Annotated in this window: 40 protein-coding genes and 2 pseudogenes; 25 read left to right on the top strand and 17 right to left on the bottom strand. The window is 70.2% G+C overall.

Translation table 11 applies throughout. From position 1 onward, the window contains the following. Together DMB66_RS09975 and rhaI are read left to right on the top strand one after the other, a co-directional pair. On the top strand, positions 1-232 hold a 232-nt coding region (locus tag DMB66_RS09975), incomplete at its 5' end, for an L-rhamnose mutarotase (protein WP_148112727.1). Continuing rightward, positions 229-1,395, top strand: a complete 1,167-nt coding sequence (gene rhaI / locus DMB66_RS09970) for an L-rhamnose isomerase (protein ID WP_125803735.1) — start codon at positions 229-231, stop codon at positions 1,393-1,395. The genes DMB66_RS09975 and rhaI, both read left to right, overlap by 4 nt. A gap of 119 nt (positions 1,396-1,514) precedes the next feature. Here rhaI and DMB66_RS09965 read toward each other — a convergent pair whose 3' ends face one another. The 4 genes from DMB66_RS09965 to DMB66_RS09950 all read right to left on the bottom strand — a co-directional run bounded on the left by DMB66_RS09965 (position 1,515) and on the right by DMB66_RS09950 (position 5,509). Continuing rightward, on the bottom strand, positions 1,515-2,060 hold the full coding sequence (locus tag DMB66_RS09965; RefSeq protein ID WP_125803734.1) for a DM13 domain-containing protein: 546 nt from the start codon (positions 2,058-2,060) through the stop codon (positions 1,515-1,517). Between the two features lie 212 nt (positions 2,061-2,272). Beyond that, positions 2,273-3,055, bottom strand: coding sequence for an ATP-binding cassette domain-containing protein (locus DMB66_RS09960; protein ID WP_125803733.1), 783 nt, complete (start codon positions 3,053-3,055; stop codon positions 2,273-2,275). 364 nt (positions 3,056-3,419) lie between these two features. Then, positions 3,420-4,454 (bottom strand): ABC transporter permease, encoded by a 1,035-nt coding sequence (locus DMB66_RS09955; RefSeq protein ID WP_125803732.1) that lies wholly within the window; start codon positions 4,452-4,454, stop codon positions 3,420-3,422. Between the two features lie 2 nt (positions 4,455-4,456). Next, the gene (locus tag DMB66_RS09950; RefSeq protein WP_125803731.1) at positions 4,457-5,509 is read right to left on the bottom strand and encodes a sugar ABC transporter substrate-binding protein; all 1,053 of its coding nucleotides are present in this window, start codon (positions 5,507-5,509) and stop codon (positions 4,457-4,459) included. Positions 5,510-5,722: 213 nt separating this feature from the next. Between DMB66_RS09950 and DMB66_RS09945 the strand changes: the two genes are divergently transcribed. After that, the gene (locus DMB66_RS09945) at positions 5,723-6,808 is read left to right on the top strand and encodes a LacI family DNA-binding transcriptional regulator (RefSeq protein WP_233624441.1); all 1,086 of its coding nucleotides are present in this window, start codon (positions 5,723-5,725) and stop codon (positions 6,806-6,808) included. Between the two features lie 46 nt (positions 6,809-6,854). After that, positions 6,855-9,518 (top strand): response regulator, encoded by a 2,664-nt coding sequence (locus tag DMB66_RS09940; protein WP_125803730.1) that lies wholly within the window; start codon positions 6,855-6,857, stop codon positions 9,516-9,518. 196 nt (positions 9,519-9,714) lie between these two features. Here DMB66_RS09940 and DMB66_RS09935 read toward each other — a convergent pair whose 3' ends face one another. Then, positions 9,715-11,331 (bottom strand): methyl-accepting chemotaxis protein, encoded by a 1,617-nt coding sequence (locus DMB66_RS09935; protein ID WP_125803729.1) that lies wholly within the window; start codon positions 11,329-11,331, stop codon positions 9,715-9,717. A 237-nt stretch (positions 11,332-11,568) separates the two neighbouring features. Between DMB66_RS09935 and DMB66_RS09930 the strand changes: the two genes are divergently transcribed. After that, positions 11,569-12,903 carry a GH1 family beta-glucosidase gene (locus DMB66_RS09930; RefSeq protein ID WP_199752186.1) on the top strand — a complete coding sequence of 445 codons (1,335 nt, stop codon included), beginning with the start codon at positions 11,569-11,571 and terminating at the stop codon, positions 12,901-12,903. Further along, entirely contained in the window at positions 12,900-14,135 is a 1,236-nt protein-coding gene (locus DMB66_RS09925) for an MFS transporter (protein ID WP_233624440.1), read from the top strand. Before DMB66_RS09930 ends, DMB66_RS09925 begins: the two co-directional genes overlap by 4 nt. A 28-nt stretch (positions 14,136-14,163) precedes the next feature. On the opposite strand, the gene DMB66_RS63585 is transcribed toward DMB66_RS09925, so the two are convergent. The 3 genes and pseudogenes from DMB66_RS63585 to DMB66_RS09915 all read right to left on the bottom strand — a co-directional run bounded on the left by DMB66_RS63585 (position 14,164) and on the right by DMB66_RS09915 (position 17,767). After that, complete coding sequence (locus DMB66_RS63585) at positions 14,164-14,643, bottom strand: SGNH/GDSL hydrolase family protein (protein WP_233624439.1); 480 nt, start codon at positions 14,641-14,643, stop codon at positions 14,164-14,166. A gap of 247 nt (positions 14,644-14,890) precedes the next feature. After that, positions 14,891-15,610: pseudogene (locus tag DMB66_RS63580) on the bottom strand (cellulose binding domain-containing protein); the annotation flags it as partial. Positions 15,611-15,751: 141 nt separating this feature from the next. After that, the gene (locus tag DMB66_RS09915) at positions 15,752-17,767 is read right to left on the bottom strand and encodes a hypothetical protein (RefSeq protein WP_233624438.1); all 2,016 of its coding nucleotides are present in this window, start codon (positions 17,765-17,767) and stop codon (positions 15,752-15,754) included. Positions 17,768-18,285: 518 nt separating this feature from the next. Here DMB66_RS09915 and DMB66_RS09910 point away from each other — a divergent pair. From DMB66_RS09910 to DMB66_RS09870, 10 genes are all read left to right on the top strand, one after another. Continuing rightward, positions 18,286-19,317: a LacI family DNA-binding transcriptional regulator gene (locus DMB66_RS09910; protein ID WP_125803726.1), complete on the top strand. Its 1,032-nt coding sequence runs from the start codon at positions 18,286-18,288 to the stop codon at positions 19,315-19,317. A 356-nt stretch (positions 19,318-19,673) separates the two neighbouring features. Further along, positions 19,674-20,915, top strand: coding sequence for an ABC transporter substrate-binding protein (locus tag DMB66_RS09905; protein WP_233624437.1), 1,242 nt, complete (start codon positions 19,674-19,676; stop codon positions 20,913-20,915). Between the two features lie 61 nt (positions 20,916-20,976). Further along, complete coding sequence (locus DMB66_RS09900) at positions 20,977-21,870, top strand: carbohydrate ABC transporter permease (RefSeq protein ID WP_125803724.1); 894 nt, start codon at positions 20,977-20,979, stop codon at positions 21,868-21,870. Positions 21,871-21,874: 4 nt separating this feature from the next. Continuing rightward, positions 21,875-22,789: a carbohydrate ABC transporter permease gene (locus tag DMB66_RS09895; RefSeq protein ID WP_233624436.1), complete on the top strand. Its 915-nt coding sequence runs from the start codon at positions 21,875-21,877 to the stop codon at positions 22,787-22,789. Positions 22,790-22,791: 2 nt separating this feature from the next. Next, positions 22,792-23,643 carry a beta-L-arabinofuranosidase domain-containing protein gene (locus tag DMB66_RS63575; protein ID WP_233624435.1) on the top strand — a complete coding sequence of 284 codons (852 nt, stop codon included), beginning with the start codon at positions 22,792-22,794 and terminating at the stop codon, positions 23,641-23,643. Continuing rightward, positions 23,549-24,736, top strand: a complete 1,188-nt coding sequence (locus tag DMB66_RS63570; RefSeq protein WP_233624434.1) for a glycoside hydrolase family 127 protein — start codon at positions 23,549-23,551, stop codon at positions 24,734-24,736. The genes DMB66_RS63575 and DMB66_RS63570 overlap by 95 nt, the downstream gene beginning before the upstream one ends. Continuing rightward, the gene (locus tag DMB66_RS09885; protein ID WP_233624433.1) at positions 24,733-29,466 is read left to right on the top strand and encodes an Ig-like domain-containing protein; all 4,734 of its coding nucleotides are present in this window, start codon (positions 24,733-24,735) and stop codon (positions 29,464-29,466) included. Before DMB66_RS63570 ends, DMB66_RS09885 begins: the two co-directional genes overlap by 4 nt. Positions 29,467-29,537: 71 nt before the next feature. Continuing rightward, complete coding sequence (locus DMB66_RS09880) at positions 29,538-32,642, top strand: family 43 glycosylhydrolase (protein ID WP_233624432.1); 3,105 nt, start codon at positions 29,538-29,540, stop codon at positions 32,640-32,642. Between the two features lie 42 nt (positions 32,643-32,684). Beyond that, positions 32,685-33,317, top strand: coding sequence for a hypothetical protein (locus DMB66_RS09875; protein ID WP_125803723.1), 633 nt, complete (start codon positions 32,685-32,687; stop codon positions 33,315-33,317). 62 nt (positions 33,318-33,379) lie between these two features. Further along, positions 33,380-34,414, top strand: coding sequence for a WxL protein peptidoglycan domain-containing protein (locus tag DMB66_RS09870; RefSeq protein ID WP_125803722.1), 1,035 nt, complete (start codon positions 33,380-33,382; stop codon positions 34,412-34,414). Here DMB66_RS09870 and DMB66_RS09865 read toward each other — a convergent pair. Next, positions 34,349-35,854 carry a DedA family protein gene (locus tag DMB66_RS09865; protein ID WP_233624431.1) on the bottom strand — a complete coding sequence of 502 codons (1,506 nt, stop codon included), beginning with the start codon at positions 35,852-35,854 and terminating at the stop codon, positions 34,349-34,351. The two genes, DMB66_RS09870 and DMB66_RS09865, sit on opposite strands and share 66 nt — an antisense overlap. Before the next feature lie 148 nt (positions 35,855-36,002). Between DMB66_RS09865 and DMB66_RS09860 the strand changes: the two genes are divergently transcribed. The 5 genes from DMB66_RS09860 (at position 36,003) to DMB66_RS09840 (ending at position 40,969) form a co-directional block, all read left to right on the top strand. After that, positions 36,003-36,548, top strand: a complete 546-nt coding sequence (locus tag DMB66_RS09860; protein ID WP_125803721.1) for an RNA polymerase sigma factor — start codon at positions 36,003-36,005, stop codon at positions 36,546-36,548. Beyond that, positions 36,545-37,303, top strand: a complete 759-nt coding sequence (locus DMB66_RS09855) for a hypothetical protein (protein ID WP_125803720.1) — start codon at positions 36,545-36,547, stop codon at positions 37,301-37,303. Before DMB66_RS09860 ends, DMB66_RS09855 begins: the two co-directional genes overlap by 4 nt. Positions 37,304-37,442: 139 nt before the next feature. Next, positions 37,443-37,646 (top strand): hypothetical protein, encoded by a 204-nt coding sequence (locus DMB66_RS09850; protein WP_125803719.1) that lies wholly within the window; start codon positions 37,443-37,445, stop codon positions 37,644-37,646. Beyond that, on the top strand, positions 37,613-40,351 hold the full coding sequence (locus DMB66_RS09845; protein WP_233624430.1) for a LuxR family transcriptional regulator: 2,739 nt from the start codon (positions 37,613-37,615) through the stop codon (positions 40,349-40,351). The genes DMB66_RS09850 and DMB66_RS09845 overlap by 34 nt, the downstream gene beginning before the upstream one ends. A 66-nt stretch (positions 40,352-40,417) precedes the next feature. Continuing rightward, positions 40,418-40,969 (top strand): GNAT family N-acetyltransferase, encoded by a 552-nt coding sequence (locus tag DMB66_RS09840; RefSeq protein WP_125803718.1) that lies wholly within the window; start codon positions 40,418-40,420, stop codon positions 40,967-40,969. Here DMB66_RS09840 and DMB66_RS09835 read toward each other — a convergent pair. From DMB66_RS09835 to DMB66_RS09825, 3 genes are read right to left on the bottom strand one after another with little or no spacing between them, the layout of a single operon-like run. Then, the gene (locus tag DMB66_RS09835) at positions 40,940-41,419 is read right to left on the bottom strand and encodes a hypothetical protein (RefSeq protein ID WP_125803717.1); all 480 of its coding nucleotides are present in this window, start codon (positions 41,417-41,419) and stop codon (positions 40,940-40,942) included. The two genes, DMB66_RS09840 and DMB66_RS09835, sit on opposite strands and share 30 nt — an antisense overlap. Positions 41,420-41,461: 42 nt before the next feature. Further along, a complete protein-coding gene (locus tag DMB66_RS09830) occupies positions 41,462-41,779 on the bottom strand; it encodes a hypothetical protein (RefSeq protein WP_125803716.1) in 318 nt (105 codons plus the stop codon). Between the two features lie 5 nt (positions 41,780-41,784). Further along, positions 41,785-43,143: a hypothetical protein gene (locus DMB66_RS09825; RefSeq protein ID WP_125803715.1), complete on the bottom strand. Its 1,359-nt coding sequence runs from the start codon at positions 43,141-43,143 to the stop codon at positions 41,785-41,787. 381 nt (positions 43,144-43,524) lie between these two features. Here DMB66_RS09825 and DMB66_RS09820 point away from each other — a divergent pair, with 381 nt between their 5' ends. Genes DMB66_RS09820 through DMB66_RS09810 form a run of 3 tightly spaced genes read left to right on the top strand, consistent with a single transcriptional unit; the run spans position 43,525 to position 46,701 of the window. Further along, on the top strand, positions 43,525-45,114 hold the full coding sequence (locus tag DMB66_RS09820) for a P-loop ATPase, Sll1717 family (protein ID WP_125803714.1): 1,590 nt from the start codon (positions 43,525-43,527) through the stop codon (positions 45,112-45,114). A 7-nt stretch (positions 45,115-45,121) separates the two neighbouring features. Continuing rightward, positions 45,122-45,859, top strand: a complete 738-nt coding sequence (locus DMB66_RS09815; protein WP_125803713.1) for an FRG domain-containing protein — start codon at positions 45,122-45,124, stop codon at positions 45,857-45,859. 2 nt (positions 45,860-45,861) lie between these two features. Beyond that, the gene (locus DMB66_RS09810; protein WP_125803712.1) at positions 45,862-46,701 is read left to right on the top strand and encodes a macro domain-containing protein; all 840 of its coding nucleotides are present in this window, start codon (positions 45,862-45,864) and stop codon (positions 46,699-46,701) included. Positions 46,702-46,809: 108 nt separating this feature from the next. Here DMB66_RS09810 and DMB66_RS61080 read toward each other — a convergent pair whose 3' ends face one another. From DMB66_RS61080 to DMB66_RS65800, 4 genes and pseudogenes are all read right to left on the bottom strand, one after another. Beyond that, positions 46,810-46,947 carry a hypothetical protein gene (locus tag DMB66_RS61080; protein ID WP_158647189.1) on the bottom strand — a complete coding sequence of 46 codons (138 nt, stop codon included), beginning with the start codon at positions 46,945-46,947 and terminating at the stop codon, positions 46,810-46,812. Between the two features lie 257 nt (positions 46,948-47,204). Next, entirely contained in the window at positions 47,205-47,768 is a 564-nt protein-coding gene (locus DMB66_RS09805; RefSeq protein ID WP_233624429.1) for a hypothetical protein, read from the bottom strand. Between the two features lie 1,132 nt (positions 47,769-48,900). Next, positions 48,901-49,289 (bottom strand): annotated as a pseudogene (locus DMB66_RS09800) (PH domain-containing protein); the annotation flags it as partial. A gap of 659 nt (positions 49,290-49,948) precedes the next feature. Continuing rightward, entirely contained in the window at positions 49,949-50,122 is a 174-nt protein-coding gene (locus DMB66_RS65800) for a DUF6758 family protein (protein ID WP_370318353.1), read from the bottom strand. A gap of 1,042 nt (positions 50,123-51,164) precedes the next feature. On the opposite strand from DMB66_RS65800, the gene DMB66_RS62490 reads away from it, so the two are divergent. Then, positions 51,165-51,584: a tyrosine-type recombinase/integrase gene (locus DMB66_RS62490; RefSeq protein WP_199752184.1), complete on the top strand. Its 420-nt coding sequence runs from the start codon at positions 51,165-51,167 to the stop codon at positions 51,582-51,584. A gap of 46 nt (positions 51,585-51,630) precedes the next feature. Here DMB66_RS62490 and DMB66_RS09790 read toward each other — a convergent pair whose 3' ends face one another. Beyond that, positions 51,631-52,014, bottom strand: a complete 384-nt coding sequence (locus DMB66_RS09790) for a hypothetical protein (protein ID WP_233624428.1) — start codon at positions 52,012-52,014, stop codon at positions 51,631-51,633. Between the last annotated feature and the right edge of the window lie 278 nt (positions 52,015-52,292).

Below are 52,292 nucleotides of genomic sequence, written 5' to 3'. Positions count from 1 at the left end.
ACGGGCCACCGGCTGGCGCAACTACTCCCTCTTCCTGCGCTCCGACGGCCTGCTGGTCGGCTACGTCGAGGCTGACGACCTCGCGGCGTCCCAGGCGGCCATGGAGGCGCTGGACGTCAACACCCGATGGCAGTCGGAAATGGCGGAATTCTTCGTCGGTACCTCGCCCGACGAGGGATTCCCGCTGCTGACCGAGGTGTTCCACCTCTCGGATCCTTTGGAGAACCCATGATCGACCTCGCCGCCGTCAAGCGCGCCCTCGCCGCGCAGCGCATCGAGACCCCCTCGTGGGCTTTCGGCAACTCCGGCACCCGATTCAAGGTCTTCGCCCAGGCGGGCGTCCCCCGCAACCCGCGGGAGAAGATCGCCGACGCGGCCATCGTGCACAAGTTCACCGGCGTGGCGCCGACGGTCGCGCTGCACATCCCGTGGGACAAGGTGGACGACTACGCTTCACTCGGCGATTTCGCCCGGGAGCAAGGCGTCGGGATCGGCGCCATCAACACCAACGTCTTCCAGGACGACGACTACAAGCTGGGCTCGGTCACCAACCCCGACCCGGGCGTGCGCCGCAAGGCCACCGATCACCTGCTCGAGGCGATCGACATCATGGACGCGACCGGCTCGCGTGACCTGAAGCTGTGGTTCGCCGACGGCCTCAACTACCCCGGCCAGGACGACCTGCGCAACCGCCAGGACCGGCTGGCCGCGGCGCTGCGCGAGACGTACGCCCGGCTCGGCGACGACCAGCGCATCCTGCTGGAGTACAAGCTCTTCGAGCCGGCCTTCTACGCCACCGACGTCCCGGACTGGGGCACGTCGTACGCGCACTGCCTCGAACTGGGCGAAAAGGCGACGGTCTGCATCGACACCGGCCACCACGCCCCCGGCACCAACATCGAGTTCATCGTGGCGTTCCTGCTGCGGCAGCAGAAGCTGGGTGCCTTCGACTTCAACAGCCGCTTCTACGCCGACGACGACCTGATGGCCGGGGCGGCGGACCCGTTCCAGCTCTTCCGCATCATGTACGAGATCGTCCGCGGCGGCGCGCTGGACCCGGCCTACGGCATCAACTTCATGCTGGACCAGTGCCACAACATCGAGGCGAAGATCCCGGCGATCATCCGCTCGGTGCAGAACATCCAGGAAGCGACGGCGAAGGCCCTGCTGGTCGACCGGGACGCGCTGAGCAAGGCGCAGAACGACGGCGACGTGCTGGAAGCCAACGCGGCGCTGATGGACGCGTACAACACGGACGTGCGACCGCTGCTCGGCGAGGTCCGGGCGGACGCGGGCCTGGACCCCGACCCGGTGAAGGCCTACCGGCGCAGCGGCTACCAGGAGAAGATCGTCGAGGACCGGGTCGGCGGCGAGCAGGCCGGCTGGGGCGCCTGAGCGACAAAGTCACCAGGCGAGGGTCCACTTGACGGTGGCCCTCGCCTCGCTGTCAACCCGCCCTCATCACGCCGCCCTCATCACGCCGCCTTCATCACGCCGCCCTCATCGCGCCGCCCTCATCGCAGGCTCGCCGCTCCAAACGACACGGCGAAGCGCTTGCACCAGATGCTGATGCTTCGGTAGTCGCCGGGATCGACGGTCCCCGGGACCGGGTAGACCTGGTCGCCGCGGTTGCCCTTGAGGCGGCCGAGCTCGGTCCACTCGCCGTCGTCGAAGACGCGCCAGCCCGCGGGGCCCTTCTTGACCTCCTGGTCGGTGAGCCAGACCCGCAGGTCCGGGCCGTCGGAGGTGTCCAGGCCGATCAGCTCCACCTGGTGACTGCCGTCCGGGTTGCGGACGAGCCGGGCGGTGCCCGCAGTCGCATGCTCATGGGTGATGAACGAACCCGTACGCACGACGATCGGCCCGGCCGCAGCGCTGGTCGGCGCAGACCCGTCGGCCGCGGCGTTGCTCGGCACGGTCGCTGCGGACAGGGTCTCGTTGACGGTGGTGTCGGTGAACAGCCGCCAGGGCTCGAACCAATAGAGACCGGCCCCGCCGCCGACACCCAGCAGGACGGCGACGACCCAGGTCACGGGTCTGGTAAGCAGGCGTTTCAGCACAACCTTGAGTCAACACCTCCGACCGAGCCGCCGGAAGTGTCGCGGTGCTTACCGCTTCCTTACCGCTGCGAACCCGGAATCATGGAGCCATGACGAGGCAACGCGTGACCGGCATCGGCGGTTTCTTCTTCAAGGCCCGTTCGCCACCCCTGCGGGATTCGGAGGGAAACGTCCTCCAGCTCTGACAGCCCGACGACGCCGGCGACGCCGGGTCAGGCGGTGTGTGGTGGTGGTTCGGCGGCGCCGGTCATGATGGCGACGGCTTCGCTCATGGTGTGGCTTTTCGGGGTGATGACGGTGGCGCGTCGGCCGAGGCGTTGGATGTGGATGCGGTCGGCGACTTCGAAGACGTGGGGCATGTTGTGGCTGATCAGGATGACGGGTAGGCCGCGGTCGCGGACGTCGCGGATCAGTTGTAGGACCCGGTTGCCTTCCTTGACGCCGAGCGCGGCGGTGGGTTCGTCGAGGATGACGACTTTGCTGCCGAAGGCGGCGGAGCGGGCGACGGCGACGGCTTGGCGTTGCCCGCCGGATAGTGATTCGACGGTTTGGCCGATGTCTTGCAGGGTGGCGACGCCGAGTTCGTTCATGTGGCGGCGGGCTTCGGTGCGCATGTGGTTTTTGTCGAGCATCCGGAACACTGTGCCGAGGATGCCGGGTTTGCGTTCCTCACGGCCGAGGAACAGGTTGTCGGCGATGTCGAGCCCGGGGGAGATCGCCAGGGTTTGGTAGACGGTTTCGATGCCGGCGGCTCGGGCGTCCATCGGGGTGCGGAAGTGGGCGGGTTGACCGTCGAGGTAGATCTCGCCGCTGTCGGGGATGACGGCGCCGGAGAGGGCTTTGATGAGGCTGGATTTGCCGGCGCCGTTGTCGCCGATGACGGCGAGGATCTCACCGGGGTAGAGCTCCAGGTCGCCGCTTTCGATGGCGGTGACGCGTCCGTAGCGTTTGGTCAGGCCCTTCGCCTGTAGGACCGGGGTGAGGGTGGTGCTCATTCCGGTGCCTCCCTGAGTGTGCTCTGCCGGGATCCTTTGCTCTGCTTCCCTCCCGGAAACGGTGTCTTGCTCTGCTTCCCTCCCGGAAACGGGCTGCCGCTCTGCTGCCCTCCCGGAAGCGGGCTGCCGCTCTGCTGCCCTCCCGGAAGCAGGCTGCCGCTCTGCTTCCCCATGGGAAGCGGGCTGCCGCTCTGCTTCCCCATGGGAAGCGGGCTGCCGCTCTGCTTCCCGATAGGAAGCGGGCTGCCGCTCTGCTTCCCGATAGGAAGCGGGCTCCCGCTCTGCTTCCCTGCCGGAAACGGGCTGCCGCTGTGCTTCCCCGGGGGAAGCGGGGTGTTGTTGGGGTTTCCTCGTGGAGGCGGGGTCATGTTTTGACCTTTCGGATCCACTGGTCGAGGGAGACCGCGATCAGGACGAGTAGGCCGATGGCGAAGCCTTGCCAGACGACTTCGACGCCGGCTAGTTGCAGGCCGTTGCGGAAGACACCGACGATGAGGGCGCCGATGAGGGTGCCCAGGACACCGCCGCGGCCGCCGAACAGGCTGGTGCCGCCGAGCACGACCGCGGTGATGGAGTCGAGGTTGTAGTCGACGCCGACGTTCGGGCTGGCCGAGGCGAGCCGGCCGATGAGGATCCAGGCGCCGAGGGCGTAGAGCAGACCGGCGACGGTGTAGACGGAGAACAGCACACGGTTGGTGCGGATACCGGCCAGGCGGGCGGATTCGATGTCGTCGCCGGTGGCGTAGACGTGTTTACCCCAGGCGGTGGAGCTCAGGGCGTAGAAGAAAGCGGCGAACAGCCCGAGCATGATGATGGAGCCGTAGGTCAGCCGGAAACCACCGATCGGGATGGTGGTGCCGGTCCAGGTCATCAGGTCGGGCATGTCGGAGCCGCGGATGGTTTCGCTTTTGGAGACCACGGAGTTGAGGGAGAAGAAGATACTCAGGGTGCCGAGGGTGACGATGAACGGTGGCAGTTTGATCCGGGTGACCAGGAAACCGTTGAGGGCGCCCATGGCGGTGCCGGCGATCAGGCCGAGGAGCAGCGCCAGGATGCCGGGCATACCCATCTTGGTGGCGAAGCTGGCCATCAGGATCGAGGAGAACACCGCGACGGCGCCGACGGACAGGTCGATACCAGCGGTCAGGATGATCAGGGTCTGACCCAGTGCCAGCACGGCGATGACGGTGACCTGGGCCAGCACCAGAGACAGGTTCGGTGCGGAGAAGAACCGCTGATTGGCCAGCGAGAAAGCCAGGATCGCGACGATCAGGACAGCCAACGGGCCCAGCGTCGGATTACCGTGCAGCAGATGCTGCACCCGCAACCCGAACGACTCGGGTCCCGAGGTGTCGAAGTCCGGAGACGGTGGTGGTTCCTTGGTGTCAGTTGTCGACATCGTCAGCCCCAGCAATTCTGTTTGCCCCAGGCGGAGTCTTTGGCCTCGACACCGCTCTGCGGCTGGTCGGTGATCAGCTGGACACCGGTGTCCACGAAGTCCTTACCGGCGGTGGCCTGCGGCTTGGTGCCGTCCTTGGCGAACTTGGAGATCGCTTCGATGCCCAGCGAGGCCATCTTCAGCGGGAACTGCATCGAGGTCGCACCGATGACACCGGCCTTGACGTTATCGACACCCGGGCAGCCACCATCGACCGACACGATCGTGACAGCCTTCTCCTTACCAGCCGCCTTCAAAGCCTGATACGCCCCGGCCGCCGCCGGCTCGTTGATCGTGTAGACCAGATTGATCGACGGGTCCTTCTGCAGCAGATTCTCCATCGCCGTGCGCCCACCGTCCTCGGCACCGTCGGTCACGTCATGCCCGGCGATCCGCGGGTCGGCCTCATCACCGATCTTCGCCTTGTCCTTCACATCGACGCCGAAACCCTCCAGGAAGCCCTGGTCACGCTGCACATCCACGGAGACCTGGTTGGCGTTCAGATCCAACATGGCGATCTTGGCCTGCTTACCGTCCTTGTCGAACTTCGCCTTGGCCCACTGCCCGATCAACCTGCCCGCCTGATAATTATCGGTGGCGAAGGTCGCATCAACAGCGTTGGCCGGATCCGTCGGGGTGTCCAGCGCGATGACCAACAAACCCTGCTGCCGCGCCTTGTCAATCGACGGCACGATCGCCTTGGAATCACTCGGCGTGATCAGGAAACCCTTGGCACCAGCCGAGATCAAACTCTCGATCGCCTGCACCTGCGCCTCATTGTCACCATCCTGCTTCCCCGCGAAACTCTGCAACTCCACACCCTGCGTCCCCGCCGCCTGCTGCGCACCCTCCTTCATCTTCACGAAGAAGGGGTTGGTGTCCGTCTTGGTGATCAGACCGACCAGCGGCTTGCCGTCGCCGCCGCTGTCGGTGCCGCTGTCGCCGCCGCACGCGCTGCTGAACAGAGCCAGGCCGAGGACGGTGCCGAGGGCGATCACTCGCTTCGGGTGCTGCATATCGGTCTCCCTTGAAAGGTCGAGTCGCTGAGACAACGTTGTCTGAACCATCCGCGAGGAGGAGCCTGTTGTCAACAACACATTTCAACTACGCTCACTTTGTTACCTGACGGAGCTCTAGACATCGTTGTCTCCGAGCGGGATGCTCTGAGCGGCGAGGAGGCGGTGGCGGGTAGTCTGCCCGCTTCGCATCAACCGCGGGAAGAGGGACCAGTGCCTGCCAGCAACGCCGATCCGGCGTCGGACGAGGACATCGTCAGAGCGACGATGAAGGACGTGGCGCGGGCCGCAGGCGTGAGCATCAAGACCGTCTCCCGGGTCGTGAACGGCGAGGCCAGCGTAGCGCCGGACCTGGCCGCGAGGGTGCGAACGGCGGTAGCGGCGCTCAACTACCAGCCGCACCTGGGCGCCAGCGCGCTGCGGCGCGGCGACGGCCGCAGCGGGACGATTGGACTGCTCCTCGAGGACGTCAGCAACCCGTTCTCCGCCTCGCTGCACCGCGCGGTCGAGGACGAGGCCCGGGCCCGCGGCGTGCAGGTGCTGACCGGGAGCCTGGACGAGGACCCGGTCCGGGAGCGGGAACTGACCCGAGTCTTCACCGCCCGCCGCGCGGACGGCCTGATCATCGCGCCGGTGAGCGCCGATCTGGGCCACCTGGCCGGCGAGGTCCGCAACGACACCCCGGTGGTCTTCGTCGACCGTCCGGCGTCCGGCATTCCCGGCGACACCGTCCTGTCCACCAACACGGTCGGCGCCACCGAGGCGGTCCGGCATCTGCTGTCGTACGGGCACCGCAGGATCGCGTACTTCGGCGACTACACGAAGATCTCGACGGCCCGGCATCGGTGTGAGGGCTACCTGGCGGCGCTGGCGGGGGCCGGTGTCCAGCCCGACCCGGCGCTCATGATCCACGACCTGCACACGGAGGCGGCCGCGGAGGCTGCCGTCATGAGCGTGCTCGCCCAGCCGCTGCCGCCGACGGCCCTGTTCACCAGCCAGAACCTGATCACCATCGGGGCCGTGCGGGCGCTGCGCCGGCTGCTGCTGCACGAAGACGTCGCGCTCGTCGGCTTCGACGACTTCCCGCTCGCCGACCTGCTGCAGCCGGCCGTGACGGTGGTGGCCCAGGACCCCGCCGCGATGGGGCAGATGGCGGCGCGGGCGCTGTTCGCCCGCATCGACGGACAGGCCGGGGCGCCGCGGGCGCACTGGATCCGGACCACGCTGATCCGCCGGGGATCCGGCGAGCGGGCGCCCGACGAGACCCTGCTGCACCGCAAGCTCTCCACGCCGCTCTGACGCCGTTTCCTGTATGGGCGGCGGGTCCGGGTTATACGTTCTGCCTATGCGGGATGACGGCGTGGAGGCGCTGTGGTCGGCCCTGATCATGGAGGCCCTCTTCACGGCGGTGTTCGTGCGCGTGCTGGTCGGCTACCTGCGCCGGCGTGACGGGCTGCAGCGCGACGTCGTCGTCATGTTCTCGGCGCTGGCGGTGCTGTTCGTCGTCACGCTGCTGAGCATGGTGACGGGAGAACCGGCCCGGTTCGTGACCGTGGCCTCCTCGGTGCTGCTGCTCGGCCAGCCGTTCCTGATCCTGCGGGTCGTGCGGCAGGTCGGCCCGGTGCCGGGCGCGGTGTACTGGACGGCGCTGACCGGGTGGCTGGTCAGCGGGGTGCTGTTGGCGGCCGGCGGCGAGGTCCTCGGCCCGTGGGCGCGGTATCCGATCGTGATCGTCTTCGTGATCACCGAGGTCGTCGCGGCCTGGTTCCTGGGCCGGCTGGCGCTGTCGCGCGCCGGGGCGGCGCGGACCCGGCTGTGGCTGGCCGCGGCGGCGACCGCGCTGTTCGCGGCCGCGATCATGTGCGCGGGTGCGGGCGTCGGCGACCCGGAGCGGGTGCAGCAGGTGGCGCGGGTGCTCGCGCTGGCGTCGGCCGTCGGCTATCTGATGGCGTTCGCGCCCCCGGCGTGGGCCCGGCGGGCCTGGTCCAACCGGGCGGCGTACGACGTGGTCCGGAAGCTGGTGCAGGCCCCACCGGACTCCTCGGCCGCCGCGCTCTGGCATACCTACGCCGGCGCGGTGTGCCGGGCCAGTTCCTCCGGCGGCGCGGTGATCCTGATCCGCACCGGCGACGGCGCCTGCCACGAGGCGGCCCGGGTCGGTGTGCCGGCGCTGCGACCGGACGGGCCCGACCCGGAGTGTGCCGAACTGTTCGCGTTCAGTGGCAGCGGCAGCGTCGATGACCGCCGGCCGACGGTTCCGCCCGCCGCGCTCGCCTACGCCCGCGCCGGCGGCTTCCGCTTCGTCACGGCCTCGCCGTTGCCCCTGCCGGCCGGCGCGGCGGTCCTGCTGCTGCTCGGCTCCTACCGCAGCCTGTTCACCGACGACGACCTGCAACTGCTCGGCGAACTCGCCGCGCAGACCGCGGCGCTCGGGCAACGCGCGGACCTGCTCACCGACCGCGACCGGCTCACCGGCGAGCTGTCCGCCTCGGTCGCCGCGCTGACGGTGGCGAGCAAGGCCAAGAGCGACTTCATGGCGAACATGAGCCACGAACTGCGCACTCCGCTGAACGCGATCATCGGATTCAGCGATCTGATGCGCACCGAGCCCGCCGCCGACGGGCAGACGGCCGTGCCGACCGAGTGGATCGGGCACATCCACTCCAGCGGTCAGCACCTGCTCAACCTGATCAACGAGGTGCTCGACCTCGCCAAGATCGAGTCCGGGAACGTCGACCTGCGGCGCGAGCCGGTGGACCTGCGGGAGGCGATCGACGAGGTCGTCACCACCCTGGCCGCGCTCACCCAGCGCAAGGAACTGGACGTCACCGTGGCGGTCGCGCCGCTGCGTGCCTACGCCGACCGGACGCGGCTGCGGCAGATCGTCACGAACCTGCTGTCCAACGCGATCAAGTTCACCCCCGAGCGCGGCCGGATCTTTCTCACCGCCCGCCGAATCGGCCACGACGTCGCGATCAGCGTCGCCGACACCGGCCCGGGCATCTCGGCCGCCGACCAGCAGCGCGTCTTCGAGGAGTTCCAGCAGGTCGGCGCCGTACACAACCGCGCCGGCGGCACCGGCCTCGGCCTCGCGCTGACCCGCCGGCTGGTGCACGCCCACGGCGGGCACATCGAGCTGCACTCCGAACCGGGGCACGGCACGAAGTTCACCGTCTACCTGCCCGCCGCCGACATCGGTGTGGCGGGCGCGGAGGGCGGTCCCGCCGACTTCCCCGGCGGGGGAATCCTGATCGTCGAGGACGACGAGGCCGCGGCCCGGCTGCTGTCGGCCCAGCTGGAGCGCGCCGGCTACCAGGTCACCGTGGCCGCCACCGGCGAGCAGGGGCTGGCGACCGCACGCGCCTGCGACCCGGAGGCCATCCTGCTCGACATCGGGCTGCCCGGCATCGACGGCTGGCAGGTGCTGGCCGAGCTCAAACAGGACGAACGACTGCGGCACGTCCCGGTGTTCATCGTCAGCGTCCACGACGACGCGGAGATCGGGCTGGCCCTCGGCGCGGTCGACTACTTCGTCAAACCCGTCGACCGCGGCACGCTGCTCAGCTGGATGGCCCGGCACGAACTCATCCCGTCCGCCACGAGCCGGCCGATGAGCGTCCTCGCGATCGACGACGATCCGCACAGCCGCCGGCTCATCGATGCCACCCTGAGCGCCGAGGGCATCCAGGTCACCGCCGCCGCCGGCGGTGTCGACGGCCTCCGGGTCGCCCGGTCCCGGCGCTTCGACCTGATCATCTGCGATCTGCTCATGCCGGACCTGGACGGCTTCGACGTCATCGCCGCCCTGCACAACGACCCCACCACCCGCGGCGTGCCCGTGGTGGTCCTCAGCGCGCACACCCTCACCGACGCCGACAAGACCCGCCTCAGCGGCAAGGTCATCGCCGTGGCCGGCAAGACCGACGCGGCCGACGGGCTGGCGGAGCTCGCCCACACGATCGGCGAGCTGACCGGGATGACGCTCGCCCCGGACCTGGCCTCGGTGTGAGCGGCACCTCGGACGTGTGAGCGGCACCTCGGACGTGTGAGCGGCGCCCCGGACGTGTGAGCGGCACCCTGGACGAGGGCCCGATCCTGAATCGACGCGGTCACGTGCCGGTGCGGAGCGGGCCGTGCCGCTGCAAGATCTTTGCCGGGTCGTCGGCCCGGGATCGACATTGTCGGGGGATGGCCGGCGCGCGTGATCAGTATTTGAACGAACCCACCAGCCGGTCGAGGTCGGCGGCGAGCTCGCCCAGTCCGCGTGCCGACTGCAGCGTCGTGGCGGCGTCCCGGGTCGCCGCGCCGGCGATGTCGGCGACCCCGGCGACGTTCGCGGCGATGTGCTGCGAGCCGGCCGCCACCTCGGAGACGTTGCGGTTGATCTCGCCGGTCGTCGCCGACTGCTCCTCGACCGCGGCGGCGATCGTATCCTGCAGCTCCGCGATCTGATGGACGACCTCGGTGATCCGGGCGATCGCCGAGGTGGCCTGCCCGGTGGTCTGCTGAATGGCGTCGATCTTGGCGATGATGTCCTCCGACGCGCGGGAGGTCTCCTGCGCGAGATCCTTGACCTCGCTCGCCACGACCGCGAAGCCCTTGCCCGCGTCGCCCGCACGGGCGGCCTCGATGGTCGCGTTGAGCGCCAGCAGGTTCGTCTGCTCGGCGATCGAGGTGATCGCTTTGACGATCTGGCCGATCTCGGCGCTGGCACTGGTCAACGCGCCCACCGCGCGGGAGGTCTGCTCGGCGGTGCTCACCGCCTCCGCCGCGACGGAGGCGGCCGACGTGGTGCTGCGGGCGATCTCGCTGATCGAGGCGGTCATCTCCTCGGCCGCGGCGGCCATGGTGGCGACATTCCCGGAGACCTCGCCGGCCGCGTCGGCCACCAGGCCGGCCTGGGCGCTCGTGCCGCCCGCCTGCTGGTCCATCCGGCCGGACACCTCGGCCAGCTCGCGTGCCGACGTGGTGAGGCGGGCGGTGCGCTCGCCGACCCCGGCGACCATCTGCCGTACGGCCTCGGTCGCCTCGTTGAACGCGCGCGACATGGCCGTGAGCTCGTCCCGCCCGTCGGTGACCAGGCGCGGGGTCAGGTCGCGGCCGGCCAGCACCCGCAGCGCGTCCGCGACCCGCTCGACCGGGCCCACGACGCTGGCGGTGATCCCCAGGCCGAGCAGCACGGTCAGCAGCAGGGCGAGGCCGCAGCCGAGCAGCAGGGCCTGGCGGACGTTGCCGGCGGCCTCGCGGGCGCGGTGCCGGGCGTCGTCGCTGCGGGTCTGCACCGAGGCGATCAGGGCGTCGGTGCTGGTCATGATCGCGTAGTAGGCCTCGTACCCCTTGCCGATGATCAGGCTGTTGGCCTCCTTGATCGAGGCCGCGGTGTTCTGCTTGAACAGGGCGACGACCTGGTCGTCGTACTGCAGGAAGCTGGTGAAGTTGTCCTGGATCGCGGTGAAGGCGTCCCGCTCGGCCGCCGACAGCTCATCGACGGGCACGGCGGCGATCTCCTGCTTGAGCGCGGCGGCCGAGTCGACGAAGCCCTTGCGGTTCGCGGAGTCCGCCGCGGTGGCGGCGACACCCCCGAGGTACGGCACGTCCCAGGCGTAGGCGACCTGCCAGCCGCTGACGTCGGCGTCGCGGAACTTGAGCTGCATGACGTCGCGGGTCAGTACCTGCAGCCGGCCCACCTCGTCGGCGATGTCGGCCTGCCGGTTCGACTGGGTGATGCCCACCCACGTCATGACCGACATGAGCAGGCAGAAGGTGCCGAAGGCGAGCAGCAGTCGCGAACGCAGGCGCATCCGGCGCAACAGGCGGGTCATGCGGTCCCACTTCCGGGTCGAGGGAGAGGCCAAACCTCCCATCGACCGAACACCGCGGAAGCTGAGCGGCCGCGATGATCCATGGTTGGATGCGCCGATGGCGCGGTCCGGGCCGTGATCGCTCCTTTCCGCCGCCGATGACCCCGCGCCGCCTGCGGATTCCCTCTCGCGGCGGCTTACCAAAGGGGCCGCCCCTCACTAATATGAGCTGGATTCACTTCTGAGGAGTTCATGGCTATGGATTCATTGCCCAGCTTTCCGTCGACGTTCCTGTGGGGCGTCTCCACCGCGTCCTATCAGATCGAAGGCGCCGCGAACGAAGACGGACGAGGCCGGTCGATTTGGGACACCTTCTCCCATGCTCCCGGCCGCACCCGGGACGGTGACACCGGCGACGTCGCCTGCGACCACTACCACCGGTGGCCCGAGGACGTGGCGCTGCTCGGTGACCTGGGCGTCGGGGCGTACCGTTTCTCGATCGCCTGGCCCCGCATCCAGCCGGACGGCGCCGGACCGGCCAACCCCAAGGGCCTGGATTTCTACGACCGCCTGGTCGATGAGCTGGTGGCCCGCGGCATCACCCCGGTGCCCACGCTGTTCCACTGGGATCTGCCCCAGACGCTGGAGGACGCCGGCGGCTGGCTGAACCGCGACACCAGCTACCGGTTCGCCGAGTACGCCGCCGTGGTCGCGGACCGGCTCGGTGACCGGGTCGGCCGTTGGATCACGCTCAACGAGCCGATCGTGCACATGGCACAGGGCTACGCCTTCGGCACGCACGCACCGGGGCGGGAGCTGATGTTCGACGCCCTGCCGGTGGCGCATCACCAGTTGCTCGGCCACGGCCTGGCGGTGCGGGCGCTGCGGGCCGGCGGGGCGTCCGAGGTGATGATCACCAACAACTGCACGCCGGTGTTGCCGGCGAGCGACTCGGAGGCGGACCAGACCGCCGCGGCGATCTACGACGGGTTCCACAACCGGCTGTTCCTGGACCCGGTGCTGATCGGCGAGTATCCGCCGCTGGTCGGGCCGCCGGACGACGCGCCGTACGTCCACGACGGCGACCGGGAGATCATCGCGACCCCGCTCGACGCGCTGGGCATCAACTACTACAACCCGACCCGGGTCGCCGCGGCGCCGGACGGGTCGCCGCTGCCGTTCGAGATGCTCCCGATCGAGGGCGTGCCCACCACCGCCTTCGGCTGGCCCGTCGTCCCCGGCGGCCTGCGCGATCTGCTGGTCGGCCTGCGCGACCGGTACGCCACCGCGCTCCCGCCGATCTACATCACCGAGAGCGGCTGCTCCACCGCCGATGAGGTCACCCCGGAGGGCCGGATCCACGACACCGCCCGCATCGACTACCTGGACGGGCACCTGCGCGCCCTGCACGAGGCGATCGGCGCGGGCGTCGACGTCCGCGGCTACTTCGTCTGGTCGCTGCTGGACAACTTCGAGTGGGCGGAGGGCTATCACCAGCGCTTCGGGCTGGTCCGCGTCGACTACGACACCCAGCTGCGCACCCCGAAGGACTCCTTCTCCTGGCTGCGTGCCGCGTTGCGGGCTCAGTCGTGACCACGCCGGCCGTGGCGGTCGAGCCCGCCCGGGTGGGCGCCCGCTGGATCGGGCTGCTGTCGCTGGCCAACCTCGGCCTGTGGATGGGGTATTTCGGGCCGTTGCAGGTGCTGCTGCCCAACCAGGCCGAGGCGCTGGCCGGCGCCGACAAGGAGACCGCGCTCGGCATCATCACCGGCGTCGGCGCGCTGGTGGCGGTGCTGGTCGGCCCGATCGCCGGCGCGCTGTCGGACGCCACCACGGCCCGCACCGGGCGGCGGCACACCTGGACCGCGGCCGGTGCCCTGCTCGGCTGCGCCGGCCTGGCCCTGCTCTCCGGGCAGGACACCCTGATCGGGCTCACCCTGGGCTGGTGCGTCGCGCAGGCCGGCCTGAACGCGCTGCAGGCCGGCCTCACCGCGATCGTCCCGGACCGGACCCCGGTGCGGCAGCGCGGCCTGGTCTCCGGCTGGGTGGGCCTGACCCAGTCGATCGGCGTGGTCCTCGGCGTCCTGCTGGTCACGGCCGTGGTCACCGGCACGACCTCCGGATACCTGCTGATCGGCGTGCTGGTGGTGCTGACCGTGGTGCCGTTCGTGCTGACCACGCCCGACCCGCCGGTGCCGGCCGGCGCGGTCACCCGGGTCACCGTGCGCGGCCTGCTGTCCGCCTTCCGCTTCAACCCGCGGGAGAACCCGGACTTCGCCTGGGCCTGGATCACCCGCTTCCTGGTCCAGCTGGGCAACGCCATGGCCACGCTGTACCTGCTCTACTTCCTGCGCGACCGGGTGCACTACGAGAACCCGGACGACGGGTTGCTGATGCTGATCCTGCTCTACACCGCCACCACCGTGCTGACCGTCGTGGTGGGCGGCGTCATCTCCGACCGCAGCGGCCGCCGCAAACCCTCGGTGATCCTGTCCGGCTACGTCATGGCCGCCTCGGCGGTGCTGCTCGCCGTCTGGCCGACCTGGACCGGCTCGCTGATCGCGGCCGGCGTGCTGGGCCTCGGCTTCGGCGTGTACCTGTCGGTCGACCAGGCGCTGATCACCCAGGTCCTGCCCACGGCGGAGGACCGGGCGAAGGACCTCGGCATCATCAACATCGCCAACTCGGCGCCGCAGGTGCTCGGCCCGGCGCTGGCCTTCCCGATCGTCTCCTACCTCGGCGGCTACCCGGTGCTCTACCTCGTGGTCGCCGCGGTGACCGTGCTGGGCTCGGTGCTGGTCACCCGCATCCGGTCGGTGGCCTAGCCCCGCGTCCCCACCTCCGGCCGGCCCGTCACCAGCTCAGCGACAGGGTGCTCAGGTACGTGCCGAGCCGGTCGGCGATGAGCTGGTGGTCGCGGGTGGAGTAGTGCCAGTGGCAGCCGAGCAGGTCCAGGCCGGTGCCGTCGAGCGTCCAGTAGCGCACCCGGCTGTCGCCCGCGGCGGTGCGCTCCTGGACGACCTGCTGGACGTGGTCGGCGAAGGGGCTGGCGCCGACGGCCACGATGGTTGTGGTGGCGCCGTACCGGGTGCGCAGCTTCTGCAGGAAGCCGTTGTAGGCGCTGCGGTAGGCGGCGGCCAGGCTGTCCGCCGTCGGCCACGGCTCGCCCGGGTTGAGCGCGGTCGAGAAGTCGTTCGTGCCGAGGTAGACCACGACGAGCTGGGGCTGCCAGGTGCCGGGGCTCCACACGTCGCCGGCCACGTTCAGCAGCGCCCGGTCGTAGTAGGTCCGGTAGTCGGTGCCCGGCTCGCCGCCGTTGTAGTTGCGCACCATCCCCCGGCCGGAGATCGCGTTGACCTGGTAGTCGGCGGAGAGCCGGCGCGGTCAGCGGGCCGTACCCGATGTCGGTGTTGGTCGTGCGGTTCACCTGGTTGCCGTCGCAGTCCCGGCTGGTGGACGTGTTGCCGTAGCCGGCGGTCAGCGAGTCGCCGATGAACTCGATCTGCCGGGCCCGCGCGGCCGGCTTGGCGAGGATCGCGCCGCCGGGGGCGGCGACGAAGCCGCCGAACTCGCTGCCGCTCCACGGGCTCTCGTTGCGCTTGACGAGGCGTACGGCGTGCTCGGCGTCGCTCAGGCCGTTGACCCACCGGGTGGTCTGGCCGGGCGTCACGAGCGTGGCGACGGTCGCGCCGTCGACCTGCACCTCGTAGTCGGCGGCGGAGTCGTTCAGCACGACACCCACCCCGGTGCCCCGGATCCGGCCCTCGAAGTAGACGCCGGGCCAGCTGTACCGCACCGCGTCGCCGTCGGCCTTGACCCGGCCGGCGGTGTGGACCCGGGTGAGCACGGGGCCGGGCGGCGGGGCGCTGGCCGACGGTGTGGCGCTGGCCGACGGCGGGGTCACGCCGCCGGTGCAGGTCGTGCCGTTGAGCGCGAAGCTCGCCGGTGCCGGGTTGGCGCCGCTCCACGAACCGTTGAAGCCGATGCTGGCACTGCCGTTGGTCGGCACGGCGCCGTTCCAGGCCGCGTTGCGTGCCGTCACCGCTGATCCGCTCTGGGTGACGGTGGTGTTCCACGCCTGGGTCACCTGCTGGCCGGCGCCGAACGACCAGGTCAGGGTCCAGCCGGTGAGCGGATCCCCGAGGTTCTTGAGCTCGACGCTCGCGCCGAACCCGCCCGTCCACTGGGAGGTGACCGTGTACGTGACGGCGCAGCCGGCCGCCGCGGCGTGCGCGGCGACGGCGACGGCGGAGCCGGCCAGCACGGCCGACGCGGTCGCCGCGGTCGCCGCGACGAGCATCCTGGTCCGGGACGGCGACATGGGCATGGGCATCTCCGGGTTCGCAGTTCATCGAAGTATGCCTATGTGTGCCGGGACTGACAACACGAAGCGGCGGCGCCCCGCGAAATCGCGGAGCGCCGCCGCCCGTCGCCGGCCGTGTCAGGCGGCGTCGATCGCCTTCTCCCACATCCGGGTGTAGGCCTCGGCGCCGTTCATCAGCTGCGCCTTCAGCGCCGGGCCGTCGCTGCCCGCCTGCCGGATCAGGTCGGTGGTCCAGTCGGCGTAGAGGCCGTACTGGGCGACGCCGTCGGTGTTGAGATCGAAGGTCCGCGAACCGTAGGACTGCTTGTTCACCGTGGTGCCGTTCGGCGCGGTGAACGGGTAGGTCAGCGGGCTGGCCGCGGCGTTGAGGCGCGGCGGGGCCTGCATGGCCAGGCCGTTGACGTCGCTGCCGAACCCGTACCCGGTGATCGAGCCGCCGTTGGACAGGGCCCGGTTGTCGCGCCACTCGGTGACGAAGTCCTTCTCGCCGTCACCGGCGTCGTGCGCCGCGTGGGCGTAGGTGGCGACGAATCCGCCCCGGGCCAGGATCCGGTTGATGATTCCCAGGTCCGACCACGAGTGCACCGAGGTCACGCCGGGGTAGTTGGCCGCGTCGGCCAGGTCGAGCACGGCCTGCGCGGTCTTCACCCCCATGTGGTCGATGTGAATGATCATGCCGCGGGTGATCATCTGCTTGATCAGGTACGTGCCCAGCGAGGTGAGGCCCCGGGTGTTACAGATCTTGCCGCTCGGGTAGACCGGCAGAATCGCGCCCGCGGGCAGGTTGAGGGGGCCGAGCTTGAGGAGCTCGGCGAAGTCGTCGCTGACGAGCGGCTGCTCGTTGTCGGAGGGTCCGGTGCAGCTGGTCGCGGTCCACCAGTGGCCGGTGGAGATCAGGTTGCCCAGGTTGAGCGCCGCGCCGGTGACACCGGCGTCGAAGCGGGTGCCACCGAACGCGTTGTCGAACTTGTGCACCGGGTACAGGCCGGAGACCCCGAGGGCCTGCAGCTCGTTGAGGCCCGCGTCGATGTTCGCGGTGGTGCACTGCGCGACGTCCTTGATCTCGCGGCAGCCGAAGATCTCGGAATTCTCCACGCCGACGAGCACGGCCAGCTTGCCCTGCGCGGCGATGCTGCGCACCTGGGCGGGCGTCTTGGCGATGCGGAACCAGCCCTTGCCCGCGCCACCCGACTGGGCGTCGATGTAGTCCTGCATCGAGTACAGGTAGGTGGACTGGACCCGGAGTTGCGCCATCTCGTCACACGACGTGTCGCGATACGGGAAGAGGTCGCAGAGCACCCGGTTGGCGACGAGCAGGGCATTCATCACCCGCTGGCCGGACCGCCAGGACCGCTCGATGCTCCGGTAGTACGACTGCTCGTGCAGCAGCGAGTTGTGCTGGGGCCAGTCGCCGAAGGTCGGCCAGCCGTCCTCGGCGGAGTTCAGGATGTCGGTGCCGCCGATGACGCCCTCGAGAATCGCGCCCAGGTTGAGGCTCGCGTGCGTGCCACAACCGGCCAGGGCCGACCGTACGCCGCCGGGTGCCCACGCCTCGCCGCAGTGCAACTGTCCGCCGAACGCGGCGCCGGCGGTGATGTGGGCGTGCGCGTCGATCGTGCCGACGAGCTTTCCGCTGCTGTCCACCCCGGGCGCGGCGGTGCCGGAGACGCCCGTGGCGATGTCGGGCGGGGTGAAGCAGCCGGTGGCCGTGGCCAGCGCCATCGTGTGCGAGGTGCCGCCCGCGCCGAGGTTCCACAGGAAGGAGCCCATGATCTGGCCGGTCGCGGTGGAGGTGAAGCGGTACCGGTCGCCGCTCGCGCTCACCGTCCAGTCGGCCCGGTCGCCGTACGCGTCGCCGGCCAGGATGGCGCCGACGACGCTCTGGTAGGCCGGGGCGCCGGAACTGTCGAACAGCTCGTACCGGGAGAGCTGGGTGGCCTCCAGCCGGAACGGCGTGGCGGCCGTGGCGGAGCTGGTGAAGGCGTAACCGGCCCCGTTGCGCACCACGTAGCCGATCGAGCTGGAGCCGTCGTACGCCTGCAGCGTGGTGCACGTGCCGTCGAGGGCGTCGGTGGCTGCGGTGATCTTGGTAGCGGCGGCGGCCGGGCCGGACGGGACCGAGACGGCGGCCACGGGGAGCAGGACGGCGAGGGCCAGCGCGACCGAGCGACGCGTGCGATCGGACCGGCGGCGAAGTGCGGGGGAGAGGATGGCGGCACCTACTTCACTGTCGCCGGATCGGTGGAGCCGGCAGCGGGAAATGTGACCAAAGACTCTGCTCAGCTTCGATTCCTGTCAAGACGTCCGCGAGAATGATTCACTTTTAGTCCGAAAGCCCGGCGGCGACCCTCGGCGCGGCCCGCATGCCGATGGGGACGCAGGGTGTGCCGTCCGCGAGGGTCACGAAGACGACCGGCGTCCGCCTCGGCTGACCGCCGTGCCGCGCTGCCCGCGCCGGAGTTTCGACGGGGTTTTCGGGGATACCGCCCGCTCAGATGGCACGAATCGGTTGGTTATCGTCAACCGGTGCAAACACGGGCTTTGCACGGCTTCGTGAGGCCCGGTACGGTAGCGAAACTCGCCGAAAAGGGTTTCGGCAGCGGCCCTGTCGTGGCGCACCGCGCGGGCCGGTCGCTGAGAGGGAAAGTCACATGAGCACTGAGGCGGGGAGCCCTGCCGGCCGGGTGCCCACGCTGACCGATGTCGCGAGGCTCGCCGGGGTGTCCGTGGCGACCGCGTCCAAGGCCATCAACGGACGCGACGAGGTCAAGGCGGCCACCCGGGAGCGGGTGCTGGAGGCCGCGGCGCTGCTCTCCTTCGCGCCGAACGCCCTCGCCCGCGGGCTGCTCGGCGGCCGGACCGGCACCGTCGGCCTGCTGACCAGCGACCTGGAGGGGCGCTTCTCCATTCCCATCCTGATGGGTGCGGAGGACGCCTTCGGGGCCGGGCCGGTCTCGGTCTTCCTGTGTGACGCGCGCGGCGACGCGATCCGGGAGGCGCACCACGTCCGCGCGCTGCTGTCCCGGCGGGTCGACGGCCTGATCGTGGTGGGCTCCCGCACCGACCCCCGGCCCCCGCTGGTCGGCACCATCCCCGTGCCGGTCGTGTACGTCTACGCCTCATCCGCGAACTCGGACGATATCTCGATCACGGTCGACAACGTGGCCGGCGGGCGGCTCGCCATCGAGCACCTGCTGGCGTGCGGCCGGCGCAACGTCGCCCACATCACCGGTGACGCCGGGTTCCAGGCGGCCAGGGACCGTGCCGAGGGCGCGGTGGCCGCGCTCGCCGACGCGGGCCTGACCATGCTCGGCGGCCGGCCTTACTACGGGTCGTGGGACGAGACCTGGGGGCGGGCCGCGGCGCACATCGTCGCCGAGCGGCATCCCGAGGTCGACGCCGTGTTCTGCGGCAGTGATCAGATCGCGCGCGGCGTCCTGGAGGCGCTGCGCGACCTCGGGCGGGACGTGCCGGGCTCGATCTCGGTGCTCGGCTTCGACAACTGGGAAGCCGTCGCTGCGCACTCCCGGCCCCGCCTGACCAGCATCGACATGAACCTCGAACGCCTCGGAGCGGCCGCCGGCCGGAGCCTCTTCGCGGCCATCGACGGCGGCGCCGCGCCCACCTCGGAGCAGTTTCCGGGTCGCGTCGTGATGCGCGATTCGACCGCACGCACCAGCTGACCCGCCTGCCGAAATCCCGGACGATGTTTCGGCGTGCCCGCGTCGGCCCGTCGGGTGCACCGTGGACGCCTGCGGGGGATGGGCCCTGCGGGGGCGCCGAAATCAAGCTGTTGACACGACCGTAACAGGCAGCCAGAATTCCCGAAAAGGTTTTCGGCGCGGGCGGACTGCGACGGCGATCCGGCGACCCGGCGTGCCCTCACGCGGCGCGACACGCCGTTCGGCCCGTAGTCGTCCCTCGATGTCAGCTATGTGGACAGGCGTTTCGCCAGACCCGATAGATCCGAGGAGGACCATCAATGATAGGAATCCTGAGCAGACGAACCGCCGTGCGTTCCCTGGCCGGCGTCCTTGCGATGACACTGACCTTCGGCATGGCCGCCTGTGGCGGCGACGACAAGGAAGGCAAGGGCGCGGCCGAGGCCGGACCCAACGGCGTCGACGACGGCAGCGAGCTCACCCTCTGGACCCGGGCGCCGCTGGAGAAGCAGGCGAAGCTCCTGGTCGACGCCTACAACACCAGCCACCAGAACAAGGTCAAGCTGACCGTGGTGCCGAACGACGACTACGTCGCGAAGGTCGGTGCCGCGGCCGGCGCGGGCGGCCTTCCGGACCTCTTCGCCGCGGACATCGTCTACGTGCCGAACTGGGTGAACCAGGGACTGTTCCAGGACATCAGCGCGAACATCGACGGCCTCGGCTTCAAGGACTCCATCAACAAGGGGCACCTGTCGGCCGGCACGGTCGACGGCAAGGCGCACGTGCTGCCGTTCGTCCTGGACCTGTCGATGCTGTTCTGGAACAAGAAGCTGTTCAAGGACGCCGGACTGGACCCGGAGAAGGCCCCGGCCACGCTCGAGGAGTACGCCACCGCGGCCAAGGCGGTCCAGGCGCTGAAGAAGGACGGGGTCTACGGCACCGCGGCCGGCCTGAACTGCGGCGGATGCCTGGTCTTCACCTGGTTCCCGTCCATCTGGGCCGGCGGAGGCGAGGTGCTCAGCGAGGACGGCAAGGAGTCCAAGCTCGGCGACCCGACCGCCCAGAAGGTCTACAGCACCTGGCGGGACCTGTGGAAGTCCGGCGCGGTGCTGCCGTCCTCGGCCGGCGAGACCGGCCCGACGTGGACCGCCGCGTTCACCGAGGGCAAGGTCGGCCTGATGCTGTACCCGGCCACGCTGCTCTCCTCGACCCCGTTCGACGTCGGTGTCGCCGGCATCCCCGGCCCTGGCGGCGGAGCCTCCACCTTCGTCGGTGGCGACGGCATCGGCGTGTCGAAGGACTCGAAGAAGGCCGCCCAGGCCTGGAACTTCCTGAGCTGGATGATGTCCGACGCCGCCCAGGTGGAGGTGCTGGCGAAGAACAAGGACGTGGTCTCGCGCTCCGACCTCGCCAACAACAAGTACGCCGCCGCCGACCCGCGGCTGGTCACCATCAACGAGGTGGCCGGCAAGGGCGACACCCCGGTCGCCCTGAACTTCCAGCAGGCCTTCAACGCGCCGAGCAGCCCGTGGCTGACCCTGGTGCGCGACCAGGTGCTCAACGGCGGCGGCGACCCGCAGAAGGACAACGGCGAGATCACCGCCGTGCTCAAGCAGTAGCCGTCCACCGCTGAACGAACGAGCGCTGCACGAACGAGCGCTGAACGAACGAGAGGTTTCCATGAGCGTCAACGCGCCGCGGGGCCGCGCGCGACCCCGCGGCCGTCACGCCCTGCTCGGCTGGCTCTACGCGACTCCGACGACGATCTTCGTGGTGGCGCTGTTCGCGCTGCCGCTGCTGCTGGTGATCAAGATGTCGGTGTCGCGATGGCCGCTGCTCACCGGCGACCAGGGGATCAACGCACCCGACAACTTCACCAAGGCTCTCGACCACCGCTTCTTCGCCGACTCGGTCGTCTTCACCGTCAAGTACACAGTGCTCGCCACGGTGCTGCTGCTGGTCCTGGGGCTGGGCCTGGCCCTGCTGGTGCAGGAGTCGAGCCGGTGGAACAACCTGCTGCGCGCGTCGTTCCTGATCCCCAGCGCCCTGGGGCTGGCGTCGGCGTCCCTGCTGTTCTACGTCTTCTACTCGCCGTACGCGAGCCCGCTGGCGCCCCTGATGGAGCGCTGGGACTTCACGTTCCTCGGTTCACCGACCGCGGCGCTGCTCTCGACGATCTTCCTCATCGTGTGGCGCTACGCGGGCTTCTACATGGTGCTCATGCTGGTCGGCCTGCAGGGCATACCGGCGGACGTGTTCGAGGCCGCCCGCTCGGACGGCGCCAGCCGCTGGCAGACCTTCACGAGGGTCACCCTGCCGCTGCTGCGCCCCACCCTGGCGCTGACGACCGTGCTCTGCGTGACCGGCTCCCTGCTGGCCTTCGAGCAGTTCTACATCCTCACCAAGGGCGGCCCGGACAACAGCACGATCACCGTTGTCCAGCTCATCTACATGGTGGCGTTCCAAGGGCAGAACGACCTCGGGGTGGCGGCGGCCATCTCGGTCATCGCGCTGCTCGGCCTGATTGTCGTCAACGCGCTGCAGATGCGCGCCTTCCGGTCCGAGGAGAGCTGACGCGATGGCTGTCGATTCGAGTCCCACCTCGACCGCCGCCGGGAGCGCGGTGCCGAGCGGCGGGGCCCCGGCCCGCCCGGGCAAGCCGCGTGGTGTCACCATCGCCGGCATCGCGCTGCGAACGCCCTACTGGGTGCTCACCGGAGCGGTCGGGCTGATCTTCCTGGCGCCGCTGGTCTGGACCGCGGTCGCCTCGATCTCCCCGCAGGCCGGCACCAACCAGGTGGACGGCTGGGGGTTCGGCAACTACGAGACGCTGGCCGGCTACCAGGCCGGCATCTGGCGCTACATCGCGAACTCGGTGTTCGTCTCGGTGCTCACGGTCGTGCTGACGCTGCTGACGTCCCTGTTCGGCGGCTACGCGTTCGCGCGCTTCCGCTTCCCCGGCAAGGACATCCTGTTCATGGTCACGCTCGCCATCCTCATGGTCCCGTACGCGACGCTGCTGATCCCGCTCTACGTGCTGCTCAACCAGGTGGGGCTGGAGAACTCGCTGGTCGGGGTGGCGCTCGTCCTCACGATGTTCCAGCTGCCGTTCTCCACCTTCCTGATGCGGATCTCCTTCGAAGCGGTGCCCCGCGAGCTCGACGAGGCCGCGACCGTCGACGGCTGCTCGTCGTTCGGCGCGCTGTGGCGGGTGCTGCTGCCCGCGGTGAAGCCGGGCCTCATCACGGTCGGGCTCTTCTCGTTCCTGGCCGCGTGGAACGACTTCATGGCGCCGCTGATCCTCATCAACGACACCGAGCGCATGACGCTCCCGCTCGCGGTGTCCAACCTGCGCGGCCAGGTCCAGGGCGTCGTCGACTACGGGGCGACCGAAGCCGGCGTCGTCGTGCTGGCCCTGCCGTGCATCGTCCTGTTCCTCCTGCTTCAACGACACTACGTGCGCGGCTTCATGTCCGGCGCGCTGAAAGGCTAGGCATGACAGTCACCGCAGCTGTGGCCGCGCCCGTCCTGCCCGTCCGAGGCCGGCTCCGGCCGCTCGGGTTGGGTGAAGTCCGGATCACGGGCGGATTCTGGGCCGAGCGCCAATCGGTCAACGGTGCGGCCAGCCTCGCGCACATCGAGCACTGGCTGGAGCGCGAGGGCTGGATCCGGAACTTCGATCTCGCCGTCCGGGGCGGCCTGCCCGGGGAGCGTCGCGGCCGCGAGTTCTCCGACTCGGAGATCTACAAGTTCCTCGAGGCGCTGGCCTGGGAGATCGGCCGGACCGGCGACGCGGCCCTCGAATCGCGGTTCCGGGCCGTCGTGGACCGGGTGGCCGCGGCACAGGAATCCGACGGCTACCTGAACACCAAGTTCGGCCGTCCCGGTCAGGCACCGCGCTGGTCCGACCTCGAGTGGGGCCATGAGATCTACTGCGTCGGTCACCTCCTGCAAGCCGCGGTGGCCCGTGCCCGGACGCGTCCCGGCGCCGACGACGGCCTGATGGAGATCGCCCGCCGGGCCGCCGACAACCTGTGCGAGACGTTCGGGCCCGACGGCATCGACGGCGTCTGCGGTCATCCGGGGATCGAGACCGCGCTGGTGGAGTTCGCCCGGGTCACCGAGGACGGCCGCTACCTGGCGCAGGCCGCCCTCTTCGTCGACCGCAGGGGCCACGGCCGGCTCAGCGACGTGGAGTTCGGCCGGGAGTACTTCCAGGACGAGCTGCCGGTACGGGAGGCGACCGTCCTTCGTGGGCACGCGGTCGAGGGCGAACTACCTCGCCGCCGGCGCGGCCGACGTCGCGGTCGAGCTGAAGGACGCCGGCCTGCTGGAGGCGGTGCGTAACCAGTGGCAGAACGCGGTGACCCGGCGCACGTACATCACCGGCGGGCAGGGCTCCCGCCACCAGGACGAGGCGTTCGGTGGCGACTGGGTGCTGCCGCCCGACCGGGCGTACTCCGAGACCTGCGCCGGCATCGGCTCGGTGATGGTCGCGTGGCGGCTGCTGCTGGCCGACGGCGACCCCCGGTGCGCCGACCTCATCGAGCGGACCCTCTTCAACGTCGTGGCGACCTCGCCCGCGGCGGACGGGCGAAGCTTCTTCTACGCCAACACGCTGCACCGCCGCGAGCTCGGCACCTCGCCCGACACCGACCGGCCCAGCCTGCGCGCGGCCGCCTCGCAGCGGGCGCCCTGGTTCGAGGTCTCCTGCTGCCCGACCAACGTCGCCCGCACCCTGGCGAGCCTGACGGCGTACGTCGCCACCTCCGACGACGAGGGTCTGCAGCTGCACCAGTACATGCCCGGCACGGTCGAGCACCGCCGCGCCGACGGGCGGCACCTGTGCGTGACCGTCGCGACCGACTACCCCCGCGACGGCGAGATCCGGGTGCGGATCGACAGCGACGACGAGGACCCCTGGTCGCTGTCGTTGCGGGTGCCGGGCTGGGCGACCCGGGGCGCGACGCTGACCGTCGACGGGGACACCCGGCCGGTCGCGCCCGGGGTCGTCACCGAGCGGCGGAGCTGGCGGCGCGGCGACGAGGTGGTGCTGTCGCTGCCGATGGCGCCCCGGTTCACCTACCCGGACTCGCGCATCGACGCGGTCCGGGGCTGTGTCGCGGTGGAGCGCGGCCCGCTCGTGCTCGCCCTGGAATCGACCGACGTGCCGGGCGTCGAGACCGTCGACGAGCTCCACATCGACGCCAGCCGGCCGCCGCGCCTGACCGACGGCAGGGTCACCGTGCGCTGCCGGCGCGGGCGCCCGGACGACGGCGACTGGCCCTATCGAACCGACCCGCGCGAGTCGGCCCCCGTGCTGGCGGCGGAGCCCGACGAGGTGCCGCTGGTCGAATACCACGCCTGGGCCAACCGCGGACCCTCGACGATGCGCGTCTGGCTCCCCACGCTCCGCGAGATCAAGGAGGAAGCACCATGACACATAGACGCGTGCGAAGGGCGCCCGTCTGGGCCGCCCTGACTGCGCTGGTGGTGGCGGGCGCGGCGGTCGGCCTGCCGACTCCGGCCCACGCCGCCGGCCCGGTCCTGCCCGGCAACGAAGGTGACGTCGGGGTCTACACCGACGGCCAGAGCCACGTCATGGACATCGGAGACCCGGCGTACAGCAACCTCGGCGACGTCGCCAACCAGCTCAAGCCCGGCGTGCCGTTCACCGCGGCGAACATGCACGAGTCGATCTTCGCCAAGGACCTGGCGGCCGGCGGCACGGACTACTATCTCGACCGCGTTCTCGGCGTGCCCGGGACGCTCGGGTCGGCGGTGCTGATGACCCGGGGCCGCTCGCTCTACCTGCGCGGCGCGAGCAACAACAACTTCACCGTGATGGGTTTCGCGGGCAGCGCGTTCGTCGGCGGCCCCAACAACCTCGGCAACCTCTACACCGTGACCGTGCCCGGGCAGACGGTCACCGAGGTGAACGCCAACCGGTTCAACGCGCCGAGCCACGCCAAGAGCCGCTACACCGTCGGCGGCACCGGTGTCTCCGCCGATCTGACGAAGTTCATCACCTACGACAACGTCGCGGTCACCGCCATCACCTTCACCAACCCCGGCGGGTCCGCGGCGACCTTCACCGTCCGCGCCGCCTCGCCCCTGGCCACCCAGCCCGGCCAGGGCGCGGCCGAGCTCACCGGCACCCGGACGATCACCAGCGGCGCCAACAACGGCCTCCGCGACACCGCGTGGGACACGATCCGGGTCGGCCTCACCGGCGCGGGCTTCACCCGTACCGGAACCAATCTCGACCGTGAGGTCACCGTGCCCGCCGGCGGTTCGCTGTCGCTGTCGGTCGTCGGCGCGGTCTCCTCGGCGACGCTGCCGAAGACGGTGGAGAGCTACCGGGACTACGCCGGGCTGTCGCCGGCCGTGGCCGTGCGCACCGGCATCACCGCCTTCAACCGCCAATGGGCGCAGGACGTCCCCTACATCGACGTGCCGGACCCGGCGCTGGAGAAGGCCATCGTCTACCGCTGGTGGGGCGAGCGCTACAACAGCCTCGACGCCAACGCCACCGGCCACGTCTACCAGTATCCGGCGACGATAGAGGGGGTCAACCTCTATCAGAACGCCGTGGCGCTGACCCAGCCGATGCACCTGCAGGACACCAAGTGGCTGCGCACGCCCTATCTGCCGTACGGGCAGATCCTCAACATCGGTGAGCTGTCCGGCTCCTCGGCCTTCCTGGACAGCCCCGGCCACACGAGCTGGAACAACCACTACTCGCAGTACGTCGGCACGGCCGGGATCGAGGCCTACAACGTGCACGGCGGTGGCAAGGAGATCGCCGGGAAGTTCGCCACCTACTTCGAGGGCGACGGCGTCGGGCAGCTTGAGCACTACGACGGCAACAAGGACAAGCTCATCGCCTACGACACCAACTACATGCCCGGCAACGACGCCGACGCGATCTCCTTCGGCTTCCCGAAGGCCAACGCCGGCGCACCCGGCGCGCAGACCCTCGAGCGCCCGGAATCGGCGTACGTGTGGGGCGCGCTGGACGCGGCCCGGCAGCTCTACCAGATCTCCGGCGCCGACCAGGCCAAGGTCGACCAGCTGGCCGCCGGCGCCGACGGCGTCCGCGACGCCGTCCTCAACCGGCTGTGGAGCCCCGACACGCGGATGTTCCTGGCCGGCACGTCGCACGGCGCCACCAGCGCGGCGAGCTCCAACGGCCGGGCCAACCCGCTGCCCGCGTCGGCCCGCGACCTGGTGCCGGCCAAGGAGTCGAACCTCTACGACGTCTACGCCCAGAACCTGATCCCGTTCGACCAGTGGCAGAAGTACGTCGACGGGTTCCGCTTCCTGACCTACGGCGACAACTTCCCGATCTTCCCGTTCTACACCGCCAACCAGTACGACCGGGCGGCGTACGGGATCGGCGGCTCCAACAACTTCTCGAACATCAACTTCACCGTGCAGTACCGCGGCGTCCGCTCCGCGCTGCGCCACTACGACCCCGCGCACAAGTACGTCACCCCGGCCTACGCCAAGCGGTTGCTGGACTGGATGGCGTGGAGCACCTACCCGGGTGCCGACCTGCGGGTCGCGAACCAGGCGGAGTACTACTCCAACTGGAACGCGGCCACCAAGACCTTCACCCGCAACAACCCGAACCACGTGATGCTCGGGAACATGAACTACATCTTCGTCGAGGACATGGCCGGGCTCCAGCCGCGTTCCGACGACAAGATCGAGCTGTCGCCGATCGCGCTCGGCTACGACCACTTCATGGCCAACAACCTGCGCTACCACGGGCAGGACGTGACGGTCGTCTGGGACCCCGACGGCACCGAGTACGGCCTGGGCGCGGGCTACAGCCTGTTCCTGAACGGGGAGAAGAAGGTCAGCACCGACAAGCTCGGCAAGCTCACCTACGACCCGAAGACCAGGCAGGTCCAGGCCGAGCAGGGGCTGACCGTCACCTTCACCGCGACGACGGCGACGAACTTCCCGAGCGCGGTGGACACCCCGATCCAGGACGACCGCGTCGTCGACTACCTCAAGACGGCCGGCATCGACCTCACCGAGGACGCGCCGAACCTGGCTGCCGGTGCCAAGCTCGGCTCGTCGTACACCCAGCAGGGCGCGCGGCCGACGCCATGGCGGGAGTTCCACACCCCCGGACTGAGCACCTCGATGAACCACACCCCCGGGGCGATCAAGGAGACCGAGCGGCCGGTGTCGCTGGGCGCCGTGACCGACGGCGTCACCGCGAACGAGCCGTACTGGGGCAACTACGGTGCGACCGGGAAGAACGGCTATGTCGAGCTCGATCTGGGCTCGGCCAAGTCGTTCGACAACGTGAAGGCGTTCTTCGTCAGCGACCGGCAGGCCGGCGGCTACCGCGAGCCCGCGCGCTGGTGGGTCCAGGTGCCCGACGGCAGCGGCGGCTGGAAGGAGGTGCCGGGCCAGTTCAAGAACCCGACCATCCCCTCGGCGAAATTCAACGAGGCGCTCTTCAGCACCGTGACCTCGAACAAGATCCGCATCGCCTTCACCGACAACCCGACCTTCTTCACCGCGATCTCCGAGATCAAGGTGCACGACTCGGGGCGGGACGTGCCACCCGTCGCCAACCAGGCACCGGTCGTCACCGCGGCGCGCGACGGATCGGCGGACGGCAACCTGTCCACCAAGCTCGTCGGTACGGCGTCCGACGACGGCATCCCCTACGACAACGACCTCGCCACCGGCTGGGAGACCGTCTCGGCACCACCGGGCGCCGGCGTCATCTTCGCCGACGCGAAGGCGCTCACGACCCGGGTGACCGGCACGGTCGCCGGCGACTACGTGTTCCGCTTCTTCGCCGACGACGGTGCGAAACGGACCGCGGCGACCGTGGCCGTGACGCTCGCCAAGCGGGCCGTCGTGGCGGAGTTCGGTTCCTCGGCGACGATCACCACCAGCGGCACCTCGCCGTGGGAGAGCCACCAGCGGGTCAACGAGGCCACCACCCCGAGCACCTCGAGCCCGGGTGCCGGCAACGGCTGGGGCACCTGGGGCCAGGACCGGAACGGCACCAGCCCCGAGCAGGAGGCGTGGATCCAGTACCAGTGGACCTCGCCGGTGCGGCTGTCCTCGACCGACATCTACTGGTACGACGACAACGGCGGCACCCGCCGGCCCACGGCCACGACCTACGCCATCGAGTCCTCCACCAACGGCACCACCTGGACCCCGGTCACCCTCACCAAGGGCTCGACCTACGCCGACGGCCTGGCCGTCAACACCGCCAACCACTTCGACTTCGCACCGATCACGGCCGGCCTGCTGCGCGTCCGCATCTGGGGTGTGCAGGGCGAGGGCGCGGGCACGGGCGTGCTGCGCTGGCGGGCCAACGGCGAGACCGTCGACTCGGTGCGCTCGCCGGTGCTCATCCGGACCGGTGTGGGCCAGGTGCCCACCCTGCCGCGTGAGCTCGACGGGATCTACGCCAGCGGCGCCCGCGGCAAGATCGGGTTCACCTGGCAGCCGATCGCGCCGGAGCTGGTCGCGGAGCCCAACGTCGACCCGTTCGTGGTCTACGGCGCCAACGACACCTACGGCCTGGTCGCCGAGGCCCGCGTCTACGTGCGGCCGGAGATGTCCTCCGGCGGCATCTCGATCCAGGGTGCCGAGGCGTTCCAGCAGACCGTCGCGGTGGGCGAGCAGCCCTACCTGCCCGACAAGGTGGAGGTCTCCTACAACGACGGATCCCGGGACAACCAGGCCGTCGGCGTCGACTGGGACTTCGACTCGACCATCGTCAACACCCCCGGTCGCTACACCGTCATCGGCGACCTGATCCGGCCCGACTACGTCGGCACCGCCGGCGCGACGAAGACCACGCTGACCCTCACCGTCGGCGACGGCGGCCCGGCCTGGGACGTCGAGGTGCTGGCCCGTACGCAGTGCGTCGGCGGCAACGCCTACGTGTCGGTCAACGCCCGCAACGCCGACGACGTGCCGCTCACCATCGAGCTGAGCACGCCGTACGGGTCGCGCACGGTGACCGGCACGGCCCCCGGGAAGGCCGCCTACCAGGCGTTCAACTCCCGCGCCAAGACGGTGCCGGCCGGCACCGCCACGGTGAAGGTCACCGGAACCGTCGGCGGCCAACCGGTGACGGCCCAGATCCCCGCGCCCTACGGCGGGATCAGCTGCGGCTAGTTCGCCCCTTCGTGGTGGCGGCGCCCGACCGGCGCCGCCACCAACCCCCTCGAACGAAGGAGATCGGCACCGTGCACACCATCGGATGGCGCGCCGCCGCGGCGGCCCTCACTCTCGTCGCCGGCAGCCTGGTCGCGTTCGCCGCGCCGGCCGCCGCCGACCCGCGCACCTTCACCAACACCCGCAATCCCCTCATCGGCGACGGCAGCTACTACTCGGCCGACCCGGCGCCGGTGGTGGTGCCGGCCGGCGCCCCCGGCAACTCCAGCGGCCGCGACGAGCTCTACATCTACACCGGCCACGACGAGGCCGGACCGTCCACCAACGACTTCATCATGAACGAGTGGGGTGCCTTCAAGACCGGCGACGTCACCGCCGGGCAGTGGACCCACTACCCGTCGCTGATGCGCCCGGAACAGGTCTTCGCCTGGGCGACCCCGGGACGCGCGTACGCGGGGCAGGTGGTTCGCGGCGGGGACGGGCGCTACTACTGGTACGTACCGATCAACGAGCGGGACAGCCCCGCGGCCGACAAGTTCGCGATCGGCGTGGCCGTCTCGGACAGCCCGACCGGGCCGTGGACCGATCACGCGGGCGGGCCGATCATCTCCCAGCGGGTGCCCGCGGCCAACACCATCCACAACATCGATCCGACCGTCCTGGTCGACGACGGGCGGGTGTTCGTCTACTGGGGCTCGTTCGGCAATCTGCGGATGCTGGAGCTCCAGCCGGACATGAGGACCCCGGTCGGCGCCCAGCGCACGGTCACCGGCCTGACCGGCTTCTTCGAGGCGGCGTGGATCTTCAAGCGCGGCGGCACCTACTACCTGGCGTACGCCGGCAACAACGCCGGCCCGGCCTCGGCCTGCACCCCGGCCAACTACCACGCCTGCATCGCCTACGCGACGGCCGCGTCGCCGGAGGGGCCGTGGACCTACCGCGGCACCGTGCTCCGGCCGGTCTCCTCGACGACGAGCCACCCGGGGATCCTCGAGTTCAACGGCCAGTGGTACCTGGCGTACCACACCGCCGACGCCGTGGGCGGCGGACACTTCCGCCGTTCCGTGGCGATCGACCGGGTCGAGTGGGACGACACGCAGACCCCGCCCCGGATCAGGGCCGTCACGCCGACGCCCGCCAAGGTGGCCGACCCCACGCCCCGGCCCAACATCGCGCAGGAGGCGAAGGTAGCCGTCTCCAACGAGCCCGTGCCCACCCAGTACTGGGTCAAGGCGCTCAACGACGAGATCGTCCGGTCGAACCCGCTGCCGCCCGACATGTGGGGGACCTGGACCGGCAGCAACCCGCCGCAGCAGTGGGTGCAGTACACGTGGGACCAGCCGATGCGGATCTCCGGTTCGCAGATTGACTTCTGGAACGACCAGCCGCAGGGCAGCGGAGTGGGCGTCGCCGCACCCGCCGGCTGGCGCATCCAGTTCTGGAACCTCGGCACCGCGCAGTGGGCCGACGTGCCGAACCCCAGCGGCTACCCGACCGGCACGCAGGGCTTCCAGAACACCACGTTCGACGCGGTCACCACCACGCAGGTGCGCGCGACGTTCGACGCGTCGACCAACGGCAGCACCTACTCGGCGGTGGCGGTCGAGGAATGGAAGATCCTCGCCGCGCAGCCGGAGTCGGTGACCCCGCCGGCGCTGACGGTCGAGGTGGGGGAGCGGGAACTGCCCGGCACCGTCGCCGTGCCGTTCGGCGCCGAGACGCTTCTGGTGCCGGTCTTCTGGGACCCGGTGACGGCCGAGCAGGTCGCCGAGCCCGGCACGTTCACGGTGCGGGGCACCGTGCTCGGCTACGCCGCCGGTCGCGTCTCCGCGCAGGTCCGGGTCATCTCGCCCGGCGACACCGAGGGCGACGAGACCCCGCCGACGCTGACCCTCACGCCCAGCGGCAGCGCGGGTAGCGCCGGCTGGTTCCGTTCCGCGGTGCGGGTGCGCGCCGCCGGCGTCGACGACCGGGGCGGCCGGCTCACCATCAGGTCCACGGTGGACGACGCCCAGCCGGTCGTCGCGACAGACGTGCGGCACGCCGACGTCAGCGTCGCCGGGGACGGCCGGCACACGGTCGCGGTGACCGCGACCGACCGGGCGGGCAACGTCTCGGCGCCGGCGGACCTCGCCGTACGGATCGACGCCACGGCACCGGTCAGCGCCGCCGCCGTGAGTCCCAGCACCCGGGCGGTCACGGTGACCGCCGGCGACGCCACCTCCGGGATCGCCCGCGTCGAGTACGCCATCGACACGGGCGCGTTCACCACCTACACCGCCGCGGTCGCGGCACCGGACTCCCAGCGGCACACCGTGTCGTTCCGCGCGCTCGACGTGGCCGGAAACCTCGAGACCGCCCGGACGGTGACCATCCCGGCGGACCTGTCCGGCCCGCTCACCGGCAACATCGGGCCGATCGCGACCCCGACCGCCTCGTACACGGCCGGCTGGAACAGCGTCACCGCCCTCAACGACGGTGCCGACCCGCCGAGCCCGGGCCAGGCACAGATCTGGGGCACCTGGTCCGGCACCCGCCCGGCGACCCAGTGGGTGCAGTACGACTGGGCGCGCCCCGTGCGGATCACCGAGACGGAGCTGAAGTTCTGGCGGGACTCCGAGCAGGGCAGCGGCGACGGCGTGGCCGAGCCCGCCGGTTGGGTGCTGCAGTACTGGGAGGAGGCCGGCGCGGCCTGGCGGGACGTGACCGGCGCGTCCGCGTACGGCACGAGCAGCACCGCGTTCAACAAGGTCACCTTCGACCCGGTCACCACGCCCCGGGTGCGGGCCACGATCCGGGCCGACGGCGACGGGACCACGTACTCCGCGGTCGCCGTCACGGAGTGGCGGGTCGTGGCGGACGACCCGGGCACCCAGCCGGCCGTGGTGCCCGCTACCGTCACCGTCCAGCCGCGGTGCCTCGCGGGCAAGGCGTACGTCGCCGTGCAGGCCCGCAACGACCACGACACGCCGGTGCGGATCGAGCTGGAGACCGGCTACGGCGAGCGGTCGTTCGCGACCGTGGCGCCGGGCGCCAACGCCTACCAGTCGTTCGCCGCCCGGGCGGCCTCGGTGCCGGCCGGCTCGGCGAAGGTCCGGGCCACCGGGACCGTGGGCGGCAAGGAGATCACCACCGTCCACAATGCCGGGTATGCCGCCATCACCTGCACCGCCTGACTTCCCCTCCCTCCACGAACCACAAAGGACAAGGAGCGTTGTATGAGTAGTTCGAAACGCCAGCGGCTGGTTGTCGCCGGTGCCGCCGGTGCCGTCCTGGCCGGGGTGCTGGGGCTGCCGGCGCAGGCCCTGGCCGAGCCCGGTGACAGCGGCGAGGTCCGGGTGACGGTCGACATCGAGGAGATCGACGAGCCGGGCGTGCTCGCCATGTCGATCGCCGCCAACTCCATCGCGCTGTCCGAGGACGGCTCGACCCTGCTGGTCCGCCAGTTCGTCGGCACGCTGCCGACGGTGACGGTCACCGACACGCGTACGCCCGAGGAGGTGCCCGACGGTGCGGCGTGGGCCGTCCTGGGCAGCGCGACCAACTTCGTCGGCGACGCCGGTCAGGCGCCGATCAGCGCCGGCCACCTCGGCTGGAAGCCGAAGCTGATCGATGGTGGCGACACCGGCCAGGTCGCCGAGGGCGAGGAGGTGGTGACCGTCCTGGACGAGCCGACGCAGCCCGGCAACAATGTGGGCCTGGTCGACCAGGAACTGCTGGTGTCGACATTCGACTCCGAGGCCGTCACCGGCGACGCGTACTCGGTCAACGCCGGCCTGTACCTGCGCACCCCGGCGGATGCCGCCGCCGGCAAGTACACCTCGACGATGACCCTCTCCTTGTTCGAATAGCGTGCGGGCGGGGTGCCGCGGCGACGCGGCCCCCGCCATTAGCCTGGTCGAAGGATTTCGCCATGATCCGAACGTTGCCGCGGCTGCTCGCCGTGCTGGCCGTCGTGCTCGTCACCGTGCCGATCGTGCCCGCCGCCGCCACGGCGGAGCCGGCCAAGCCGACCCTCACCTGGTCGGTCCAGCCGGCCGACCAGCGGGGCCCGGACGGCCGCCGGTGGGCCGAGCACACGCTCGACCCGGGCCGGGCGGTGACCGACCGCCTGGCCGTGCGGAACTTCAGCGACCGCGCCGCCGTCTTCTCGCTGAAGGCGGCCGACGGCTACCTCACCGACAAGGGACGCTTCAACATGCTGCCGTCCGACCAGAAGTCGGTGGACGGCGGCAGCTGGATCGAGGTGCAGGAGAAGGTCACCGTCGGTGCCAACGAGACGAAGGTCGTGCCGTTCACCGTCACCGTGCCCGGCGACGCCACGCCCGGAGACCACCCGGCGGGCATCGCGGCGACGGTCACCAGCACCGGGGGCACGGTCGCCGTCGAGAGCCGGGTCGGGTTCCGGGTCCTGCTGCGGGTCAGCGGCACGGTAACGGCGGCGCTGGTCGTCGACGACCTCAGTGCCACGTACCGGCAATCGTGGAATCCCTTCGCCGCCGGCAGCCTCCGGATCCGCTACCGCACGACGAACGACGGCAACGTCGCGGTGACCGGCACCGGCCGGGCGACGACCGGCGAACTGCTCGGCCTGGCCGACCACGAGGCCCGGACCGGGATCGAGGAGATGCTCCCGGGCGGCGGCCGGGAGGTCGACACCCGGGTCGGCGGAGTCTGGGGGCTGGGACCACTGCGCACCACCGTCGAGGTGAGCCCTTCCGTCCGCGGCGGCGGCCCGGCCGCCGGAGCGACCCGGCCCGCCTCGGCCACCGTGACGGTCTGGGCGCTGCCGTGGGCGCAGCTGGCCCTCGCCGCCGTGCTCGGAGCCCTCGTCACCGCGTTCCGGGTCCACATCGTCCGCCGCCGCCGGCGCCTCGCCGCGCTACTCGCCCGCGCCCGGGACGAGGGCCGGGCGGAGGCTCGGGAGGCTCGAGGTGTCGTCGGGTGATTCGCCGTCGGCGGCGGGGCGGGTGGACCAGATCGCCGCGTTGAGCGCCGTCCACGCGGCGCCGAGCACCAGCGCGGCGACCGTCTCACTCGTGCGGCTCCAGCCCAGGTAGATCCACGAGCCGGCGCACACTGTCACGTAGCCGGTCGCCATCGTCCACGCGGTCACCCGCAGCGACCAGGGCAGCCGCCGGACCAGCAGCCAGGTGAGCAGCCCGACGGTGGCGGCGACCTGCGCGGTCTCGGTGGCGGCATAGCCGGCGAGCGCGCTGAGGGCGTCGGCCGTGGGCAGATCTCCGCCGAACTCGGCCAGACTGGGGAAGGCCACGGAGTCGGGGGCGCGCCAGCCGTCCGGCGCGAAGGCCCGGTCCCGCTGCACGGCCGGCACGAGCCAGTCCAGGATGACACTGAAGATCACAAGTGGGAGGACCGGGCCGAGCGCGCGGAACACGTCGACGGCGTCGGCGCGGCGCAGCCGCCGGCTCTGCCGCCGCCATGACCACCACCACATTACGAGCGTGACCAGGGCAGCCGCGGCCAGGAAGAACTCGGGCTGGGGGTTGGCGGCGGTGAGCGCGAACAGGTACCCGTCCGAGGTCCACTCCGTACGCGCCCACCCGGCGACCGTCGCGTCGACCGCGTCGAGCCCGCTGAACCGGACCACCGTGGGCGTCACCACCACCAGCAGCGCGGCCACCAACGACAGCGGGACGACGCTGAGCGCGAGATCGGCACCCAGGCCGAGGACGGGGTGCCGCCGCTCGGTCCGCCGGCGCCACGCCAGCCCGGGTGCGCCGCGCCGGAGCAGCAACGCGCCGAACGCCCGTACCGGATCGGGGTGCCGGCCGACCCACCGCCCGGCGAGCACCAGGATGACGATCATGCCGGCCAGCACGGCCAGCGCGCCGCTGGCGTGCCCGACCCGGCTGGCGAGCCGGTCGTAGGAGGCGCCGAGGAGGTAACTCGCGCCGACCATCCAGGTCGCCCACAGGGCCGCGGTCGGCAGGTGCGAGGCGGCGAAGCGGCGGTACGGCACGCCGTTCATCCCGGCCAGGCGGGGGACGAGGGTACGCGCGACGACGACCCACTGGCCGAGGAGCACCGCCCGGCCGCCGTACCGGGCGAACAGCCGATCGGCCCGCTCCCAGCGCTTGGGCCCGATCCGCCGGCCCATCCGGGTCGTGCGGGCGCCCGGGCCCAGGCGCCGGCCCGAGTGGTAGGCGATGGTGCCGCCGAGCCACGCGGCGCCGACGGCGGTGCCGAGCGCCGGCCCGATGCCCACCGTGCCCGCGTTGGCGAGCAGGCCGAGCGCGATGAGCGCGGTGGCCGAGGGCAGGACCAGCCCGGCGGTGACCGCCACCTCCCCGGTGACCAGGGCACCCACCACGAGGTACACCAGGACCGGCGGCAGGCCGCCGAGCAGGTTGTTGATCAGGTCCATCGCCCGCGCCCCGCGCTCATCATGATCAATACGCTAGTAAGGGCGGCCCGGCCTGGCCATCGGTGACCACCCTGAGGGGAGATTCCGGGTGTGACACTGCGGACGGGGCCGGACAGGTAGGGGGTATGACGGCGAACGAGAGGAACTTATGAGCAGCGGCGACGACAGCGCGCGAGAACAGTCCTTCCGTTCCTTACACCAGCGGACCTACGCGGACCTGCTGCGGTTCGTGGAGCGCCGGATCCCGCCCAGCGAGGCCGAGGACGTCGTGTCGACGGTCTTCCTCACGGCGTGGCGCCGGTTCGATGACCTGCCGGAGGACGCCCGGCCGTGGCTGTTCGCGGTGGCGCGCCGGACGATGGCCAACCAGACCCGCGGCTGGCTGCGCCGCCAGGCCCTGGACGTCCGGCTGGTGTCGCTGGACGGGCCGGCATACTCCGACGACGCGGTCGGCACGGCCGCCCGGGTCGACCTCGAACGCGCCTGGCGGGGCCTGCGGCCCGGCGATCGCGAGGCGCTCGCGCTGGTGGCCTTCGACGGGCTGACCGCCGAGCAGGCGGCCACCGTGCTGGGCTGCCGCCGATCGACCTTCGCCATGCGGCTGGGCCGGGCCCGGGAACGCTTACGGATGGCGCTTGAGCCCGCCTCGGCCACCCGCCCGCAATCTCTCACTCTCCAGGAGCAGCGATCATGAACGATCTCGAGCAGCTGAGCGTGCTGGACCCGGCCCACGGGCGCGAGCCGACCGCGGTCGAGTGGAACCGGGCCAACGCGGTCGTCGACCGGATCATCGACGGCCGGGCCGTCGCGAACACCCTGCCCACGCGCCGGCCGGCCCGGCGCTGGGTCGTCGGCCTCGCCGCCGCCGCGGCCGCCGCGGTGGCCGGCGTGGTCGTGGTGCCGTCGCTGCTGCCGGGTACGGCGGACCGGGCGTTCGCCGCCTGGACGCCGGTGCCCGGCTCGCTCACCGGCGAGCAGGTGATGCCGCAGGCACGCCGGTGTGCCGAGAGCGGCGTCGGCAGCGGCTCGGGGCCGGTCAGCCCGTCCGACGTGGTGCTGGCCGAGCAGCGGGGAATGGCGACCCTGCTGATCCAGAAGCGCGGTGCCGGCCTGATCGAGTGCATGATCGTGGACGGCGAGTCGTTCGCCGCGATGCCCCTGACGGAGGACGCCCCGCCGGTGCCGGCCAAGGACACGGTCGAGGTCGCGACGAGTTCCTCGGTCGGCGACGACGACGACCAGTATTCGAACATCGTCGGCCTGGCCGGCCCGTCCGTGACCGGCGTCGACCTGCTCCTCGCCGACGGCCGGAAGATCAAGACCAGCTTCGCGGGCGGTCTGTGGGCCGCGTGGTGGCCGGGCCCGGAGGGCGGCGAGGCCGACACCATCAAGGTGGTGGTGCACAACAGCACCGGCACGGCCACCTACCGGATCGGCGAGCTGTACTGACGGGCGGCCGGGCTTGTCTAGGTATGCCTAGGCCGCCCGCCAGCCCCGCTGACCAGCGAAGATAGGTAGGGGCTTCCGATGTGGCGGCGCCCTTGTCGACCGAGGATTGATCCATCAGCGGTTGACAAGGAGACAAGCCATGTTCATGAACCCGGACCTGTTGCTGGTGCTGGCGAACGACCGCCGGCGTGAGCTGATCGCCGAGGCCGACAAGGGGCGCCTGCTCACCCTGGCGCGCCTGGCCCGGCGGGCCCGCCGGGCCGGCAAAGCCCCGGCGGTCCGCGGACAGCCCACCGGTACCCTGGCATCGTGCGAACCATCCGTGGCGGTGCCAGCCCGGTGATGATCGGGCGGGAGAGCGAGCTGCGCCGGTTGGCGCAGCTCGCTTCCGCGCATGCGCCGGCGGTCGCGCTCATCGCGGGCGAGCCGGGCATCGGCAAGACCCGGCTGGTGCACGAGCTGCTGGCAACCGTCCCGGCGGAGACCGTGGTGCTGGTCGGTCAGGCGGAGCCCGGCTCGCTGTCCCGGCCGTACGAGGTGCTCCTGGACGCCATCGACGGCCGCCCGGAGGTCGACGAGGAGCAGCTGGCGGCCCTCGCCGACCCGCGGCGCAGCCCGGTCGAGCGGCTGCACACCGGTCTCGCCATCCTGGCCGACCTGATCGGCGACGCGCCCGCGGTCATCTTCTTCGAAGACCTGCACTGGGCCGACTCCGAAAGCGCGGCGCTGTTCGAGCGGATCGCCGACCAGCGCGGGCCGCGGCTGCTCATCGGGACCTACCGGCCGGACGAGGTGACCCGCCGCCAGCCGGTGGCCGGCCTGCTGGCCCGGATGGAACGCCGGCACGCCGTCACCCACGTACGGCTGGATCGCCTCACCCCGGCGCAGACCGCGGCTTTGCTGGCGGCGGTCACCGGCGCCCCGGCGCCGCTGCGCGCCGCGACGGCGCTGCACCACCGCACCGGCGGCAACCCGTTCTTCCTGGAGGAGCTGCTGCGCGCGCTGCCCGGGTACGACGTGGAGGCGCTGGTCGAGCAGCCGCTGCCGTGGAGCCTCGCCGACGTGCTGCGCCGCCAGGTCGACGACCTCGAGCCGCTCAGCCACCGCATCGTCGAGGCGGCCACCGTGCTCGGCCACCGCATCCCGTTCGACCTGCTCGCCGACGTGACCGGCACCGGCGAGGAGGAGCTCATCGCCGTGCTGCGCGACCTGGTCACCCGGGGCGTCCTGGTCGAGTCCGGCGAGGACGAGTTCGCGTTCCGGCACGCTCTGGTGCGCGAGGCGATCGCCGATCAGATGCTCGGCCGGCAGCGCCGCCGGCTGCACGAGGCGGCCCTCGACGTGCTCGTCACCGGCGGCAAGTCCGACCCGGCCATGGTGGCGCACCACGCCCGCGGCGCCGGCCGGTACGACGACATGATCGCCGCGGCCCGCCGCGGAACCGCGCTCTACCTCTCCATCGGCTCCGCCTACCAGGCCCTGCAGCTGGCCGAGATGGGCCTCGACGAGGTGCCCGACGACACCGACCTGCTCGCCGGCGCCGCCCGGGCGGCGTGGCTGGCCGGCCTGCTGGACGACGCCCTGCGGTACGGCCGGCGCTGGCGCGACCTCGCCAGCACCACGACCGACCGGGCCGAGTCGCTGTACCTGCTGGTCCGCATCGCCTGGGAGTCCCGCGAGACAGCCGAGATGCGCGCCCTGACCCACGACATCGAGACCCTGATCGCGCAGCTCCCGCCCGGCGCCGACCAGGCGCGGGCGATGACCGCGATCGCCCAGTCGGCGTACCTGCGCGACGATCTCGATGCCGCGCTGCTCTGGTCCGACCGCGCGCTGGCGCTGGCCGACGAATTCGACCTGCCGTCCGTCCGCCTGGCCGCGCTGGTGGAAAAGGGCTCGACGCTCATCGACCGTTCACAGACCGCCGTCGCGGGCCGGGAGATGCTGTCCGCCCTCGTCGACGAGGCCGAGAAGGCGGGCGAGTGGGTGCTGGCCGCCCGCGCCCTCAACAACCTGGTGCAGGGCGAGCCGCCCACCTCGCCGGCCGAGCACGCCGAGATCCTGGAACGCATGCGGGCGGCCGCCGAGCGGGCCGGCTTCGAGTCGCTCGCGGTGGCCACGTACTTCCAGGGCCGGGCCCGGCTCGCGTTGCGGGCCGGCGACCTCTCCGCCGCGATCGCGGCGCTGGAGGAGGGCCGCGAGCAGGACCGCAGCTACCGGCGCCGGGGCCGCTGGGCCGACTACCACGGGGTCTTCCTCGCCGGGCTCTACCTGGAGGCCGGCGAGCTGGACCGGGTCGGGCAGCTCATCACCGACCTGGCGGCGCTGCCCAACAACCCGCCGACCACGATTCCCGGCCTGACGTTCCACCTCGCCTGCCGCCGCGGCGACCTGCCGCGCGCCGAGGCGGCCCTGGACGAGCTCATCACGGCCCTGGCCGGGCAGACCTGGCGCAGCGGTGAACAAGCCCACGACCTGATCTCCGCCGCACTGGAGATCGGCCTGCCGGCGCACCGGCTCGACCAGATGGCGGCCGCGCTGCTCGACGCCGACGTGTGGGACGCCTACCGGACGCTCGTCGACGCCCAGCTCGCGGAGGCTCGCGGCCGGCACGCCGAAGCGCTGGCCGGCTACCTGTCCGTCGCCGAGGCCCACATCCTGGGGCCGGTGAACCGCGGCACCGTACGTGTCGGCGCCGCCCGCTGCCTGCTCGCCGGCGACCGGCGCGAGGAGGCCACCGCTCAGGTGGCGGCGGCCGCACCGTTGCTGGCCGAGTGGCGTGGCTGGCGGGTGGCCCAGCTCGCCCAGGTCCGCGCCCGGCTGGGGATGGCCCCGGCCGACGCGCCGCCCGCGGTCACCGGGCCGGCCGCGCTGACGCCCCGCGAGCGGGAGGTGGCAGTGCTGATCAGCGACGGGCTGACGAACGCGGAGCTGGCCCGGCGCCTCTACATCTCACCGAAGACCGCCGCCATTCACGTGTCGAACATCCTGCGGAAGCTGGGCGTCTCGTCCCGGACCGAGGTGGGCGACCTCGTCGGCCGGCGCTGACGGCCACCGTCCGGTGACCGTCGACCTGGTGGCGCACCGCCACGGACCGATCGGAGGCGAATCGCCATGCCTTTCACCAGCCGTCCCGCGACCCGTCAGGACCTGCCGGTGCTGACACCGCTGGTCGAGAACGCGATCACCGAGCTGCAGAAGGGCTTCCTCAGCCCCGAGCAGATCGACTCCAGCCGAGCCGTCATGGGCATCGACACCCAGCTCATCGATGACGGCACGTACTTCGCGGTCGAGGCGGACGGCCGGATCGCCGGCTGCGGTGGCTGGAGCCGCCGCGCGACGCTCTACGGCGGGGATCACTCCACCGGCCGGGATTCCGCCCTGCTCGATCCGGCCACCGATCCCGCCAAGATCCGCGCGATGTACACCCACCCCGCGTTCGCCCGCCGCGGTGTCGGCCGCCTGATCCTCTCGCTGTGCGAGGCCGCCGCGCTCGCGGAAGGTTTCACCACCTTCGAACTGATGGCCACGCTTTCCGGTCAGCCGCTCTATCGGGCCGCCGGATACCACCCCGTCGAGCAGCTCACCGAAGCCGCCGGGGGCGTCCCGGTGCCGCTGGTCCGCATGCGGAAACTGTCACCCGAGGCGAGGTTCGCACAGCCGTAGGGCCGCGTCGCGGAAATCCTCGGGTAGGCCCAGCTCGTCGATGAAGGCTCGCCAGTCGTCGCCCAGCCGGGCGCCGTATGCCGCGGCATCGGCGACCAGCCGGGCGAAGAGATCGGACAGTCGTTCATCGGGCTCGACGGCAACCGTGCCGCCACGCTGGACGATCAGTTCGTCGGGGGCGAAGGCGCACAGGACGCTGAGGAGCGTTCCGTTCCCGGCTCCGGGATCGAGGAAGTACAGCAGGAAGGGCACCTGCTGGCACATCTGGCGGTAGAACGCGCGGACCCGCTCGTCGAGGAAGATCGGCTGGCCGTCGCGTTCCAGCTCGGGGAAGAGGAACACTGTGCATCCGGCCCACTCGGATATCGGGAGCGAGGTCCTGCGGAAGTGCTGTGCGAGCATGCTGGGATCGCGTGCGGTGTCCGGATCGACGTGCAGGTGCACCGTCACTCGGTCGTGATCGGGTAGGCGGCGGCTCATGAGACGGCCTGGTCAGGCAGTCAGCTCGTCGGGGGTGACGCTGCGGTCAACGCCGTCGTCGTCGCGCAGGGTGAGTCTCAGATCGACGCCTTTCTCGATCGCCTTCATCCGCTCGAGGTGCTCGTACCGGCGGTTGAGGATGTCGCGAAGGGCGAGCACGATCTCCTTGCCGCCGAGCGCGACGATGAGAGCGATGAGGATCGGTTCGTTCAGGGTGCCCACCGTACGGTCGTAAGCGGGCTCGAGCTGCGCCTCCGGCCCTACCTCGGCGTCGATCTCGCGCCGCAGGTGCTGGAGTGTCCGGGGATCGCCCTCGATGAGGAGTTCCATGGTCGTCACCTTTCCTCGACGGAGATCAGCGCGTCTCCAGCAGGAGAGACCGTCAGGCCGGTCAGCGCTCGGAATACACCTGGAAACCCGCAATGCTGCGGTTGCCGGGGCACGGGGAAGTAGCCTTCGCAGAGTCCGCGGTCGTGGAAGCGGCACCCGGTGTGCGGGCAGACGCGGAGCGCTCCGCGGCCACCGGCTTGCACGTCCGACATCATCTTCTGGGCCAGCAACATGGGGTACACCTCGGCGAAGGTCATCTGCGCGCCGTCCACAGCGGGCAGCTCACCCACCGCGCGACTGAGCTGGATACCCAACCGGGGTGGATCGACGAGCTCGAAAATGGTCGCCGGCGGCAGGAGCCGCATGGTGGCACTGTCGATACCCGCGGTGGGCGTGACATGGTGCCAGGGGCGGCGCAGGAGCCCGTCGACGCACCCGTCGGCGATGTTCCAACGCGCCAGCGGGTTGATCGGCAGGAAGCTGGTGGCTTCCGTGGCCCGGGCCAGCTGCTCCTTGGTGAGCAGCGCCGCGTCGACGTCCACATGCCGGGTCCAACCGGCAGCCGCGTCGTCGGCAGGCGCCAGGACCTGGTCAACGGCCATTCCCATGAGGAACTCCCAGTAGTCCTCGTTGTCCTCGTCGATGTGCTGGTCACCCTCGATCAGCACGGATCCGACCATGACGGCCAGCGCGGTGAGAGGGTCGGTGGTGCGGTAGGCGACCCGCGCGGCGATGGGAATGAGCGCGTAGGCGGTGTCGAGCGGCAGGTGGCGACGCAGGAAGGAGAAGACGGAGGTGTAGCTGGACTGGTCGTTGACCCACCGCTGGTAGTCGGCTCCGCTTCCCCAGCCGCCCCGTTCGACGCGGTACTGGAAGATGCTCGCGTCCTCTTCGAGCAAGTCGTTGTCGGCCAGCACGCCGCGCTCGAACTTGTCGAAGGTGGCCGGGACGACCTGGACCCGCCGACCGCGGATCTCGATCCGCGCCGGGCTGGTCTCCAGCTGTCGAGCACGCCGCACGTCGGGATCCCACCGCACCCCGAGGGGCAGCGAGATGGGCAAGGGGGCGGCATGCGCGGCCAGGTGGTTCCACTTCGACCGCATCATCGCCCATTCGCGCGCGGCCCGTAGATACAGCATCGGGTACGCCGCGGCCTGGAGCACGTGCGCCCACTCGTGCACGAAGGTGCCGGGCATGTTGAGCAGCGTCTGGGTCAGGAGCTCGCCGACAAGTGCTCCCGGCTGCTGCGCCGCGCCGATCGGATGCCGGTCCAGCAGGACCCACAAAGCCGGATCGGTCTCGGGACGCACCGCGATGGTGATGGCGCCGAGGACCGGATCGGTTCGCGAACGGCGGTGCGGCATATCAGAATAATCGCACCGATTGCCCGGCGAGCGCCCTCGAATGTCGCAAACCGGACATCGCCGCACCGGCGACACTGTGAGGACCGGCCGTCCGGCAGTCAGGGCCGCACCTGCGCCCTGGCGATGTGACAGTGCACAACCCGTCGCAGCACATTCTCACGCCGAGAACAATGCATTCGGCCATGCGAATTGAATGCTTTTCCTGCCGGTGTCGGGCACCGAATTGCTGGCCGCGCCGGTAGCGGATGTCGGCGATCTTGCCCAGGTGGCCGCCGGATCGTGCGGCGGTGGCGGTGGTTCGGACCTACACCGGGACGGCTGTTGTGTATCCGAGCGCGGCCTGGTTCCCTCTATAGGGGTGGGTAGCGGAGGAGGTCGGGAATGAATTCCGGATCATCGGTCCTGAGCACCGGCGTCGCGCCATTCGGCAACCCGGACGGGGCACGGGAGAATCTGGATTCGCTCCTGGAACGGTTCGTCGACTTCGCCGGCAACGAAGCGTTCGGCGCGCTCGCCACGCGCGCTGACGACATGCGGGCCCGGGTGATCGTGGGGCGGATGGGCGCCGGCAAGACCGCATACCTCCGCCGCCTGCAGGCGTCCGCGGACCACGAGGCCAGCGTGTACGCGGACACGTCGCAGGGCGACCTGCCCTCGACCGAATCGATCGTGCGGACCTGTCAGTTCTTCGAGCGGCACGACCTCGTGGAGATGTGGCGGCGGATCTGGTCCTGCGCGATCACCCGGACCGCGACGGCGCACATCCTGCGGCGCCGTGAACTGCGCGAACGGGTGAGCGCTGAGCTGCGCGAGGAGCTGGCGCGGTACGACTTCCTGATCGGCTCCGGCCGCGCGCCCGGCACGGTCTACAGCCACCTGGCCGACATCCTGTACGAGTACGACGCCAAGCACAAACTGACGGCGTACCTGCAGCGGCGCGAGTGGAGCGACCTTACGCATTTCCTGCGCGAGGCGGTCGGTGACCTGCCACCGATCGCCTTCTACGTCGACGGGGTCGACGAGTCTTTCGGCTACGCCCCGATGTACTGGCTGCCCTGCCAGGAGGGGCTGTTCCACGCAGTCATGCTGTGGCTGAAGGACCAGCGGATCGGCGGCCGGCTGCACGTCGTGGTGACCATCCGGGATGTGGTCTTCTCGTCCGTGCTGCGCAGCGAGATGGCGAGCAAATATCGGGGCGAGCCGCACGTGCGCGTGTTGGACTGGGACGCCTCCTCACTGAGATACCTGCTGTTCAACAAGATCGAGAAGCTGGACAAGCGGTACCTGACGGATCCGGCCGAGGAAGATCCGATGCTCGCCTGGCTGGGCCACGCCGAGATCGAGAACCTCGCCCGGGGCACCACCGAACGAACCCTCGACTACGTGCTGCGGCACACCCGGCTGATCCCGCGCGACCTGGTCGAGCTGGGCAATTCACTCAGCAACGCGGTGCTGCGCGCGAAGCAGTCGGCGGACGGGGTGCCGTCGCAGCAGTCCATCCGCGACACAGTCGCCGCCGCCGCGGCGGCGTTCGGCAACGACCAGATCCAGCAGTGCGCCAATCAGGTCTCCGCCGACCTGGCGCCGGCGAAGTCCGGACAACACGGGTATGCGGACCTGTACGTCGGGCGGCACGCCTACATCCGGGACGAGATCGTGGAGGGGCTGCGCGACGCGTTACTTCTCCTCGGCGTGGACCGGTTCGACGCGCCCACCCTGCAGGCCGCCCGTGATCTGCTGCGCCAGCACTTCGACGGCCAGACCGACCTGGCGACCGTGCTGTGGCAGAACGGCCTACTCGGCTTCGTCGGAAAGCGGAACGGCATCGAAGGCACCTTCTTCTACTCGATGGGTGGCACGAGCGAACTGCAACCGCCGCTGTCCGAGCACGAGTACGTGCTGCACCCGTGCCTGATCGACGCGATCGGGATCAGACCGGTCGGGTCCCAACCGGTTCGTCCGTTCGCCTGAGGCGGCCGTGGCGCAGATTCGCGATATCCGCCTCGACTCCTGGTGGGAGTTCAAGCGCGATCTCGTCCCGGAGTTCATCGACGCCGGATACCGGCGGGACGCCCAACTCTTCCGCGGCATGCGGTCACCGCGCTGGCGGCTGGAGTCCACCTTCGACCGCATCTGTCGGCGCGTCGAAGCAGATCGCCGGACGACGCTGTTCGACGCGCTGCTGGCCTCGTTCCGGGACGCGTGCCGGGATTTCGGGCTGCCCGAGGAGCTGTGCCGGGACGAGCGGCGGCTGATCGCGCTGGGCCGCCACCACGGCATGCCCACCCGGCTGCTGGACTGGACCAGCAGCCCCTACGTCGCCGCGTTCTTCGCCTACCAGGAGGCCCTTGAGCAGATCGAGGACGCGGACAGCCACGTCGTCCTGTGGGTGCTGCACCGAGAGTGTCCGGTGTGGTCGGGCGAGCACGACGTCGAGATCCTGGCGGCGCCCTCCTTCGAGAACGCCAGGGCCCGTAACCAGGCCGGCCATTTCACGCTGTCGCGCAGCCCGTACCACAGCCTCGAGGAGGTGGTCACCCGATGCACGGAGGTCACCGGCGTGGCCCTGACGCGGATCCTGCTCCCGCTGTCGGACGTCCGTACCGTATTGGCTGATCTTGATTTGATGGGGATCAGCGCAGGGCGGCTCTTCCCCGACCTGACCGGCGTGGCGGCCGCCTGCAAGGTCCGCTTTCTCCTTGAGCGGCAACCCTGACCATGCAACATCAAGAAACGTCCGTGGGCCGGGCCCGGCTCCGTTGGCAGGCCATCAAGCGCCGCACCGGCGGCATCGACCGCGAGGCCATCCAGTGGCTGTTCGCCACGTGCGGCGTCATCGCCTCCGGCCTGGGCGTGGCCCAGTTCATCTGGCCGGCGGGCGCGGCCGCGATCGGCGGCTGGTGGTTGCTCGGAACGATGGCCGTGGGTGTCATCGGCGGGCTGGTGCTGCGCGTGACCAAGCGGACCATCCGCGCGGTGCACAGCGCCAGAGACTGGTCTATCCACATCGTGCCGGGCAGCGTGCTGGACCACCGGCCATGCGTCATCACGACCGACCGCCGCCGCTCCACCTCGGCCGAGAAGATCGCACCGACCAGCCTCATGGGTCAGTACCTGCAGACGCTGAGCCCCGACGACCGAAGCGCCCTGGAGTCCGCGGTGGAGCGCGCGACGCTCAGCCGGCCGGGCGACGTCCAGGTGGTCGAGTCGTCGCACCAGCCCGGCCAGATCCTGCTGCTCGCCTGCGGCCGGCCCACCAGCACCGGCACCGTCACCACCTGGTCGCACCTCACCCAGACCTACGACGGGCTGTGGGCTGCCATCCGGTCGCGGCACCTCGACGAGGTGACGATCCCGGTGATCGGCGCCGGATACTCCCGGGTGAGCCTGTCCCATTCGGCGGTGCTCCTCGCCCTGCTCCTCTCGTTCCACGCGGCCAGCTCCGAGCGGCCGGTGTGCCGCCGGCTGCGCATCGTGGTGCCGCCGAGCGACACCGACCAGGAGGAACTGGTGCTCGCCCGGCGCTTCCTCAGTGCGCTGCGCTACTCGCTGACCTGACCCGGCAGTGAATCGGGGGAAGCCCGAACAGGGACGGCTCAGCTGATTCGTTGGTCGTAGAGGACAACCCCCAGAAGCCGCATGGCGGCCTCAGCGCCGGGCCGGCTGTCAGCCGGGATCCGGCACGGAGGATTCGGCGCGGACCTCCGCGACGCATTGCACGCCTGGCCTTTCGACTGCGCCTTGGGCCAGCACGGCGTCGTGGTAGCGGCGGGCATTCTGCTCGTCGGCGAACACCTGCATCATGTGCCGTGGTGGAAGCCGGGCGTCCCCACCTTGCTCGACGCCATCAAGGGAACCTGAACGCGCAGCTCGTCGATGACCGACGGGTCAATCTTCCACACGCCGAGCACGGCCCACATGTCGAGCCCTCCTGAGGTCAACTCCGCGCCCTGCTGTGGCGGCGATCTTACGCCGCGATCGGAGCTTGGTCCTCAGCATCTGGCCGCGAGTCGCTCGTTGACGATGGCCGTTATCCGGCCGCCGAGGGTCGACTGGCCGAGTTACCGACCTCGGGTCGTGGGCTGCGCGAGGTCGGGGCCGCCGAGGTGTGGCGTCGCGACGTAGCCGGAGCGGGCCGGCGGGAGGGCTGCCAGGCACGCCGCGGAGCAGGCATTGACCAGTAGCGGCAGCACGTCGGTCGCTACCGCCAGGGAGATCCATGCCTGGTGCAACTCGTGGGCGACCGGACCAGTGCACACGCTGCAGGTGCCGACGCTGTCGGTGCCGTGTACTGCGGGATCGAGCTGGGCGAAGCCGGTAGCGGTATCGGCCGCGGTGGTCATCGCGGGCAGGCTCGGGAACGGTGGCCGGAACTTGAAGTTGCCGTACAGCGCGCGTGTGCTGACCGTGCTGTTCCGAAGCCGGGTGCACCTGGTCAGCTCGTACGGGTACCAGTGCAGCCGGTGTGAGGTGTACGGCTCGAACACTTCGAGGCTGGCCATCGCTCCGATCTCGGGTGGGACTCGCACCAGGTTGGTGCCGTACAGGACGAGGTGCTTGACCTCGGTCAGGGTGGCAATCGTCGGTGGCAGAGTGACGATCTGCCGGCGCTCGTCGGCAGTCAACTCCACAAATGGTTTGAAGACGGGCCTGCCGTCGCCTGCCGCCTCGTCGATGAGCGATAGCAGACGCTGCCAGCCAGGGCTTTCGGTGTCCTGGCGGTCGGCGTGGAAGGCAACGCCCGCCGGTCGGGTCCCGGCCGAACGTCCGACGCACTGACAGTGGTCCCGGTCCGGCTGTCGGCCCGCCGGCCCTACGGCGTCGGCGAATCGGTTCGTCAACGGTCGCGGTGCCGTCTCGTTGTCACCCATGACCCGGAAGACTATCCATGGCTCGGCACCAAGGCCGTCGCCGTGCCGATCCTCGCCGGAGCGTGCTCAAACGAGGCCAACAGCTCTGCACCCGATCCGGTCATGCCGCCGGAAAGGGCGCCCCGACAGCCTGGAGGCCTCGTCACCTTCCGTGTCGGGCAGTCGGCCTGGCTCGGCGTGCTGAACTGCCAAGAAGAGGGCGCTCGCGCAGGTTGAATCCAGCCGGTTTTCTGCGGATCCGGCGGGCCGACATTCCGGACGCCGATCGTGCATCTCGCGTGCGGTTGCCGCCGTTGCCGCCGCTTTGTCCCGCCGGTTCGACTCACGTCTCGGGTGCTCCGCTGCACCTTTTGAGGCGGCGCTCGAAGCCTACCCCCTCCGGAATGGCCGGGCTTCAGCAGCCATGTTGATCTGCCGATGAGAGTGCGCGGCGAGGACGCGTGCGCCGGCTATTCGAGAGGCTTTCCGGTGGGACCAGCTCCCTAAGAAAGAAGTCGTTCCAGGTAATTCAATTGGCCCAGGTGAAGCTTCGGCCAGCGGCCAATTCGCCACTTGAACCGTGCGGCCGTGCGGAGATCAGCAACAGCAGCGTGTGCCGATGTGGACGAGGGCGACGTTGCTGCCGACGTATTGCCGGCAGCCGTACCCGGGATCGGCTACGCGCTGGAGATTCACCCGATCAAGGTAGGCCAGCCGAGCGACCGCGCGCAGCCGGGCTATTTTGTGCGGACGGTGGAAGTCGGACGATCCGGTGACGGGCGATTCGGCACGACGCGCCCAGCGCGACGTGGCTGCCAGAGGCTCGGATGACCGTCACTTGTCGGTCATGCGGACCGGCCGAAAGTCACGCAAAATTGGGCAACACTGCGGCGGGCTGCCCGCCGGATCACCCGTCGCCGTCTGTACCGAGCGGTGCCTCGCCCGGCTGCTGCTCGTACATCTCCTCGACCACCCGCAGGTAGAGCTCGTTCGGGTTGGGAGGTGCTTGACCTCGCGTAGCGCCTGGTCCTGGCCGGCCGACTCGAGGACGAACCTGCCGTAGCTGAGCATCCGGCCGAGTGCGGACTGTTCGTACTTCATGTCGGTGACCCTCAGCAGCGGCATCATGGCCACCCGGCGCGTGATGATCCCGTTGACCACCATCACCCGCTTGTTGGTCAGGATGAACCGGTCGAAGTACCAGTCGAAGACCTTCCAGGCCATCCAGCCGATCACGCCGAGCCAGATCAGCGCCGATGCCGAGTGGGGTGGACAGGTGGCTCCAGTGCCGTCCCTAAAGCTCTTCCTCGGTGAGGACCGGCGCCAGGTTTTTGCACGGCGCGACCCGCGACGGATCACCGGTTGTCCAGGCCAGGACAGGTCGCCCACTCGCGAAAAGCGATGCGTTCAACGTGCATAGGAACACGGCGCCCTAATTCCGACGTCGCAACGGTGGGCCGCGATTCCCGGGTCACCAACCTTTCGAGTGAGCTGGACGTTTCCCCAGCTCAGAGCGCACCCGTCGGTGGGCCAGGTGCGCAGTCTCGCGTGCTCACTCATCGGCCGGACACACCGCAGCCAGGCTGGCTGTGGCATGCTCAACGGCAAGGGAAGAGGGCGCCTCGGTTTGCGGCCAGGAGAACGCCCTCCCCTTACCGTGGTTCTCGCTGATCGGCTACAAGTGCAGTCGGTCAGCGAGGCCACTCCCTACGACAGCCCCATACAGCGCGGCTGCCGCAGCCGAGATCCTGAGGACAAGCAACACAACGTCGCCCGCGATCCGCCAGCGGCTCTTGCCGTTGCCGGACGATGCATCCTCGCGAACACCGTGGTCCTCCACTCGACCCATCCCATCTCCTTCCTGTTCGGAAGAAGGAGCGACCCTCGCTCCCCGGCGCCTCGAGGGCGGCGGGTCTGGTTGAGATGGGAGCGCCCAGGGGTGCGCTCCTATCGAGTCACGCTACCGCATAGAGCCACATTCCCCTGGCCTCACTCACATAGGCGCTGTGATCTTCGGGGGACTTGACGCACCACTGTGGAGCAGGATCGATGTCGTGTCGATTCGGCTTGCGAACTGATTGCCTCCGGGATCCGCGGCTGGCCTGGTCAGCGGGGGAAGCAGGGCCGATGGCCGGAGATCGTCCACATCAGCATCGAAGACCCGGTCCGCTGCAGTGGTCAGCGGTGGGGACTACTGCGGATGCCCGACGACGTCACCGGCACGTGGTCGGTTGAGCCGGTAGTCGCCGCTTCAGCGGGAACCGCGGGCTGGTGCTGCGGTTGCGGCGGCGCCTGGCGAGAGGCCGCAGTAAGCGCCACGAAGAACTCGGCCGTGGCGACGAGCCCCCAACGGAAGCCGAGGTAGCCGGCTACCATGGAGAGTATTAACGAAAATCTGCCCGATATGACGCTTGTCAATAAATATACAGATGCGTCGACGAAGATATCCCGACACGTTGTGTCTTTTGTAATTAGCGACTGGTCGTCTACCCGAAATTCCTGGATCAGGTTGGCCTCATCAGATGACGCGGACGCCGTCGGCACAGCTTCGTGACGGAGAGGACCGCGGATATGCGCCGGTAGCCGAGTCGCGCGGCTTGCATAGATCAGACGTCCGGATCTGCCGCTCCGGAAGCGCTGGCGTCGAGCACGGCTGCGACGCAGCGTGAGGTATGACTACCTACTCTGCCCTCGGTCCCGCCGCGGTGTCCTCCAATAGTGCCGCGCTCCAGACGGCGGTCTCCGCCTACCTCGGCCGCTACCGCGGCGCAACACGGCAGCACACCGAGTCGGACCTGCGAATCTTCTTGACCTGGTGCGCCGACCAGGAACTCAATCCGCTCACGGTCAGGCGGGTCGACATCGAGCGGTACGTGCGCTGGCTGCAGGATGTGCGCTGCTACCAGCCCTCGACAGTCTCCCGCCGGCTGTCGGTCGTGATCGGCTTCTACCGCGTCTGCGTCATCGACCAGGCCCTGCCACACTCACCGGCCGACTACGTCCGCCGGCCGCTCGTGCCACCTGAATCACCCACCCTCGGGTTGGGCCATCTGCAGTTCGAAGCACTGATCACCACCGCGCGCCTGTCGGCGAACCCGAACGACTTCGCCCTGATCACGATGCTCGGCCTACTTGGGCTGCGGATCTTCGAAGCCTGCGGCGCCAGCATCAGTGACCTGGGCGAGGAACACGGCCACCGCGTCCTGCGGGTACGCGGCAAGGGCAGCAAAGTCGTCCTCGTCCCCGCTACCACCCGCGGTCGCCCGCGCCATCGACCACGCAGTCTCAGGACGCGACGGCGGTCCGCTCCTGCGCAACACCCTCGGCGCCCGGATGGACCGGCACGCCGCCACCCGCCGACTCAAACTGCTGGCCGACACCGCCGGGATCCGGATGCCGAGGATGCACCCGCACATGCTGCGGCATACGTTCGTGACCACCATGCTCGACGCCGGCGTCAGCCTCCGCGACGTGCAGATCGCCGCCCGCCACGCCGACCCGCGCACCACCATGCGCTACGACCGCGCCCGCAAGACCCTCGACCGCCATCCCAACTACATCCTCGCCGCCTACATGGCCTCCGGAACATAGCGGTCCACGCGCGGCTTTGCCGAGAAGAGTGCGTTGCGGAAGGCCGCTACCAAATGATGATACCCCCGCCTACCGTTTTGGCACGCTCTATCGCGTTCTGCATATTGGTAAGGTAATGGAGGATGCGGTCCCGATCGTATCCAGTCATGGCGGATAAATGGTCGACGTTCTCAGCCAGGAGTGTGCATTCCTGCCCGAACGCGCCAAGTCGGTCGGGCGGAACCTGAAGGTTGCCGCGGTTTTCCTCAGTTATGTCGGCGAGTTGCGGCAGAAACGTCGCGCCGAGGCTCCGGGCGGCCGCCGAACCCCAGATCTTGTAACGAAAGCTCTCAGCTCCTACTCCAGTACTGCTGCCTGGCGGGTCCTCGACACCTCTCCGGCCGGCGTAGGCGTCGCCGTCCGGTACCCATACTGAAATTTCGAGGCTCATCCCACACTCCCACCCTGCCTTGAATGACGGCCTCCTGGAGCACGTGAAGGGAATCGACCCGGTCCGTCAAGTCGTCCTCGCCTTCCTCGCGGAGCGCGGTCACCAGCTCAGCCGCGAGGTGTGGCCACTTGGCGCTCACCAGCGGTGGTTCGTCGGGCGTCATCGCCAGCGACGATAGTAGGCGGCCGGGTCCGTCGTCGTCTCATTTGCCGCCGAGCGCGTGTGACGGCCGGTAGGTCCAACCCGCTTCCGGATGGCCGACATGGATGAGCCACGCT

The sequence above is a fragment of the Actinoplanes sp. ATCC 53533 genome (assembly GCF_003947245.1).
The sequence above is the reverse complement of the archived record's forward strand: the minus strand, read 5'-3'. Positions and strand labels throughout refer to the sequence as shown.

Bases quoted from the DNA above. Each gene is read 5' to 3' on its own strand.
- DMB66_RS63575 (WP_233624435.1), top strand. From the start codon at position 22,792: ATGACAGTCACCGCAGCTGTGGCCGCGCCCGTCCTGCCCGTCCGAGGC.
- DMB66_RS09865 (WP_233624431.1), bottom strand. From the start codon at position 35,854: ATGGACCTGATCAACAACCTGCTCGGCGGCCTGCCGCCGGTCCTGGTG.
- DMB66_RS61080 (WP_158647189.1), bottom strand. From the start codon at position 46,947: ATGATGCAGGTGTTCGCCGACGAGCAGAATGCCCGCCGCTACCACGAC.
- DMB66_RS09875 (WP_125803723.1), top strand. From the start codon at position 32,685: ATGAGTAGTTCGAAACGCCAGCGGCTGGTTGTCGCCGGTGCCGCCGGT.
- DMB66_RS09960 (WP_125803733.1), bottom strand. From the start codon at position 3,055: ATGAGCACCACCCTCACCCCGGTCCTACAGGCGAAGGGCCTGACCAAA.
- DMB66_RS09895 (WP_233624436.1), top strand. From the start codon at position 21,875: ATGGCTGTCGATTCGAGTCCCACCTCGACCGCCGCCGGGAGCGCGGTG.
- DMB66_RS09850 (WP_125803719.1), top strand. From the start codon at position 37,443: ATGTTCATGAACCCGGACCTGTTGCTGGTGCTGGCGAACGACCGCCGG.
- DMB66_RS09825 (WP_125803715.1), bottom strand. From the start codon at position 43,143: ATGCCGCACCGCCGTTCGCGAACCGATCCGGTCCTCGGCGCCATCACC.
- DMB66_RS09930 (WP_199752186.1), top strand. From the start codon at position 11,569: ATGGATTCATTGCCCAGCTTTCCGTCGACGTTCCTGTGGGGCGTCTCC.
- DMB66_RS09790 (WP_233624428.1), bottom strand. From the start codon at position 52,014: ATGAGCCTCGAAATTTCAGTATGGGTACCGGACGGCGACGCCTACGCC.
- DMB66_RS09820 (WP_125803714.1), top strand. From the start codon at position 43,525: ATGAATTCCGGATCATCGGTCCTGAGCACCGGCGTCGCGCCATTCGGC.
- DMB66_RS09855 (WP_125803720.1), top strand. From the start codon at position 36,545: ATGAACGATCTCGAGCAGCTGAGCGTGCTGGACCCGGCCCACGGGCGC.
- DMB66_RS09935 (WP_125803729.1), bottom strand. From the start codon at position 11,331: ATGACCCGCCTGTTGCGCCGGATGCGCCTGCGTTCGCGACTGCTGCTC.
- DMB66_RS09830 (WP_125803716.1), bottom strand. From the start codon at position 41,779: ATGGAACTCCTCATCGAGGGCGATCCCCGGACACTCCAGCACCTGCGG.
- DMB66_RS63585 (WP_233624439.1), bottom strand. From the start codon at position 14,643: ATGGTGCGCAACTACAACGGCGGCGAGCCGGGCACCGACTACCGGACC.
- DMB66_RS09870 (WP_125803722.1), top strand. From the start codon at position 33,380: ATGATCCGAACGTTGCCGCGGCTGCTCGCCGTGCTGGCCGTCGTGCTC.
- DMB66_RS09860 (WP_125803721.1), top strand. From the start codon at position 36,003: ATGAGCAGCGGCGACGACAGCGCGCGAGAACAGTCCTTCCGTTCCTTA.
- DMB66_RS09810 (WP_125803712.1), top strand. From the start codon at position 45,862: ATGCAACATCAAGAAACGTCCGTGGGCCGGGCCCGGCTCCGTTGGCAG.
- DMB66_RS09955 (WP_125803732.1), bottom strand. From the start codon at position 4,454: ATGTCGACAACTGACACCAAGGAACCACCACCGTCTCCGGACTTCGAC.
- rhaI (WP_125803735.1), top strand. From the start codon at position 229: ATGATCGACCTCGCCGCCGTCAAGCGCGCCCTCGCCGCGCAGCGCATC.
- DMB66_RS09910 (WP_125803726.1), top strand. From the start codon at position 18,286: ATGAGCACTGAGGCGGGGAGCCCTGCCGGCCGGGTGCCCACGCTGACC.
- DMB66_RS09940 (WP_125803730.1), top strand. From the start codon at position 6,855: ATGCGGGATGACGGCGTGGAGGCGCTGTGGTCGGCCCTGATCATGGAG.
- DMB66_RS09840 (WP_125803718.1), top strand. From the start codon at position 40,418: ATGCCTTTCACCAGCCGTCCCGCGACCCGTCAGGACCTGCCGGTGCTG.
- DMB66_RS09905 (WP_233624437.1), top strand. From the start codon at position 19,674: ATGACACTGACCTTCGGCATGGCCGCCTGTGGCGGCGACGACAAGGAA.
- DMB66_RS09885 (WP_233624433.1), top strand. From the start codon at position 24,733: ATGACACATAGACGCGTGCGAAGGGCGCCCGTCTGGGCCGCCCTGACT.
- DMB66_RS09900 (WP_125803724.1), top strand. From the start codon at position 20,977: ATGAGCGTCAACGCGCCGCGGGGCCGCGCGCGACCCCGCGGCCGTCAC.
- DMB66_RS09950 (WP_125803731.1), bottom strand. From the start codon at position 5,509: ATGCAGCACCCGAAGCGAGTGATCGCCCTCGGCACCGTCCTCGGCCTG.